The organism is Verrucomicrobiia bacterium, from assembly GCA_019634625.1.
Taxonomy (GTDB): domain Bacteria; phylum Verrucomicrobiota; class Verrucomicrobiia; order Limisphaerales; family CAIMTB01; genus CAIMTB01.
Genome location: JAHCBA010000043.1, coordinates 1 through 54,002 on the forward strand (window position 1 = coordinate 1; position 54,002 = coordinate 54,002).

46 protein-coding genes are annotated in these 54,002 nt (G+C 67.5%); 32 read left to right on the forward strand and 14 right to left on the reverse strand.

Annotated features, from left to right (window positions below):
* Window positions 1-162: 162 nt before the first annotated feature.
* The 3 genes from KF833_19925 to KF833_19935 form a co-directional block, all read right to left on the reverse strand.
* Window positions 163-1,047 (reverse strand): type II secretion system protein, encoded by an 885-nt coding sequence (locus tag KF833_19925; GenBank protein MBX3747582.1) that lies wholly within the window; start codon window positions 1,045-1,047, stop codon window positions 163-165.
* A gap of 184 nt (window positions 1,048-1,231) precedes the next feature.
* On the reverse strand, window positions 1,232-2,080 hold the full coding sequence (locus KF833_19930) for a type II secretion system protein (protein ID MBX3747583.1): 849 nt from the start codon (window positions 2,078-2,080) through the stop codon (window positions 1,232-1,234).
* A 109-nt stretch (window positions 2,081-2,189) separates the two neighbouring features.
* Window positions 2,190-3,101, reverse strand: a complete 912-nt coding sequence (locus KF833_19935) for a rhomboid family intramembrane serine protease (GenBank protein ID MBX3747584.1) — start codon at window positions 3,099-3,101, stop codon at window positions 2,190-2,192.
* A 210-nt stretch (window positions 3,102-3,311) separates the two neighbouring features.
* On the opposite strand from KF833_19935, the gene KF833_19940 reads away from it, so the two are divergent.
* Genes KF833_19940 through KF833_19960 form a run of 5 tightly spaced genes read left to right on the forward strand, consistent with a single transcriptional unit; the run spans window position 3,312 to window position 10,303 of the window.
* A complete protein-coding gene (locus tag KF833_19940; protein MBX3747585.1) occupies window positions 3,312-5,315 on the forward strand; it encodes a type II secretion system protein GspD in 2,004 nt (667 codons plus the stop codon).
* Between the two features lie 5 nt (window positions 5,316-5,320).
* Window positions 5,321-7,162: a hypothetical protein gene (locus KF833_19945; protein MBX3747586.1), complete on the forward strand. Its 1,842-nt coding sequence runs from the start codon at window positions 5,321-5,323 to the stop codon at window positions 7,160-7,162.
* On the forward strand, window positions 7,159-8,025 hold the full coding sequence (locus KF833_19950; GenBank protein ID MBX3747587.1) for a hypothetical protein: 867 nt from the start codon (window positions 7,159-7,161) through the stop codon (window positions 8,023-8,025). The genes KF833_19945 and KF833_19950 overlap by 4 nt, the downstream gene beginning before the upstream one ends.
* Complete coding sequence (locus KF833_19955) at window positions 8,022-8,552, forward strand: hypothetical protein (GenBank protein ID MBX3747588.1); 531 nt, start codon at window positions 8,022-8,024, stop codon at window positions 8,550-8,552. The genes KF833_19950 and KF833_19955 overlap by 4 nt, the downstream gene beginning before the upstream one ends.
* A complete protein-coding gene (locus tag KF833_19960; GenBank protein ID MBX3747589.1) occupies window positions 8,549-10,303 on the forward strand; it encodes a type II/IV secretion system protein in 1,755 nt (584 codons plus the stop codon). The genes KF833_19955 and KF833_19960 overlap by 4 nt, the downstream gene beginning before the upstream one ends.
* 65 nt (window positions 10,304-10,368) lie before the next feature.
* Here KF833_19960 and KF833_19965 read toward each other — a convergent pair whose 3' ends face one another.
* The gene (locus KF833_19965; protein MBX3747590.1) at window positions 10,369-10,593 is read right to left on the reverse strand and encodes a hypothetical protein; all 225 of its coding nucleotides are present in this window, start codon (window positions 10,591-10,593) and stop codon (window positions 10,369-10,371) included.
* Between the two features lie 163 nt (window positions 10,594-10,756).
* Window positions 10,757-12,049, reverse strand: a complete 1,293-nt coding sequence (locus KF833_19970) for a hypothetical protein (protein MBX3747591.1) — start codon at window positions 12,047-12,049, stop codon at window positions 10,757-10,759.
* 371 nt (window positions 12,050-12,420) lie between these two features.
* Here KF833_19970 and KF833_19975 point away from each other — a divergent pair, with 371 nt between their 5' ends.
* Window positions 12,421-13,911: a hypothetical protein gene (locus KF833_19975; protein ID MBX3747592.1), complete on the forward strand. Its 1,491-nt coding sequence runs from the start codon at window positions 12,421-12,423 to the stop codon at window positions 13,909-13,911.
* Here KF833_19975 and tsaB read toward each other — a convergent pair.
* Genes tsaB through KF833_19995 form a run of 4 tightly spaced genes read right to left on the reverse strand, consistent with a single transcriptional unit; the run spans window position 13,850 to window position 16,547 of the window.
* Window positions 13,850-14,500, reverse strand: a complete 651-nt coding sequence (gene tsaB / locus KF833_19980) for a tRNA (adenosine(37)-N6)-threonylcarbamoyltransferase complex dimerization subunit type 1 TsaB (protein ID MBX3747593.1) — start codon at window positions 14,498-14,500, stop codon at window positions 13,850-13,852. The two genes, KF833_19975 and tsaB, sit on opposite strands and share 62 nt — an antisense overlap.
* Window positions 14,481-14,909 carry a tRNA (adenosine(37)-N6)-threonylcarbamoyltransferase complex ATPase subunit type 1 TsaE gene (gene tsaE, locus KF833_19985; protein ID MBX3747594.1) on the reverse strand — a complete coding sequence of 143 codons (429 nt, stop codon included), beginning with the start codon at window positions 14,907-14,909 and terminating at the stop codon, window positions 14,481-14,483. Before tsaE ends, tsaB begins: the two co-directional genes overlap by 20 nt.
* Complete coding sequence (locus KF833_19990; protein MBX3747595.1) at window positions 14,887-15,819, reverse strand: thiamine-monophosphate kinase; 933 nt, start codon at window positions 15,817-15,819, stop codon at window positions 14,887-14,889. The genes tsaE and KF833_19990 overlap by 23 nt, the downstream gene beginning before the upstream one ends.
* A 2-nt stretch (window positions 15,820-15,821) precedes the next feature.
* Window positions 15,822-16,547, reverse strand: coding sequence for a CPBP family intramembrane metalloprotease (locus tag KF833_19995; GenBank protein MBX3747596.1), 726 nt, complete (start codon window positions 16,545-16,547; stop codon window positions 15,822-15,824).
* A 172-nt stretch (window positions 16,548-16,719) separates the two neighbouring features.
* On the opposite strand from KF833_19995, the gene KF833_20000 reads away from it, so the two are divergent.
* From KF833_20000 to KF833_20025, 6 genes are all read left to right on the forward strand, one after another.
* On the forward strand, window positions 16,720-17,511 hold the full coding sequence (locus KF833_20000) for a FecR domain-containing protein (protein ID MBX3747597.1): 792 nt from the start codon (window positions 16,720-16,722) through the stop codon (window positions 17,509-17,511).
* A gap of 196 nt (window positions 17,512-17,707) precedes the next feature.
* A complete protein-coding gene (gene coaD / locus KF833_20005; protein MBX3747598.1) occupies window positions 17,708-18,196 on the forward strand; it encodes a pantetheine-phosphate adenylyltransferase in 489 nt (162 codons plus the stop codon).
* 6 nt (window positions 18,197-18,202) lie between these two features.
* Window positions 18,203-18,730 (forward strand): DUF177 domain-containing protein, encoded by a 528-nt coding sequence (locus KF833_20010; GenBank protein ID MBX3747599.1) that lies wholly within the window; start codon window positions 18,203-18,205, stop codon window positions 18,728-18,730.
* Window positions 18,731-18,737: 7 nt separating this feature from the next.
* Window positions 18,738-18,926, forward strand: a complete 189-nt coding sequence (rpmF, locus tag KF833_20015; protein MBX3747600.1) for a 50S ribosomal protein L32 — start codon at window positions 18,738-18,740, stop codon at window positions 18,924-18,926.
* A 54-nt stretch (window positions 18,927-18,980) separates the two neighbouring features.
* Window positions 18,981-20,081, forward strand: coding sequence for a phosphate acyltransferase PlsX (gene plsX / locus KF833_20020; GenBank protein ID MBX3747601.1), 1,101 nt, complete (start codon window positions 18,981-18,983; stop codon window positions 20,079-20,081).
* Complete coding sequence (locus tag KF833_20025; protein ID MBX3747602.1) at window positions 20,078-21,115, forward strand: ketoacyl-ACP synthase III; 1,038 nt, start codon at window positions 20,078-20,080, stop codon at window positions 21,113-21,115. Before plsX ends, KF833_20025 begins: the two co-directional genes overlap by 4 nt.
* Before the next feature lie 143 nt (window positions 21,116-21,258).
* Here the strand turns inward: KF833_20025 and KF833_20030 are convergent, their stop codons facing one another.
* Window positions 21,259-21,897: a DedA family protein gene (locus KF833_20030; GenBank protein ID MBX3747603.1), complete on the reverse strand. Its 639-nt coding sequence runs from the start codon at window positions 21,895-21,897 to the stop codon at window positions 21,259-21,261.
* Between the two features lie 421 nt (window positions 21,898-22,318).
* Here KF833_20030 and KF833_20035 point away from each other — a divergent pair, with 421 nt between their 5' ends.
* The 8 genes from KF833_20035 to KF833_20070 all read left to right on the forward strand — a co-directional run bounded on the left by KF833_20035 (window position 22,319) and on the right by KF833_20070 (window position 31,524).
* The gene (locus KF833_20035) at window positions 22,319-23,194 is read left to right on the forward strand and encodes a sugar phosphate isomerase/epimerase (protein MBX3747604.1); all 876 of its coding nucleotides are present in this window, start codon (window positions 22,319-22,321) and stop codon (window positions 23,192-23,194) included.
* A complete protein-coding gene (locus KF833_20040; protein MBX3747605.1) occupies window positions 23,131-23,556 on the forward strand; it encodes a DUF1294 domain-containing protein in 426 nt (141 codons plus the stop codon). The genes KF833_20035 and KF833_20040 overlap by 64 nt, the downstream gene beginning before the upstream one ends.
* Window positions 23,557-23,690: 134 nt before the next feature.
* Window positions 23,691-24,248 carry a UbiX family flavin prenyltransferase gene (locus KF833_20045; protein MBX3747606.1) on the forward strand — a complete coding sequence of 186 codons (558 nt, stop codon included), beginning with the start codon at window positions 23,691-23,693 and terminating at the stop codon, window positions 24,246-24,248.
* A gap of 37 nt (window positions 24,249-24,285) precedes the next feature.
* A complete protein-coding gene (gene ubiA / locus KF833_20050) occupies window positions 24,286-25,185 on the forward strand; it encodes a putative 4-hydroxybenzoate polyprenyltransferase (GenBank protein ID MBX3747607.1) in 900 nt (299 codons plus the stop codon).
* Window positions 25,186-25,551: 366 nt separating this feature from the next.
* Window positions 25,552-27,099 (forward strand): patatin-like phospholipase family protein, encoded by a 1,548-nt coding sequence (locus KF833_20055; GenBank protein MBX3747608.1) that lies wholly within the window; start codon window positions 25,552-25,554, stop codon window positions 27,097-27,099.
* Between the two features lie 17 nt (window positions 27,100-27,116).
* Entirely contained in the window at window positions 27,117-28,697 is a 1,581-nt protein-coding gene (locus tag KF833_20060; GenBank protein MBX3747609.1) for a GMC family oxidoreductase, read from the forward strand.
* A gap of 50 nt (window positions 28,698-28,747) precedes the next feature.
* The gene (locus KF833_20065) at window positions 28,748-30,148 is read left to right on the forward strand and encodes a metallophosphoesterase (GenBank protein ID MBX3747610.1); all 1,401 of its coding nucleotides are present in this window, start codon (window positions 28,748-28,750) and stop codon (window positions 30,146-30,148) included.
* Between the two features lie 26 nt (window positions 30,149-30,174).
* Window positions 30,175-31,524: a hypothetical protein gene (locus tag KF833_20070; protein MBX3747611.1), complete on the forward strand. Its 1,350-nt coding sequence runs from the start codon at window positions 30,175-30,177 to the stop codon at window positions 31,522-31,524.
* Here KF833_20070 and KF833_20075 read toward each other — a convergent pair.
* Complete coding sequence (locus tag KF833_20075; protein MBX3747612.1) at window positions 31,464-32,495, reverse strand: hypothetical protein; 1,032 nt, start codon at window positions 32,493-32,495, stop codon at window positions 31,464-31,466. The genes KF833_20070 and KF833_20075 overlap by 61 nt on opposite strands.
* 516 nt (window positions 32,496-33,011) lie before the next feature.
* Here KF833_20075 and KF833_20080 point away from each other — a divergent pair.
* Window positions 33,012-34,106: a hypothetical protein gene (locus KF833_20080; GenBank protein ID MBX3747613.1), complete on the forward strand. Its 1,095-nt coding sequence runs from the start codon at window positions 33,012-33,014 to the stop codon at window positions 34,104-34,106.
* A gap of 127 nt (window positions 34,107-34,233) precedes the next feature.
* Here KF833_20080 and KF833_20085 read toward each other — a convergent pair whose 3' ends face one another.
* Both KF833_20085 and KF833_20090 read right to left on the reverse strand, forming a co-directional pair.
* Window positions 34,234-36,453, reverse strand: a complete 2,220-nt coding sequence (locus KF833_20085) for an ATP-dependent RecD-like DNA helicase (GenBank protein MBX3747614.1) — start codon at window positions 36,451-36,453, stop codon at window positions 34,234-34,236.
* A 598-nt stretch (window positions 36,454-37,051) separates the two neighbouring features.
* A complete protein-coding gene (locus KF833_20090) occupies window positions 37,052-39,079 on the reverse strand; it encodes a glycoside hydrolase family 127 protein (protein MBX3747615.1) in 2,028 nt (675 codons plus the stop codon).
* A gap of 660 nt (window positions 39,080-39,739) precedes the next feature.
* Here KF833_20090 and KF833_20095 point away from each other — a divergent pair.
* The 10 genes from KF833_20095 to KF833_20140 all read left to right on the forward strand — a co-directional run bounded on the left by KF833_20095 (window position 39,740) and on the right by KF833_20140 (window position 50,943).
* Entirely contained in the window at window positions 39,740-41,065 is a 1,326-nt protein-coding gene (locus KF833_20095; protein ID MBX3747616.1) for an outer membrane beta-barrel protein, read from the forward strand.
* A gap of 66 nt (window positions 41,066-41,131) precedes the next feature.
* The gene (gene urtA, locus KF833_20100) at window positions 41,132-42,388 is read left to right on the forward strand and encodes an urea ABC transporter substrate-binding protein (GenBank protein ID MBX3747617.1); all 1,257 of its coding nucleotides are present in this window, start codon (window positions 41,132-41,134) and stop codon (window positions 42,386-42,388) included.
* Between the two features lie 151 nt (window positions 42,389-42,539).
* Window positions 42,540-44,195 carry an urea ABC transporter permease subunit UrtB gene (gene urtB / locus KF833_20105; GenBank protein ID MBX3747618.1) on the forward strand — a complete coding sequence of 552 codons (1,656 nt, stop codon included), beginning with the start codon at window positions 42,540-42,542 and terminating at the stop codon, window positions 44,193-44,195.
* Window positions 44,192-45,355: an urea ABC transporter permease subunit UrtC gene (urtC, locus tag KF833_20110; GenBank protein MBX3747619.1), complete on the forward strand. Its 1,164-nt coding sequence runs from the start codon at window positions 44,192-44,194 to the stop codon at window positions 45,353-45,355. Before urtB ends, urtC begins: the two co-directional genes overlap by 4 nt.
* Window positions 45,352-46,137, forward strand: a complete 786-nt coding sequence (gene urtD / locus KF833_20115; protein MBX3747620.1) for an urea ABC transporter ATP-binding protein UrtD — start codon at window positions 45,352-45,354, stop codon at window positions 46,135-46,137. Before urtC ends, urtD begins: the two co-directional genes overlap by 4 nt.
* The gene (locus KF833_20120; GenBank protein MBX3747621.1) at window positions 46,125-46,886 is read left to right on the forward strand and encodes an ABC transporter ATP-binding protein; all 762 of its coding nucleotides are present in this window, start codon (window positions 46,125-46,127) and stop codon (window positions 46,884-46,886) included. The genes urtD and KF833_20120 overlap by 13 nt, the downstream gene beginning before the upstream one ends.
* A complete protein-coding gene (locus KF833_20125; GenBank protein MBX3747622.1) occupies window positions 46,883-47,758 on the forward strand; it encodes an urease accessory protein UreD in 876 nt (291 codons plus the stop codon). Before KF833_20120 ends, KF833_20125 begins: the two co-directional genes overlap by 4 nt.
* A 20-nt stretch (window positions 47,759-47,778) precedes the next feature.
* Window positions 47,779-48,540, forward strand: coding sequence for an urease subunit gamma (gene ureA, locus KF833_20130; GenBank protein ID MBX3747623.1), 762 nt, complete (start codon window positions 47,779-47,781; stop codon window positions 48,538-48,540).
* Entirely contained in the window at window positions 48,537-50,240 is a 1,704-nt protein-coding gene (gene ureC, locus KF833_20135; protein MBX3747624.1) for an urease subunit alpha, read from the forward strand. The genes ureA and ureC overlap by 4 nt, the downstream gene beginning before the upstream one ends.
* 7 nt (window positions 50,241-50,247) lie before the next feature.
* The gene (locus KF833_20140; protein MBX3747625.1) at window positions 50,248-50,943 is read left to right on the forward strand and encodes an urease accessory protein UreF; all 696 of its coding nucleotides are present in this window, start codon (window positions 50,248-50,250) and stop codon (window positions 50,941-50,943) included.
* A gap of 16 nt (window positions 50,944-50,959) precedes the next feature.
* Here the strand turns inward: KF833_20140 and ureG are convergent, their stop codons facing one another.
* The gene (gene ureG, locus KF833_20145) at window positions 50,960-51,820 is read right to left on the reverse strand and encodes an urease accessory protein UreG (protein MBX3747626.1); all 861 of its coding nucleotides are present in this window, start codon (window positions 51,818-51,820) and stop codon (window positions 50,960-50,962) included.
* A 1,168-nt stretch (window positions 51,821-52,988) separates the two neighbouring features.
* Between ureG and KF833_20150 the strand changes: the two genes are divergently transcribed.
* A partial coding sequence (locus tag KF833_20150) for a hypothetical protein (protein MBX3747627.1) occupies window positions 52,989-54,002 on the forward strand: 1,014 nt, incomplete at its 3' end.

A 54,002-nucleotide genomic window follows, 5' to 3' on the forward strand; every position in this document is an offset into this window, starting at 1 on the left:
TCCGGCACCCCCGCCCCATTCGTTCCCGGCTTCAGCCGGCCAATGCCGTGCTCCAACGCCCCGCTCCATTCCAGTCCCTATCAAACTAAGAGGCCCGCCACGTAGCACACGTGGCGGGCCTCGGGTTTTTCGATTCAGGACCCCAACAGTTCCGGCAGGAGGCTATCGGATCGGCGCCGATGTCCGATCCCGGATCCATGCGTAGTCCACGCTGCCCGGCACCGAACGTCGGGAGACACCCGCCGCTCCCACCGCGGTGCTGCCGACCTTCCACTTCTTGATCTCGGAATGGCCATCCGCGAAGGCGAAGCCGCAGGCCATGTTGTGATAGGTCCCCGGAAAATCGATCCATTCCGCCCGAACCATTCCCACCGCAAACCCGGCGTCGTTGATGCTGCGATCATCTTCGTCGATCAGCACCCAAGTCTGGGCCGGACCCGGATCCACAAAATCCGTCTCACGCCCGTAGGTTCGATACGTGCGACCCAACGTGTGCGAGTGGTTGTTGTCCAACCACGGACCGTCCACAGGAGTCTTGCCACGATTGACCCGCGGATTCGTGCCCACCGCCTGGTTCATCGCCACCGACCGTGCGGCCGGAACCTTGAGGCGGGCCGTCCGCTTGGCCGCATCGGGGCCATTGTAGAATCCCACCCTCTTGTCCGCCGGACACTTGTACACCTCGACGTTCCCACCGATGTAGGTCGCCATCATATTGTTGGTGGTGCTGCGGAGGATGTCGGAATTGAACTCCTGCCCGCCGCCGCGACCGGCCTGCCCCGGGCACCAGTTGAACCCGGGCTGGGTGTTCCCGTCGTCCGGATTGGGAGGAAACCAGTCCTCGTTGTCGCCCGCGTACAACTTGATGGCCAGCATCAGTTGCTTGGTGTTGTTCATGCACTTGATGCCGTCAGCCTTGGACTTCGCCTTGGCCAGGGCCGGGAGGAGCATGCTCGCCAGAATGGCGATGATGGCGATCACCACCAGCAGTTCGATCAGCGTGAAACCGCGGCGCTTGGCTGCACCGGCGGGAAGAGTTGCGTTCATAGGGTTCGCAGACGTTTCCGGGTGATCGCCAACGCCCAGGCTGGCGCACCGCCCGACCGCGGCAGGCTACCGGGAACGAAAGAGGCCACGCAATGCGCCTTTCGGCGCACAGCATGGCCTCCGCTTCGCTTAACCAACCAAACTCCAACCCGAGCACCCGGCCGGGAATCTGCGCGGCAACCCACTACTGGCGCGCAACCGTGGTGTTATCCTTCATCCACCGCACATCCACCCACGAATCCCGCGCCGGGACGTTCAGGGACATGGTGCCATTGTATCGAACCGGAGCGTTGCGGATGGTCGAACCCTTCCACGACTTGATTTCCGCATGGCCGTCCGCGAACGAGAACCCGCAGGCCCCGTTGTGATAATTGGCCGGGAAATCGATGATCTGCGCCGTGGCCATGGCGTCCGCCCCCGTGCACGCATTGGCGAAGGCCGCGTCGTTGATGCTGTCCGGATGCTCATCCACGAACACGAACGTGTTGGCGGGCCGATGGATGGTATCCAGCTTCTCATAGGTGAACCAACGGGTCTGGTTCCGATTGTTCACCCGGTCCAGCCACTCGCCGAATCCGAACACCTGGCTCATCGAGTTGCTCCGAATCCGCGGGTGGCGGCCGGTCACCCCGTTCACCGTCGCCCGCACCGTGGCCTTGTCCGCCGGGCACTTGAATACCTCGAACGAGTTCCCGACGTAGTTGAACAACGGGCTGTTGGTGATCCAGCGCTTGTCCGCGCTCCCGGCCCCGAAATCCAGGCTGCCCGAAATCCAGTTGGGCCGGCCGTTCGGCAACCCGTCCTGGCACCCCAGCACCCGCTCCTCGTTGTCGCCCGCCTCGATGATCCACCCGAGGTTCAACTGCTTCAGGTTGTTCATGCACTTGATGCCGTCGGCCTTGGACTTCGCCTTGGCCAGGGCGGGAAGCAGCATGCTCGCCAGAATCGCGATGATGGCGATCACCACCAGCAGTTCAATGAGGGTAAAACCGCGCCGGTCGCGGCTTGAGTTACGAAGAGGGGTCAGGTTCATAGTTCGTTGTGGGGTCCGGCGCCGACGCCACGCGCCGCACGCCTCTGCCCTCTAGGTTATTCCACGCCACTCGCCCGGCAATGGGTGTTACCCGGCACAGCCCCGCCGATCACGACCACCGCGCCGCCATCCATCGACCCCACAGCACTCCGGCAACCAACCCCACCCCGTGCGCCGTATTCGCCACCGGCACCCCCAGTGCCCCGCTCAGGCAGATCACGAACCACACCAGCATCATCACGACCATCTGCGGATGCAGCCCCAAGCCGGCCCTGGGACAATACCTCCCCATCATCCACACGAACCCCAGCAATCCGTAAATCACCCCCGAAACCCCCCCGAACCGCGGGCCGCTCATGAAGTATTGACCCAGGTTCGAGACCACCCCCAGCACGGCCACCAGCAACGCCAGCCAACGCGGCCCCAACCGGCCCTCCACCGCCCGCCCCAAATCCCACAGAATCCACATGTTGAACAGGAGATGTGGCCACCCGAAATGCAGCAGCACCGGTGTAAACAACCGCCAGAACTCGCCCCGCCTCGCCTCCGGCAGAAACAGTTCCGCACTCATCCCCCACCGGTAGGGCACCTCCGAGATCTGCAGGCTCCGCACCAGCGGATGCTCCCCCGTCAATCCCGTCACCATCGCCACTGCCACACACACCACCATCCACGCCACAGTCTGGGAACCCGTCCCCGTCCCCGCCGCCCATCCCGGAACCCTCCGTCCCCCGCCGCTCCGGCGCTCCACCGGCGGTGCCGCTCGGGAGGGCGTGCGCCCGGGATCCCCAACCGCGGAGGCCGCCACGGGCACGGTTGCCGCCCCGGCCACCCGCTCGGGATCCGCCCGAAACGCCGCGAACAACGCCTTCGCCCGGTCAAGATCCTCCTCCGCATGAACCCAAAGAGCCCAGCGCGGCCCATCGTCGGCCTCGACCAGGTGATGAATCCCCTCCGAGCCCATCAATCGGCTGATCCGCTCCGCCAGCCCCGCGCTTTCCAAGTATCCAATCAGTCTCATCCATGCCCCGCCGTCCGCAGGGAGCCGCGAAGATAGGCCCGCAACGCCCCGGGCCAAGCGGGAAGTGCGGGCCATGGGCCGCTCACCAACCGAATCTCGGCTTGGCTTGCCCTCGCACCCGTCGCTACAAAGGGATTGCGGTTCGGACCCGGTAACGTCTTCTCATCGGACCTGAACGATGACCCGACGGAGCGCGTCCTCTATCCCATGATGATTTCCAGCGGCGCCAGCACCCGAATCCTCCTCGCCATTCTGCTGGTCTCCGTCCTGGCGTCCTGCCGCTCGCCCAGCCCCGGCCCCGGCCGCCCGGGCACCACCTCGCCCGCCCCACGCCAGGACCCCGACGCTCCCGCCACTCGGGAATCCTCCTCCCGGTCCGCCGATCGTTCCGACCCCGCCCCGCGCCGGCCACGCGTGCGGTACGACGCCGTCCACGACGAGGACATCAAGGCCGTCTTCAAGCTCGCCGAAAACAACGACTGGGAAGGAGCCGAACTGCTCGCCAGCGAACTTTACGAAGAGAACCCCGGCGACCCCGCCCTCGATCGCATCTACAAGTGGGTCCTTCAGCAGCGCCGTCTCCGCCGCGCCCAGCAGATCGAGGACCAGATCCGCGAAATCGACGCCAAGAACTCCGTCTTCAACCCCACCGTTCCCCGCCTGCTCACCGAAAAAAAGGACCGCGGCCTGCCGCCCCGCAAGGACATCCGCGACACCGTCGAGCAGATCGAGAACACCCCGTACATCCCGGAAAGCTACGGCAAGACCATCATCCGCCAGGGACCCATGTTCGACATCGAGGCCGTCCGCGGCCGCATGGCCAACCTCCTCGAGAAAGAGGTCTCCGTGCACCTCGAAAACGCCCCGCTCGAAACCATCATCTTCAACCTCGGTCAGGCCGAGGGGATCAATTTCGTCGCCGACAAAAACCTCCCCGCCTTCCAGCAGACCCTCTCCGTCAACCTCGACCGGGTGAAGCTCGACGAGTTCCTCCGCTACGTCTCCCGCAACCTCGACATCCAGTTCCAGATCGGCTCCGACCTCATCTGGATCGTCGATGGCAAGGACCCCAAGGGCCTTCAGGAGGAAACCCGTTTCTACCGCCTCCGCCACGGGTTCATTCTGCCCGCCGAGTTCGGCGCCACCCAGATCACCCAGACCCGGGCCATGAACCCTCAGGGCCAGGTCACATCCATCACCGAAAACCGCGTCATCAAGCAGTTCGTCAAGGACAACGCCCCCATGGCCACCGCCATCGAGCAGGCCATCAAGGAGTTCTTCAAGGGCAGCAAGTACCTCATCGACTACGAACGCAACGTCATCCTCGCCTCGGGCACCGCCGACCAGCTCCAGGTCATGGACCGCATCATCCAGGAGTTCGACAAGCCCGTCCAACAGGTCCTCATCGAGGCCCGCTTCATCACCATCACCGAGGCCGCCTTCCTCCAGCTCGGCGTCCAGTGGGAATCCAGCCGCGGCGCCCGTATCGAAGGTTCCCCCATCGACTTCACCGGCTTCGGCTTCAACGTCGGTCGCGGCATCCAGGAGGTCTTCACCAACGTCCTAGACCGCTCCACCCTCAGCGCCACCCTCAACGCCCTCGAACAGTCCGGCGAAAGCCAGACCCTCAGCGCCCCACGCCTCGCCCTGATGAACAACCGCCCGGCCACCATCGAGGATGGCAAGGTCCAGTACTACTACGAGGAGTATCAGGTGAAGACCCAGACCCTCGAACGCCGCTCCTCCTCCGCCCTCGTCCCCTCCGGCAAACCCAGCAAACTCACCTCCGGCGTCACCCTCGATGTCCTCGCCAGCATCGGCGGCGACGGCCAGACCGTCCTCCTCGCCCTCAATCCCAAGGTCAACAGCGACGTCCGCCTCGCCACTTTCGCCACCATCACCGATGTCGATGACGCCGGCCGCCCGGTGAGCACTTTCGACATCAAACTTCCCGAGTACCGCACCCAGGAGATCGCCACCCGCGTCGCCGTCCGCTCCGGCGAAACCGTCGTCATGGGCGGCGTCCTCTCCCGCGAACAAACCACCTTCGTCGAATCCGTCCCCATCCTCGGCAGCCTCCCCATCATCGGCGCCGCCTTCCGCAATCGTACCGAGGTGGACCGGCCCCGTTACCTCCTCATCTTCGTCACCGCCACCATCCTCTCCGATTCCGGCGAATTCATCCGCTACCTCTCGGCCGACGAGGACCTCTAGTCGTTGTGCCACCCCATCCCGCCACCGCCCGCTTCGCCAACCTGCTCGCCCTCCCGGCCCGCGATTTCGCCGTCGTCGATGTCGGCCACCTCCGCGCCCGCATCCTCCTCGCCACCGTCGCCCGCGGCCGCCCCCGCTTCGTCCGCACCGAGGTGGTGGACGGCCATGAGGAGGGCTTCACCTCGACCGACGAACTCCGTCAGGAGGTCCGCCAGCGCCTCGAACAACTCGCCCCCGAAGCCCTCGTCCTCGTTCTCCCCCAGGATCGCGTCCTCCGGCATGTCCTCGATGTCCCCCCTTCGGACCCCGCCACCACCCGCGCCCATGTGGAACGGGAGGCCGGCGGCATCGGAGGCCTCAGCGACAGTCCGTGGGTCTTCGATGCCGCCCGCCTCGAACCCTTCGGCCATCCCGCCCACCCCGTCGCCGCCGCCTTCTGCCGCCAGGACGATCTCCAACGGCTCCTGACCGCCTACCTCGACGACGATTCCCTCGTCTTCGATGTCCGAACCGCCGCCGATGCCCTTGCCGCCGCGTTCCTTCAGGCCGCCCCGGCCCGGCGTGACACCATCCTCGTCGATCTCGGCGCCCGCCACACCGCCGTCACGCTCCTCATCGCCGGTCAGGTGGCCCACGCCACCTCCTTCCCCACCGGCTCGGCCGCCTTCACCGATGCCCTCGCCCTCGATCGCGGCGGCTCCCTCGAGACGGCCGAGATCCTCAAACGCGCCGAACCGCCCCGCCCGTCCCTCGCCGACACCCCCCGCCTCCACGCCACACTCGCCGCCTGGCTCGCCGAAATCGAACGTACCCTCCGCGAATGGCAGGCGGATCACCCGGGCACCCCTTCCGTCGCCTCCTGGGACGTCCATCTCGCGGGGGGCGGCGCCCTCCAGCCCGATCTCCCGGAACGCCTCTCCGAATTCGGGCGCCGCCATTTCCTCCCCTGGCCCGCCCCCGTCCCTGGCTCCCCTCCCATCCCCCCCGACCAGGCCGCCTGCTGGGGAGCCCTCCTCCTCGCCCTTGGCCTCGCCGGACCCGCCCCATCCCTCCTTCCCGCCGACCGCCAGGCCCGATGGCGGCAGCGTCGTGGCTGGCGCGCCCTCGTCACCGCCAACCTCGCCCTCGCCGCCATGCTCGCCATGGCCATCACCACCGCCACCTTCCACCAGTCCCGCGTCCTCTCCGAAAAGGCGTCCTGGGAACGCCAGGCCACCGAAGCCCTCGGCAAGGCCCGCGAACTTCGCATCGTGTCGGAGGGCCTCAACCGCCGCTTCGACACCTTCCGCCCGGTCCTCGAACGTCAGCGCCAGACCGTCGAAACGCTCCAGCTCCTCGCCGCCCTCCAGGCCTCCCGAACCAACGACCAGCATTGGTACGTCCTCCTCGCCGACGCCGCCAGCTACGCCGCGGGCAGCAACCGCTTCTCCACCAGCCCCCTCCCCCGCCCCACAGAGCCCCGCCCTCCCCTCGCCCTTTCCGGCTCCCATACCAACCCCCCTCCCTCTCCCCGCACCTTCATTGCCGAGGTCTGCCTCGTGCCCGAAGGCGAACGCATGCGCCAGGCCCTCAGCGAACTGGTCGCCGAACTCAAACGCCATCCCCTCCTCCGTAATGTCGATGTCCTCCCCCCAGAACGCCGCCGCGACCTCGTCGCCACCAACCTCATCCTTCCCTCCCGCCACTTCGCCCTCGAACTGACCCTCCCGGAAACCGAACTCCTCGCCCCCATCCCCATCCCCCGCCTCGCCACCAACCGCGAACCCCGCACCGCCGCCCCCTTCCGCACCCCCGTCCGCCCCCTCACCAACGGCCCGCGCGTCCTCCGCACCCCCATCGCGCCATGACGCTCCGCCTGACCACCCTCCACCGCCTCGTCGTCCTCGCCACTCTCGCCCTGGCGATCGCCTGCCTCGCCCTCCTCGCCCCCCTGTCCCGCCGCAGCCGCGACCGCGACATCCCCCTCCGCGATCTCCGCGATCAACTCGCCCGCGCCACCCTCGAAGCCGGTCTTCCCGACCAGACCCCCTTCGCCTCCATCGACGAACACCTCGCCGCCCTTCGCGCCGCCTCCCTCGATTTCGCCGACGCCGAACGCGCCGCCCTCCTCCGCCTCGAACTCCCGGAGGATGTCCGACGCTACCTCGCCCAACCCTTCCAACTCCTCGACTTCCTCAACGAATCCCAACGCCGCATCGAGGAACTCACCGCCCTCGCCAAAGCCTCCCGCGTCTCCCTCACCCCAGGCCTCCCCGCCGGTTTCCCCCGCTACCAACCCGATCTCCTCCGCCCGGAACTCCTCTGGGTCCAGCTCGTCACCGTCAATCGCCTCGTCCGTACCGCCATCCAGGTCGGCGTCCGCGACATCTCCGAGGTCTCCGTCGAATCCCTCCCCGTCTTCGAACCCGACGACTTCGGCCCTGCCCCACCCCCGCCCCTGACCCCGCCCGTCCCGACCAACGCCTGGTCCGCCCTCCGCGTCCATCTCACCGCCAGCGGCTCCGTGGACGCCCTCCACCAGCTCCTCCTCGCCCTCACCCTTACCCCGGCCCAGCTCCCCGCCGTCGGCCTGACCGAGGACCTCGGCGCCCAGCCCGCCCTCTTCATCGACCGCATCCTCCTCCACCGCTCCGAGTTGTCCGCCCCCGAACAGGCCCGCCTCGAACTCGTGGTCAGTACCGTCGTCCCCAACGCCCGGCCCTCGCCATGAATCGCGAATCCCAGCTCTTTCAGTGGGCCATGGTCCCCGCCGCCCTCCTCATGGCCGGCCTCCTCGCCTTCTCCCTCGCCCGCCTCCGCCACGACGATCCCGCCCTCGCCGGCCTCCGTCCCACCCCCGCCCCGCCCCCCCGGCATGCCGCCGCCGATCAGACCCGGCGCCATTTCGGCTGGCCCGATGAAGCCGTCCGCCAGCCCATGACCCAACTCGCCAATCCCTTCTTCACCCTCGCCATCCAGGCCGCTCCCCCGCCGCCCCCACCCGCCCCGCCGCCCCCGCCCGCCACCCGCACCGTCTCCGTCACCTACCGCGGCTACTTCGAAACGTCCGCCGGACTCCGCCGCGCCGTCGTCCAGGTCGATGACCGCCAGCTCCTCGTCGCCCGCGGCGAAATCGTCGTCGCCAGTTTCGCCGTCGCCGAAATCGAACTCCGCCACCTCTCCCTCACCAACACCGCCGGCGCCTCCGTCCGCGGCGAATTCTCCAAACCCGTCCCCGTCGAGATTCCCGCCCAATGAACCCCGAGCCCGCCCCCGCCCGACGGGACGTCGGTGAACTCCTCCTCGAACAGGGCCGCATCTCCGAACGCCAGCTCGAACTCGTCCGCCATCGCCAGCGCCGCCTCAACACCTCCCAGCATCAGGCCCTCGTCGATCTCGGCTACTCCTCCGAGGACGACACCTGGCGCGCCCTCGCCCTCGCCCAGGGACTCGAATTCGCCGACCTCGCCGCCCGCGAGTTCACCCGCGAGGAACTCGACGCCATCCCCCTCAAGGTCATCCTCCACTTCCGTACCCTCCCCCTCCGCACCGAAGGCGATGAACTTGTCCTCGCCTTCGCCGAACCCCCGCGCCAGGTCGATCTCGCCAACCTGCGCATGCTCCTCAACCGCCGCCTCAAGGTCGTCCTCACCACCCCCGCCGCCATCCGCTCCGTCATCCAGAAACGCTTCGGCCTCGGCGCCGAAACCGTCGAACGCCTCCGCGAGGAACGCGGCGCCGCCGACGCCAGCCCCGACGTCGTCTTCGATGTCCCCACCGCCCCAGGCCCCACCCACGCCGCCATCGAGGCCACCATCGCCGATTTCGTGGACCAGGTCGTCGCCGATGCCATCCGCCAGCGCGCCACCGATCTCCACCTCGAACCCTACTACTCCTCCATCCGCCTCCGCTACCGCATCGACGGCGTCCTCGTCCCCGTCCCCGTCCCCCCAGGCCTCCGCGAACTCCATGCCGCCATCGTTTCCCGCCTCAAAATCATGGCCGGCCTCAACATCGCCGAACGACGCCTCCCCCAGGACGGCCGCATCTCCCTCAAAACCGAATCCGAGGAGTTCGATCTCCGCGTCTCCGTCATCCCCACCAAACACGGCGAGGCCGTCTGCCTCCGCGTCCTCGGACGTCACAGCCTCCTCCTCGACCTCGCCCAGCTCGGCATGGAACCCGACCAGGAATCCCTCCTGCGTCAGGCCGTCCAGCTCCCCCAGGGACTCGTCCTCCTCACCGGCCCCACCGGCAGCGGCAAGACCACCACCCTCTACGCCGCCCTCGCCCAGGCCAACGACGAGGGCCGCAAAATCATCACCATCGAGGACCCCGTCGAATACCAGCTCGAAGGCATCGCCCAGATCCAGACCCGCGACGACATCGGCCTCTCCTTCTCGACCGGCCTCCGCGCCGTCCTCCGCCACGACCCCGACGTCGTCCTCATCGGCGAAATCCGCGACGCCGAAACCGCCGAAATCGCCGTCCGCGCCGCCCTCACCGGCCATCTCGTCCTCTCCACCCTCCACACCAACGACAGCATCAGCAGCGTCGCCCGCCTCCTCGAAATGCGCGTCGAACCCTTCCTCGTCGCCTCCTCCCTCGTCTGCTGCCTCGCCCAGCGCCTCGCCCAGCGCCTCTGCCCCGCCTGTTCCCATCCCGATCCCCTCCTCCCCGATCCCGTCCGCGCCGAAATGGCCGCCGCCCTTCACCTCCCCCCCGACCAGGTCCGCGCCTTCCGCGGCGCCGGCTGCCCCGAATGCAGCGGTCGCGGCTACCGCGGCCGCGTCGCCATCTACGAGGTCTTCACCGTCACCGACCCCATCGCCGACCTCATCACCCCAGGCGTCCGCACCGGCCAGCTCCGCGACGCCGCCCGCCGGGAAGGCTGGCTCTCCCTCCGCCAGATCGGCTGGCGCAAAGTCCAGCACGGCGTCATCGCCGCCTCCGAACAACGCCGCCTCACCCACCGCCTCGACGCCGCGCCTTTCACCACGAAGGTGTGATCCGGCCAAGACCATCTGCGCTGGCCTGCAACCATCGCGGTCACGCTCCACGCCATTTTGTCCCTTTACGACTTCAGGTGCTTTGCCATGTGGGCGAGCCCTCTACGGCCGCACGTCGAGGCCCGGCGGAAGGTGCACCCCTGCTTTCCAAACCCGAAATCCTGATGCCGCACCGGGCAGGTGAAAGCTGCCAGCTCGGCTTCCAGCATCCGCGCCACAGCTTGCTTGGCCCGGGCATCGCCCCGCCGCCGCAGGAACTCAATCCACAGGGACGTATCAACGAGCATCATACAGGTCCCGGGCCTCGATCTCCTCGTGGGTCAGCGGGTAATCCGATGGGATGCAACGCAGCAGGCACTCAAGCCTCAAGGCGCGGCCGCCATGTCCGTCGGGCATCCCTGAAGGGTCAGGATGGCCGCCCGCCTGTGCAGCAGGTCATCGGCCGGGACCGCTTCACGAGCCCGGCCATTGCGGCGTCCGGCCCGTGGCCGCCGCCGCTTCCGCCACCATCTGCTCGAGAGCGGGGCGTCCGCCAAAAACCGCGGGGTTCAAGGGCTTGATGGTGGGCAGGATGTCCAGGAACACCCCGAACTGCCCGCACTTGTGCGCATACCGCGCGAAGTTGTTCCGGATCTGGGTCGCCCCCGGATTGAGTTCGAAGAACCGATCGTAACTCGCCTTCACATCCTTCCAGACCCCCGGCTGGGTCCAATGGCGCTCCTTCAATCCGGTGGCCCCGTCGGCCGCCAGCATGTCATGCACGTCCACCAGGACCAGCGGCACATCGCCCTTCCATGCCTGGTTCTCGACACAGCGGCGCCCAAAGGAGAGCGCCTGCTCGACCGACCCATGCCACTTGGGTTGGAGATACCATGCCATGTGGCGCGCCGCCTGGTAACACGCCGGGTCCGCCTCCATCGCCCGGTTGAACCAAAGCCGCGCCCGGGCAATGTCCGTTTCACGGCCCAGCATCACCCTGAGCATGGACGCCGCCGCATCGGGCACGGTCGGGTCCAACCGCCAGGACTTCTCGAGATCGCGCCCGGCATTCTCGATATGGGCGGCAAACCCCTCCCAACCGGCGTCGGACACCGTGTCCGCGTAGCCGGAGCCCCGCCGGTTCCAGGCCAGCGAAAGCTGCAGATTCCCCCGGACCAGCAGCGCCCGGGCATGGTCCGGCCACCTCCGGCCCAGGCAGTCGATGAGGGTCGGCAGCGTCCCGTCCTCGATCGCAACGCTCGCCGCCACCGCCGCCGCAAAGTCCCGAATGCCCTCCACCCCTTCCTCCGCCGGAAGCTCCGGCAACTTCAGCATCTCAATCAGAAACGTGTGGGCCTGTTCCCGATAACGGTTGTAAACAGCCCCGGTCTCCCGGCCATGGGCCGCCTTCCAGCTCTCCGAGGCACGAAGTGCGGCGTAGAACTTGCGCACCGCGGAGTATCCGGAAGCCAGCAACCGGTCGGCCGCGAGACGAAGATCCTCCGCACGTTGTGCCGGGGTCCGGTCCCGTTCGTCCGGACGGAACCGCACGAGCAGATACAGAACCATCGGATCGGTGCATCCGGCTTCCATCAACGCATGGGCAAGCTCCCCCATCCGCGACGCGGCCGGATGGGGCGTCCGGCACCGAATGTGCCCGAAACCTGTCAGGAACTCCCGGGCAACGGCATCCCACCGTGCATCGCGACTCCCCGCCCGGTCATAATCGCCGACCAGCGTCTCGAGGTTCCATGCAAGCCGGTCCATCGCCGGTTGATTTGCCGCCGGCCAATCGGTGAATACCGGCGCCTTCTCGAAGGATCGCGAAGATCGGTCGGGCCGGCGTGCCTGACGCTCCTCCAGGGGCGCCCCTGCCTCCGCTTCGGAATCCCTCCGATCCGAGCAGCCCGTGCAACACGCCGCCAAGCCGACGGCCGATACCCACAACCACCCGGAAAACCGTCGCCAGAACACGCTGCTCAGTTGAATCGCTGGGTGGAACATGGGTACCTCGCGGTTGTCCTGCCAGCGTTGCGCCGCCCGTGGAAAAGTTGAAGCCCTGATTGCCGGCACTGGATTCGGTCGCCATGCCCGGAACCCCGTTGCGCCCCACGACCGGGACCGCTTCCATGGGAGCCATGCGCCGCGGCTTCCGTCCATGGGCCAGGGGATTGGCCGGCCTGGCCTCCGCCGGGCTCCTCCTTCTCGCCGGTTCGCTCCAAACGGTGGACCGCTCCCCCTGGCACGATCTGCCCTCCGCCCAACCGGCCCTCGCGGACGTCGCAACCCGCCTCGCCCACGCATCCCCACCCAGCCCCGACTTTGTTCGGGCCGGATTCGGCCGGGCCCGGCTCCTGGTCGCACCCGCCGACCCGGTGCCGGGAGATCTCTCGACGGCCGGGCCCATGAGCTGGCCCCTGGCGGGATACGGTCAACGTCGCGGCCAGCCGGCCCAGGGCGAGCACGATCCCCTCTGGGCCAAGGCGGTGGCCTTCACGGTCGCCGGCCGCACCAGCGTGGTGGTCTCGGCGGATCTGCTCATCGTCCCCCGCGAAGTCGCCGGGGACGCCGCCGAAAGAATCCGGGCCCGAACGGGCGTCGGCGCAGACGCCATCTACTTCGGGGCCACGCATACCCACGGCGGTCCCGGAGGCTGGGGAGAGGGCCGGGTGGCCGAGGCGTTCGCCGGTCCGTTCATTCCCGGCGTCCGGGAATGGCTGGCCGGCCGCCTCGCCGACGCCGCCATCTCCGCCCTGACCGATCTGGCTCCGGCCGAAATCGGCCACGGCTCGTTCGCCGCGCCGGAATGGGTGCGTCATCGACTGGTCGGCGACGCCGGCCGGGTGGACCCGGAGTTCAGCCTGCTGGTCGTCACCCTGGGTTCCGGCGAACAGGCCGTCATCGGCAGTTACGCGGCACACGCCACCGTGCTCCCGGCAAACATCATGCATTTCCACGGCGACTACCCCGGCGCATGGCAACGCTCGGTCGAGGCTGGCGGCATCCGGCTGGCCGTCTTCCTCGGCGGTGCCATGGGCAGCCACGCCCCCCGCGCCCCCTCCAGCGACTGGGAGGGAGCCCGCGCCATGGGCGAACGCCTCGCCCAACGCACCCTCGAAACCATCCCCCGCCTCGCCCGTACCAACCGCATCGCCTTCGGCTTCGAAACCCTTCCCTTCGACCTCCCCGAACCCCAGGTGCGCCTCGCCAACAACCTCCGGCTCCGACCCTGGCTCGCACGCCGCCTCCTCCCCGTGCGCCCGGATACCCGCCTCCAGGCCTTGAGATTGGGAAACGCCATCTGGCTCTCGACGCCTGCCGACACCAGCGGCGAACTGGCTCTCGACCTCAAAACCCTCGGCCGCCTCCACGGCCTCGACGTGGCAGTCACCAGCTTCAATGGGGATTACGTGGGCTATGTCGTGCCCGCCCACTACTACGACCTCAACACCTACGAGACGCGCACCATGTCCTTCTTTGGCCCCCAACTCCCGATGGCGTTCGAGCACCTGCTCGCCAGTCTCGTCCGGATCCTTGCCGGATCCAACGGACACCCGGACCCCGTCGTCACGCCCCCTCCGCCCGCACCAACGGCGCCTTCACGAACGCTGTCGGACGCAGGTAGATAGGCTGCATGGGCGTCTCCCCCTCCAGTCCGGTCACCCCACGCGCCCACACCGCCAAATCCGCCGCGTCCGGAAACACCGTCTCCGCCTCGGATCCGAGAATCCCCTCATGTGTCCGTACCAGTCGAACCCCCGGCCCCACATCCCGCATCAATGCCTCCCGTGATCCGATCCGCAGCGGCACGCTCGAAATAACCCGCTCCGCCCCAACCTCGAATCGCTCCCAGTAGTACTCGCCCCGCTGCGCGTCGGTGGCGATCACCACCGAACCCAGCCGTCCCAGGCGCCGGCAGCCCAGCGCCACCAGCAGGGTCGATCGGCATCCAACCAACCCGGCGCCCGTCGCCAGCCGCCACCCCTCCGCCACCGCCAGCGCGGCCCGGATGCCCGTGTAGGAACCGGGCCCCAACCCGACCGCGATCCTTTCAACCGCCCCCCGTCCAACCCCCGCGGTTTCCAGCACCTGCCGGATCATCTCGAACAGCGGCACACTGCGCAGCGCGTTCTCCGCCACCCCGGCCGGCACCCCCTCCCCCGCAGACACCGCCACCGACCGCCTGGATGTCGCACATTCAATGGCCAGGCAGTTCATACTCGATGCGTCGTCGCCATTCACCCTCCCCATGAAACCATACCCGGCACAGCCCTCGCGGATCCGGCCCCGGCCAGCGTTCGTACCATTCGATGGCCGCCACCCCATCTTCCGGCGGCAGATAGGCGCCCAGCCCGGCCTCCAGAATCTGCCCGGCCCCTTCCAACCGGTACAGGTCGAGGTGAAAGAACGGCAGCCGTCCCCTCCGATACTCGTTCACCAGCCCAAAGGTCGGCGACACAATCCGCGCCCGCACCCCCAATCCCCGAGCCAGCCCCTTGACCCATTGCGTCTTGCCCATGCCCAGCGGACCCGTCAGCCCAAACACCCACCCCGGTTGGGCCAGTCGCCCCAGCCGCTCCCCAAGCCGCTCCGTGTCCTCGGGACTATCCGAAATGCAGGTATCCATACTCGGGAAGTTCATGCACCCCTTGCGCGTCGCGCAATCGCAGGCCGCCCTCGGACGTCACCCGCCCCACACACGTCAGGCGCACCTTCGGAAAACGCTCCTTCCATCCATCGAGAACCCGGACCGCGTCGCCCGGAGCCACCGCGAACAGCAGTTCAAAGTCCTCCCCATCGGTCAGGGCCGCCAGCAGCGGCGGCTTCGCCCCGTTGCCCGATCGCGACCGAACCTTCGCCGCCCGGTGGATGGGTACCGACCGCGCCAGCAATTCCGCCCCCACGCCGCTGGCCCTCAAGATGTGCCGCAAATCCCCGGCCAGCCCGTCGCTCACGTCGATCATCGCTCGAACCCGGAAGTGCTCCGCCAGCCACGCCGCCTCGGCCAGTCGTGGCTCGAAGTTCAGATGATGCCCCGCCAATGACCCCCCCAGTTCGCCGCTGACGAAAATCGCATCCCCCGCCCGCGCCCCCGAACGCCGGACCGCACGCTCCCGCGCCACCGTCCCCACCGCCGCCACCCCCACCGTCAACCCCCCGGTTGACCGGCCGGTCTCCCCCCCGACAATCGCCACCCCCCACCGTGCCGCCAACGCTTTCAGCCCCCCGTACAACCCCTCCAAACGGACCGGATCCGGCGGCGCCGGCACCCCCAGCGTGATGACCGCCGCCACCGGCCGGGCCGCCGCCGCCGCGAAATCGCTCAGGACCCGCCCCAATGCCTTGTGCCCGATCCGTTCCGGATCCGCATCCGGCGTGAAATGGACCCCCTCGACCACCGCGTCCGTCTTGAACACCAGCCAGCAGTCCGGAATTCCCAGGTCCAGCAACGCGCAGTCGTCCCCCGGCCCCGCCACCACCGAAGCGTTGGTCGGCAAATCCCGCGTCAACCGGGCAATCAATTCAAACTCGTTCATCGTCAGCCGCCCGGCTCAACCCCCAGCAGCCAGGCAAAGTTGATCCCATTGAACAGCGCATGGCTCAGGATCGGTACCGTCAGATCCCCCGTCCGCTCATACATCCAGGTCCAGAACAGACCCAGCACCCAAAGCGGCAGAATCGCCGCCGCATTCAGGTGGATCAGCGCAAACAAGAGCGATACCCCCATCGCCCCAGCCACCCGCCACCCCCGGTCCCGCACCACCGGCCACAGTATCCCCCGGAACAACACCTCCTCCACCACCGGCGCCGTCACCACCGCAAACAAAAACAACACCCCGATCTCCCATCCCGCCCCCGCCCCCGCCCGCCGCACAGCCTCCACCGACGCCTGGGAATCGTAAGGAATCGATGCCCACTCCAGCAGCCAGATGCTCCCCTGGTGAATCCCCCAAGCCCCAACAAGGGCCGGCACGGTCCAGAACATCGCCGCCCTCCATCGCCCCGGCCAGCCCGCCCGAAACAACCCAAACGCCCCCCGCCACCGAAGCCCGTGCGCCCGCACGATCCCGTGCACCACGCAAAGAGCCACCCCATGGAACAGCCCCGTTCCCACCGCCAGCAACCACGCAGGTCGCGGCACCTCGGTCACCCCAACCCCTCGGGCCAACCCCTCCATCGCCAGTCCGCTCAACGCCATGCCCACCGGCAACAGCAGCAGAAAGCGCAGGGTCGAGTCGGATTCCCACAAACGCACGGACGACACCCGCTCAGGCTATCGGCCCCGAAGCGCCCCGAAAAGCCGCGTCTCCACGCCTCCATCCCCTTTTTATCCACTTGAACTTCAACTCCAAGCGGCACTATCGCATTGACACCGGGAGGCAGATTTTTAGATTGCCCCCCGCTGGATCACGAATCGACTATCTAGGAACACCGCTATGAATTCTTTTCTCTCGATGGGTGGGATCGTTGCGCGCCTGACGGTGGGCGCCGCACTTGTGGGCATGGCCGCAGTCGCGTCAGTGGCGCAAGCGTCCGTGGAGAAGGGCTCGGCCAAGGTGGTCGCCGTCTATGGCTCGGTGGAAGTCTCCGTGGACGGCTCGACGTGGACCTCCGCCCAACGCGGCGAAACCCTCCGCGAAGGCGCCCGAATCCGCACCGCCGACGCTGCGGCCCTCGACCTCGACCTCGGTCGCAATGGTTCCCTCCTCCGCATCCTCCAGGACTCCAGTGTCGCCTTGACGGCTCTCTCCTATCAGCAAACGGGGGTCGAGACCATCGTCAATACCCAGATCGACCTCGAAGCCGGTCGCGTCGCCGGTCACGTCCGCAAGCTCTCCGCCGCTTCCAAGTACGAAATCAGAACCCCCAAGGTGCTCGCCGCCGTGCGTGGCACCCGCTATGAAGTCTCCTCCGAAGGAGATGTGGTCGTCGCCGAAGGTTCCGTGGTCGTGGTCTCCTACCAGGAAGACGGCACCCTCCTCACCCGCGTGGTGAATGGCGCCGAGGCTTTCAGCCCCGTCTCCGGCAACGTGGACGTCGCCTCCGACCAGGCTCTGGCCGACATCGGCGGATCCGCCTCCTCCGTTCCGGGCATCGTCGCCCTCCCGGGCCTTCAAGGGAAGCTGTTCGATGACGGCACCTCGGTGGATCGCGTGCTCCTCCCCGTGGCCGTTCATGTCTCCCGCAGTCAGCCGTCCGACGCTGGCTACTCCACGGGCGGCGAATAGTGCATCGCTGGGGCGGGAACGAAGCGCTGCTCGCACGGGCCCGTACCGGGCCGGACGCTTCAAAGCCCCCGCCCTCCCACTCGGCTCTCCATGCAACCCGGGGTGAATGAACCCCGGGTTTTCCTTTGGTGGGAACAACACCCGGCATCAGACCCACCGCCGTTCGCAACCGCTTCCAAGGCCACGAATGCCCGCCATGCGCATCGCCGTCTGTCCCGGCAGCTTCGATCCCATCACCAATGGGCACTTGGACGTCATCCAACGCGCCTCTCGCCTCTTCGATCGCGTGGTGGTGGCCATCGCCGCCAGTGAAGCCAAGGGACCCCTGTTCACCCTGCCCGAACGGATCGAACTGGTCCGCCAGTCCGTCAACCACCTCCCCAACGTGGACGCCGAAGACTTCTCCGGGTTGCTGGTGGAGTACGTCGCCCGCCGCGGTGCCCATGTCATCATCCGTGGCCTGCGGGCCGTCTCCGACTTCGAGTTCGAGTTCCAACTCGCCCTGATGAACCGAAAACTCAACGAGTCGGTCGAAACCCTCTTCATGATGCCCCGCGAATCCTACACCTTTCTGAGCTCGCGCCTGGTGAAGGAAATCGCCAGACTCGGAGGCGATGTGACCGAGTTCGTCCCGCCGCCCGTCCTGACGGCGTTGCGGAACCGGCTAACCTCCAACCCCCTATGAGGTGTTATGGCCATCCTCCTCTCCCTTGCCGCCCTCCGTCAGGGCGCCGTTCAGTTGTCGGGCGAAATCTCCCCGGAGACCTTGGGGTTCGAAACCTTGGATCCCTGCGTGGAATCCCATCGCCCCTTCCAATACGACCTGCGCGCCGAATTGCTGGGCTCTGAAATCCTGCTCGAAGGACGCCTGGAAACCCTGCTCGACTGCCAGTGCGTGCGCTGCCTCGAACCCTTCGAGTGGCGCCTCCTCGTGGAACCTTGGACAGCCCTCCTGCCGTTGGAAGGCGAAGACGCCCCGCCCATGATCAATGAGTCGGTGGACTTGACGCCCCAGATTCGTGAGGATAGCCTCCTCGCCCTTCCGCAGCACCCTGTGTGCCGGCCGGAGTGCCGGGGGATCGCAGGGCAAGCAGGGCTCGATCCGAATCACAGCTCCGCGGAAGGCCCACCCGGGAAGTCCGCCCCGGCCCGTACCCCCGGTACGGCCGTGTCGGCCCATTCGGCGTGGAGTGCACTCGATACCTTGAAACTGGATTGAAGATTTTATGGGAGTTCCCAAGCGCAAACCGTCCCGCAGCCGCCAACGCATGCGGCGGGCCTACAACAGCGTCCTGCGCCTGCCGCAGTTGAGCACCTGTCCCCAATGCAGCGCCCCCTACGTGCCTCACCGGGTCTGCCCCGCCTGTGGCTACTACAAGGGTCGCCAGGTCATCACCGTCCAGGCTTTCGCCTGATCCCAGTCCAGCTCAGGGCGCGGACGCCAACCGGGTGATCCGCGCCTTTTGTTTATGCGCCTGGCGGTGGACGTGATGGGCGGTGATCACGGCGCTGGCGTCGTGGTCGCCGGCGCCGTCGCCGCCCTTGACCCATCACCCGCTCCCGCCCCCGCATCCTCTGCCTCCGCATCCTCCGCCTCCGCGTCCCCTGCCTCCATCCGCGAACTCATCCTCGTCGGCAACGAGGCCGAGATTCGCCGCCACCCCATCGCTCCTGAACACCTCGCCCGCGTCCGAATCCTGCACGCCTCCGAGGTGGTCACCATGGACGATGGACCCCGCGATGTCCTCCGTCGCAAGAAGGACTCGTCCATGGTCCGTGCCATCGAACTCGTCTCCCGTGGCGAGGCCGACGCCGTCCTCTCCTGCGGCAACACCGGTTGCCTCCTCGCCGCCTCCACCATCCGCCTGCGCCGGCTCCCGGGCATCGACCGTCCCGGCATCGCCACCGTCATCCCCACCCCCGAAAACGAATTCGTCCTCCTCGACGCCGGCGCCAACGTCGAGTCCAAACCCATCCACCTCGCCCATTACGCCATCATGGGCTCGGTCTATTCCTCCCAGGTCCTCGGCTACAAGCACCCGCGCGTCGGCCTCCTCTGCAACGGAACCGAGGAAACCAAAGGCAACGAACTCACCCAGGATGCCTACCGCCTCTGCCGCCAGCTCAACCTCAACTTCGTCGGCAACGTGGAAGGCCACGACCTCTTCGCCGGCCGCGTGGATGTGGTGATCTGCGACGGCTTCGTGGGGAACATCACCCTCAAGACCGCCGAAAGCCTCGCCAAAGGCATGTTCCGCCTCCTCAAACGCGAACTCATGGCCAGCCCCTGGCGGCGCCTGGGCGCCTGGATCGCACGCGGCGCCTTCCGTTCCATTCGCAACCGCATGGACCCCGATATGTACGGCAGCGCCCCCCTCCTCGGCCTCAATGGCGTGGTCTTCAAAGCCCATGCCTCCGCCACCGAACGCGCCGTCCGCAACGGCATCCGGCTCGCTGCCCAGGCCTTCCAGCACCACCTCAACGACCGCATCGCTGCCGGCATCGCCGACGCGGCCCGCCGCCTCGGTGCGGACCCCCTCGCCTCCGCCCCCTCCTCGGCCCCCGAATGACCGAACTGCCCAACGCCTCGTTCCGCAACCCCCGGGCCCGACACGGCTTCAGGGCCCGAACCTGTTCGATCACCGGCGTCGGCTCCTACCTCCCCGAACGCATCCTCACCAACGCCGACCTGTCCGCCATGGTGGAGACCTCGGACGAATGGATCACCACCCGTACCGGCATCCGGGAGCGCCGCCTCGCCGCCCCCAACGAGGCCACCTCTGACCTCGCCTCCCAGGCCGCGCTCCGCGCCATGGAGTCCGCCGGCGTTCAACCCGCCGAAATCGACCTCATCATCGTCGCCACCATCACCCCGGACATGCTCTTCCCCTCGGTGGCCTGCCTCGTGCAACAAAAGATAGGGGCCCACCGCGCCGCCGCCTTCGACATCGAAGCCGCCTGCTCCGGCTTCATCTACGCCCTCGAAGTGGGACAGCAGTTCATCATGTCCCACACCTACGAAACCGTGCTGGTCATCGGCGCGGAGAAACTCTCCTCCATCATCGACTGGACCGACCGCAATACCTGCGTCCTCTTCGGCGACGGCGCCGGAGCGGTGGTGCTCCAAAACCGGCCCCGCTCCCACGGACTCCTCACCGCCTGCATGGGCTCGGATGGCTCCAAAGCCGATCTCCTCAACATGCCCGCCGGCGGCAGCCGCATCCCCGCCACCCACGACTCCGTGTCGGCCCGCCTCCATTTCCTCCGGATGGATGGCAGGGAAACCTTCAAGAACGCGGTCCTGGCCATGACCACCGCCGCTGCCGAGGCCCTTCAACGATGCGATCTCACCGTCGATCGCATCGCCTGCATCATCCCCCACCAGGCCAACATGCGCATCATCCGGGCCGTCACCCAGCGCCTCGGCGCCTCCCCGGACCGCGTCTTCATCAACGTGGACCGTTACGGCAACACCTCCGCCGCCTCCGTTGCCATCGCCCTCGACGAGGCCGTGCGCCAGGGCCGGATCCAGCGCGGCGACCTCCTCCTGCTCCTCGTCTTCGGCGCCGGCCTCACCTGGGGCGCTGCCATCATCGAGTGGTAGCTCGAGGGGTGGCCGCCCCCACCCCGGAGCACCTTCCTTCCGTCGCTCCGAGGAAACGAGTTCCGCGACTCTGCCCTCCCATGGATGGATCCTCCTGACCCTGCACCCATCGGCTCGCCATCCCCCATTCACCGGCCCGGCTTTCAACGGAGGTACTTGAGCAGCACAAACCCGCCGATCAGCAGGATCGTGAAGACGATCGCCACCAGATCGAAATAGCGCTCCAGCAACGCCTTGATCGTCGGCCCGCACAGACGCAGCAACCCCGCCACCGCAAAGAAACGCAGCGGCCGCCCGATCACCGACGCCAGCACGAACTGCCCGAACGAAAACTCGAACACCCCCGACGCGATCGTGAACACCTTGTACGGGATCGGCGTCACCGCCGCTGCCAGATTCCCCCAAAAGCCGTAGGCGTCGTACCAGGCCTTGATCTTCGCCATCACCACCTCCCCGCGGTAGAACTCCACGATCGGTCGCCCGATCGCCTCGTACCCCCAATACCCAATCCCGTACCCCGCCATCCCCCCCAGCACCGACCCCGCCGAACAGATCAGCGCAAACCGCCACCACCGCGTCACACTCCCCACACACAACGCAATCAACAGCACATCCGGCGGTACCGGAAAAAACGACGACTCCACAAACGCAATCGAGAACAACGCCCACGCCCCTCCCGGACGGTCCGCCCACGACACCGTCCAGTCGTACAACCGACGCAGCGGCTTCAATCGCACCGGGGCTGAGGCGGGGGCCGGGGTGGGGGCGGAGACCAGACTCATGGGCGCAGAGTGGACCGGATGCGACGGCGCACCGTCAAGATGTCGAAGTTCATGCGTCCGCCAGCCCGCAACCATTCGGAAGGACCCGCTTCGTCACCTGGAATGCCCCGACAGGGCTTATGCCCAGTGCATCCCGGAGTTGTCGGTAGAGGTGCGAACTCCGCCAAGCGGCGCTTCGGAGGGCCGAGGTCCACGAGGCCGCAACGGTGTGGAGCGTTGGGTTGAGGACTCGCGGAGCTCGTCCCTCCGGTTCGCTGGCTCGGTACCGACAACTTGGGGATGCACCGGCTTATGCCGCCGCCAACCCTTCTCCTTTGACACCCTTGCCCGCCGCAGGTTGGACTACCCCCAATACGGTGCCCGGTCTCAGTGTCCGCGATCGCCGCGACCGCCCCGGCGCCGTCCGTCCCGTGCCATGAAGATGCCCATCCCAGTCCAAACCCTTGTCTTCACAGCCGCCCTCGGCAGCCTGTTTGCCGCCTCCGCCCTCGCCCAACCGGCCATCCCCGACGCCTACAGGATCAACGGCTTCGCCATCGGCTGCCAGGCCTACACCTTCAACCGCTTCACCGCCTTCGAGGCGATCGAGAAGACCGCCCAGGCCGGCGGGCGCGTCATCGAGTTCTATCCCGGTCAACGCCTCAGCCGCGAAGACGGTGACCTTCGCGTGGATCACAACTCCCCCGAACTCGACACCGTCATCGCCAGGCTGCAGGCCAAGCTCAAACAGCACGACATCCTGGCAGTCAACTACGGTGTCGTCGGCATCCCGAAGGAGGAGGCGCCGGCCCGCAAGGTCTTCGAATTCGCCAAACGCATGGGCATGATCGCGGTCACCACCGAGTCCGCCGAATCCATCAACACCCTCGAAAAGCTCGCCCGCGAATTCGATCTCGGAGTCGCCTTCCACAACCATCCCGGCGATTTCTCCAATCCCAACTACAAAGTCTGGAGCCCCCACTACATCGCCGGACTGGTCGAAGGTCGCGATGCCCGGCTCGGTGCCTGCGCCGATACCGGCCACTGGATGCGCTCCGGTATCAAACCCGTGGAGGCCCTCCGCGTCCTGCGGGGACGCATCATCAGCGCCCACCTCAAGGACCTCAATGAGTTCGGCGTGCGCCGGGCCCACGACGTGCCGTTCGGACAGGGCCAGGCGGACATGAAGGCTGTCCTCGATGAACTCAAGGCCCAGGGCTTCCAGGGCAACCTCTCGATCGAGTACGAACACAACTGGGACAACAGCCTTCCCGAGGTCACCCAGTGCGTGGACTTCATCAAGGCCTACGGGCGCTGACCCGCGTCCGGACCCGGGAACTGGCCCTCCTGGGAGTCCTGCTCATCCTTCCCATCCTGGCCCTGGCTCAATGGCCCCAGGCGGCCCGTTGGGTGGCAGCCTGGGGCGCCCTTGTGGGACTCCTCACCTGGACCCTCTACGCCCTCGACAAGCGACAGGCGGGAATCGGAGGCCGCCGCATCTCCGAACGGACCCTGCACGGCTGCGAACTCGCCGGCGGCTGGCCCGCTGCCTTCCTCGCCCAACGCCATTTCCGCCACAAGTCCGCCAAGGGCCGCTATCGCCTCGTCTTCTGGGGCATCGTCCTCCTTCACCAAGCCATCGCCGCCGCCGCCCTCCGCGGCTTTCCCAGCCCCGGCTGACTCATCCCTTTCCATCCAACCCAGCGCATCGACAGAAACGCCACGCCCACCCATTGTCCTCTCCGCGCTTCGCCCGCTGGCCTTGGCCCGGTTCCTCGGTCCGCGTCCTGCGGCGCAACACCCGAGGCTCTCTCATGCGGCTCGTCATTGCCATCACCGGCGCCAGTGGTGCGCTCTACGCCCAGCGGCTTCTCGACGCCCTGGACCCCGCCATCCACGACGTGCATGTGGTCCTCAGCCGATACGCCCCCGTGGTGCTCCAGGAGGAACTCCCCGACGGTCTCCGCCTCGCCCCAGGCGTCGTTCAGCACAACCTCCGCAGCATGAACGCCCCGTTCGCCAGCGGCTCGAACGCCTTCGACGCCATGGTGGTGATCCCCTGCAGCATGGGAACCCTCGGCCGCATCGCCCACGGCCTCAGCGATGACCTGCTGCTCCGGGCCGCCGACGTCATGCTCAAGGAACGGCGTCGCCTGATCCTCGTCCCGCGCGAAACCCCCCTCAACCTCATCCACGTCCGCAACTTCGAACTCCTGATCCAGGCCGGCGCCACCATCCTGCCCGCCAACCCCTCCTTCTACAGCCGGCCCACCACCCTCGAAGCCCTCGCCGACACCGTCGTCGCCCGGGTCCTTGACCATCTCGGACTGCCCCACCAACTCGCCCCCCGCTGGCGCGAGGAATCCGAGTAATCCACCCGCCTCCGCCCCTTCAGCCCCTCCCGGTTCCATGTTACGCGACATCCAGAAATGGTTCTCGTTCGTCAAGTTCAGCCACACCGTCTTCGCCCTCCCGTTCGCCCTCGCCGCCATGGCCGTGGCGGCCCGCGACAACCGCGGCTGGCCCGGCCTCCGCCTCTTCCTCCTCATCCTCGCCGCCATGGTCGCCGGCCGGACCTGCGCCATGGCCTTCAATCGAATCGTCGATCGCAAATTCGACGCCCTCAACCCCCGCACCGCCGGTCGTCACCTCCCCGCAGGAACCGTCTCCCTTCCCGGTGCCATCACCCTCTGGGCCCTCAGCGGCGCCGCGCTCGTCCTCGTAAGCTGGGCCATCAACCCCCTCTGCTTCGCCCTCTCGCCCTTCGCCCTGCTCGTCATCTGCCTCTACTCCCTCACCAAACGCTTCACCGACTTCACCCACATCTACCTCGGCGTCGCCCTCGCCCTTGCCCCGGTCGGCGCCTGGCTTGCCGTCCGGGGAACCGCCGTCACCTGGATCGAAGGCCTCCAGATGACCCTCCTCGCCCTCGCCGTGGTGTTCTGGTTGATCGGCTTCGATCTCATCTATGCCCTCCAGGACTACGACTTCGACCGCCGCCACGGTCTCGGTTCCCTCGTCGTCCGCTGGGGCCCCAAAAATGCCGTCATGGCCGCCTTCCTCGCCCATGTCGTCATGATCCTCCTCCTCGCCCTCTTCGGCGTATTCTGCCGGTTCCGGCTCCCTTACTGGGTCGGGCTTGGCCTCATCAGCGGCTGCCTCATCCTCGAGCACTTCATCGCACGACGCCGCAGCCTCGACTGGATCCATGTGGCCTTCTTCCGCATGAACGCCCTGGTCAGCACCATCTTCCTCGTCGTCACTGTCGCCGAAGTCGTCTTCCCCTTCTTCCGACCCCAGCGGTTGTAAAGCCGTGTTTCCGCCCGTGTTGGGTCTTGTCGGTTTCGTGGATCCTGCGTCCCCATAGCCCGCCTCGCGGAACCCGCCCCCTCCCCGCGCGGGTACATGCCCCTCAACGACCATGACGGGCCCATCTCCATGGTGTCGTTGCCCCTTCCGACAACTCGCCAATGCGCCCCGGGGTCTCCCCCACGCTTGCGCCGCATCCCCGACTCCGATATCACCTCTCCACACTCCCAACCCCGCGCCCTCGGCTCGACGACACCCAGGATGCACGGCACCCCGTAGCGCAATGCCCCAAGGCATCCCCCGGTCATTCGCCATCCGTCCGCCCGGATCCGCGTCGCGACACCTCCCTCCCCCCTACTCCCGTCCATGAGCTCCTCCACTCCGATCCCGGGAGCGCCGCCCCCCGGGTACGACGGCCCCCGCCGCTGCCTCATCTTCCCCGGCGGCGGCATGCGGACGGCCTACCAGGCGGGTGCCGCACGAGCCCTCATCGAGTCGGGCCTGGTGTTCACCCACATGGATGGAACCTCCGGAGGCGGCATCAACCTGGCCATGCTCCTCTCCGGACTCACGCCCGCCGAAATGGCCGCCCGCTGGAGCAGTCTCCCGATCCGCGACTTTGTCTCCTTCCTCCCCCTGACGGATTACCTCAAATCCCCCCAATGGCCCGCGCTCGGTTCCCACCGCGGCGTGGTGGAAAAGGTCTTCCCTCACCTCGGAATCAACCTCGACCAGGTCCGCCGCGCCCAAGGGGTCGAAGCCGTCTTCAATGTCCTCAACTTCTCCCGCAAGACGGTGAAGACCCTCCCGTCGCGGGATCTCACCCTCGAAATGCTCCTGGCCGGCATGTCCCTTCCCATCGCCATGCCCGCCATCGAGCACGACGGGGAATGGTACTGCGATCCGGCGTTCATCCGGGATGCCAATCCCCTCGATGCGATCCGCCGCGGCGCCGGGGAACTCTGGATCCTCTGGGTCATCGGCAACACTCCCGAATACCGCAACGGCGCCTTCCACCAGTACGTGCACATGCTCGAAACGGCGGCCAATGGCTCCCTCTTTTCCGACCTCGATCGCATCGCCGAATGGAACGAACGCATCGCCCGCGGCGAAACCGTGTGGGGTCATACCCGCCCCATCCGGGTCCATGTCATCCGCCCCCCCCGCGCTCTTCCCCTCGATTCCGACCTCTACCTCGGCCGTACCGACACTGCCACCCTCGTGGAGCAGGGTTACCGCGACGCCAAACAGTATATGAACACCATGGATCCCCAGGGCACCCCCCTCACCCCCGACGCCACCCGTATGCCCGCCGAACAGCTGGGCTACACCTTCCGCGAAATGATGCAGGGCCCCTTCGCCATGGGCCCCACCGAACCCGAGGCCGGCGCCGCCGAAGGTTCGCGTCTCCGCACCCAGTTCACCATGCGCGCCACCATCACCATCCATGATCTCGACCGCTTTCTGAACACCCCCGAACACCCGGGTGACCTCGTCGGCACCATCGACTTCCCCCCCCTCGGCACCGCCCTCCCCTCCACCCGCGGTGTCTTCAATCTCTTCCTGCCCGGCAACGACCCATCCCTCAAACTCATGGTGTACGAACTCGGCTTCGAAAGCGGCGGCCAGCCCTACTACATGGCCGGTAAGAAACTCGTCCGCCAGCACAGCGTCCTCGACCTCTGGAAGGACACCACCACCCTCTACACCCGGCTCCACCAGGGCACCGACCCCTCCGGCCCCGTCGTCGGGGCCGGCATCCTCAGCCTCTCCCTCCCCGAACTCCTCAAGATGATCCCCACCATGCGCGCCACCAACGCCCGCTCACCCAAGGAAGGCCTCGAAGCCGCCGCCCGCTTCGGCAGGTTCTTCCTCGGCGAACTCTGGGAAACCTACGTGAAAAAGGGCTCCTGATTCCCCACCCCGCTCCCATGGACTACGACGCCATCATCATCGGCAGCGGCTTCGGCGGCGCCATCGGCGCCTGCCGCCTCGCCGAGGCCGGCTACAAGGTCCTCATCCTCGAACGCGGCCGGCGCTGGGACAAAAAGGACTACCCCCGCTCCCCCGGCGACGCCTGGTTCTGGGATCACAAGGCCCCCGAACGCCACAACGGATGGATCGACTTCCGCATCTTCCCCAACATGAGCGTCGCCCAGGGCGCCGCCGTCGGCGGCGGTTCCCTCATCTACGCCAACATCTCCTGCGAGGCCCCCGCCTCCGCCTTCCAGTCCGGCTGGCCGCCCGAACTGACCTTCGCCGAACTCAAACCCCACTACGACCGCGTGGCGTCCTTCATGAACGTCCAGAAGGTCCCCCCCAATCAGTGGTCCCGCCGCATGCTCCTCATGCGCGAGGCCGCCGAGCGCCTCGGCCAGGGACACCGCTTCACCCCGCTCGAACTCGCCGTGTCCTTCGACCCCGATTACTCCTACAACCTGCCCGACCCCCACAGCCTCGCCCACAGCAAACCCTTCGTGAACGCCCAGGGCGTCCAGCAGGGCACCTGCGTCCACATCGGCAATTGCGACATCGGCTGCGATGTCCTCGCCAAAAACACCCTCGACCTGAATTACATCCCCTGGGCCGAAAAACACGGCGCCGAGGTCCGCGATCTCCACCTCGTCTCCAACCTCGAACCCGTCCCCGGCGGCTACCGCGTCTCCTTCGACCGCATCGCCAGCCGCCAGCGCATCCCCGGCAGTGCCACCGCCCGGATCGTCTGGATCGCCGCCGGCTCCCTCGGCTCCACCGAACTCCTCCTCCGCTGCCGCGAGGAAACCCGCTCCCTCCCCAACGTCAGCCCTTTCCTCGGCCGCAACTGGAGCAGCAACGGCGATTTCCTCACCCCCGCCTTCTACCGCGACCGCGACATCTCCCCGTCCCGCGGCCCCACCATCGGCTGTGCCATCGACTTCCTCGACGGTTCCCGCGACGGCCAGTCGTTCTGGATCGAGGACGGCGGCTTTCCCAACCTCCTCGCCGACCTCCTCCGCCGGGCCGACACCGCCGGCAGCCTCAACCCCAAACTCCAGTTGATCGTGTCCGGCATCCGCCACCTCCTCCGCGATGTCGAACCCTTCCGCAATGTCATGCCCTGGTTCGCCCAGGGCGTGGACGCCGCCAACGGGGTGCTCTCCCTGAAACGGCCCCTGCTGGGCAGGACCACCGATCTCCACCTGGCCTGGGACATCCGGAAATCCCGCGAGGTCATCGACGCCATCGTCTCCACCCACCTCCAACTCTCCAACGCCACCGGCGGCAACGCCGTCATCCCCCCCACCTGGACCTTCCTCCAGGACCTCGTCACCCCCCATCCCCTCGGCGGCTGCAACATGGGCTCCTCCCCCGCCGACGGCGTGGTGGACCACACCGGCGAGGTCTTCGGTCATCCCAATCTCTTCGTCTGCGACGGCGCCATCATCCCCCGCGCCCTCGGCGTCAATCCCTCCCGCACCATCGGCGCCCTCGCCGAACGCACCGCCGCCCTCCTCGCCGCCGCCTCCCGCTGAACCCATCCCTCATCCCAACCCCGCCCGCCCACCCATCCCTCCTCCGTCCCATGATCAAAGACCTCATCGTCTGGAATTCCCTCCGCGCCCAGGTCACCTCCTGGCGCGAACTCGCCGAACAGGTCGTCACCGCCCACCAGGCCGGCGGCGAGGATGCGAAAAAGCTCCTCGCCAAGGGCTGGACCCCGGACGACGGCAAGGTCTTCCTCGACTTCGTCCGCCGCGCCGAGGACGAACTGAACCAGTTCGCCGCCCCCGAGGAGGCGGAGATCGAGGACGACACCGACGGCGCCATCATCCTCAGCGCGCCCGCCCTCAGCGCCCTCCAGCACCTCGTCGAGCAGGCCAACATCGATGCCAACCTCGTCCTCCGCGCCACCGCCCAGGGCGCCGTCGGCGACCGCGCCGGCCTGACCGAACATGAACTTCATCCCGCTGCCAAACCGCCGCCCGGTCAGCGCCTCTTCTACAGCCCCTTCGATGAACCCGGCGTCCTCTACCTCACCGAAGGTGCCAAGGCCGTCGCCTATCGCATGCTCAAGGGCTACCATCCCTTCTCCCAATCGCCCCCCTCCGTCCCCCTTGCCCCCAAGGCCCGCATCCTCCTCGTCGGCGACTGGGCCACCGGCGTCGGACGCGCCCGCGACATCGCCGCCCTGATGCGCAAAGAACTCGATGCCGCCCCCGCAGTCGAACGTCACGTGGTCCACCTCGGCGACATCTACTACTCCGGCTGGGCCGCCGAATGCCGCAAACGTTTCCTCGATCCGTGGCCGGTCCGCCCCGGCGAGTCCGGCGTCTTCAGTTGGTGCCTCAATGGCAACCACGACATGTACTGCGGCGGCGACGGCATCTTCCAGGTGGTCCTCGGCGATTCGCGCTTCGCCCGTCAGGCCGGCTGCACCTACTTCGCCCTCGGCAACGAACACTGGCAGATCCTGGGCCTCGACACCGCCTACGACGAATGGAACCTCCAGCCCGGCAACCTGGACCAGGTGGCCTGGGCCCGAAGCGTGCTCAACGCCAATCCCGGCGCCCGCGGCATCCTCCTCAGTCATCATCAGCCCCACAGCGCCTATGAAGGCACCGGCCCGAAAAAGGCCGGCCGCATCGCCGCCCAGGCCTTCCCCCTCCTCGAAGGCCGCCGCACCCACGCCTGGTTCTGGGGACACGAACATCGCTGCGCCGTCTATGATCCCATCGACTTTTCCGCCGCCGGGGGCACCGCCAGCCTCCCCCTCGGCGCCTGCCTCGGCCATGGCGGTGTCCCCACCCGCCCCACCCGCGACTCCAAACCGGGCGTGCGCCACGTCCTCACCGACATCGTCCGCTACGGCATCGAGAACTTCGCCATGATGGGCTTCGCCGTCCTTGACCTCGACAACGACCACGGCCAGCTCCGCTGCATCAACGAACGCGGTGTCGAACATTTCCGCGCCGACCTCGCCTGACCGCCCGCCCCCCGCTCCCATCCTTCATGGACACCTGGACCGAACGGCAGCGCGTCTCCCTGACGCGCTGCCTCGAAACCTTCGAAGACCAGTTCCGCGAATGGGAGGCCCGGACCGAACGCGCCCCCTGGGAAATCCACTACTCCCAGGTCCGCGCCGCCACCGCCCACCTCGGCGTCCTCCGCGATCGCCTCCGCCAGACCCTCGATGAAGGCCAGGACAACCAGATCGAACTCCGCGTCCTCTCCGCCTGGCGCGTCTGGGAGGCCTTCCGCAACCGCCTCGGTCAACGCCAGGAGGAGATGTTCCGACCCGGCCTCACCGCCGCCGACGAAGTCGCCTGGGCCTGCCGCATCCCCATCGCCAACGCCTTCGAACGGGCCAAAGTCCCCACCCCCAAACAACCGCCCCTCGCCTTCCTCAACGGCTCGGTCAGCCCCAACGCCCTCGTCCGCGCCCGCCCCTTCCACGCCGAACCGGTCTTCGGCGAACCCCTCTCCCGTGCCGCCGAACGCCTCCTCGAAAGCCTCCCCGTCCCCCTCATCGGCCTGCCCTGGCACGAGGCCTTCCATGCCCCCGCCATGGTCTCCATCCCCCATGAGGCAGGCCATGTCGTCGAAGCCGATTTCACCCTCACCGCGGCCCTCGACCAGGCCCTCGCCGCCGCCGCCCCCGCCAGGGCCGACGACTGGAAACGCTGGCGGGCCGAGGTGTTCGCCGATCACTTCGCCGTCCGCCATTGCGGCCCCGCCTTCGTCGGCCTCCTGATCGATCTGCTCGCCCCGCGCTTCGCCACCACCCCGGCCAATGCCTATCCCCCCCATGTCGTCCGGATGGAACTCTGCCTCGTGGCGCTCGAGGAACAGGGCCTCGCCTCCCAAGCCGCCCACCGCCGCCTTCAATGGCTCCAACGTGTCGGCCCGGCCAATGGCACCCCCGACGCCCCGCTCGCCGCCGAAGTGCGGCAGATCGTCCGTGCTCTCGGCGACCTCCGCGTCGGCAACGACCGGCTCGCCGATGTCGTCGCCTTCCATGCCGACCGCAACCGGCTGGTGACCGAACTCGCCGCCGATGTCCGCGCCGGAAGCTGGACCAACGGCGAGGCGGATCCCACCACGGTGATCGCCACCGCCTGGCAGGTCTTTGAAGAGGATCCCAACTTCTTCGCCCGCCAGGATGCCACCGAGGAGATCTACGCCCGCATCCTCAAGGCCCCCGGCGCCGGCGCCCGACGCGGCCGCGACCCACGCCGGTCCGCCGCCCCCGGACAAGCCCGCCGTTCCTCTCCCGCCGACACCACGGACTCCTACGCCGATCAGGCCCGCCGCTTCGCCGACCAATGGCTGGCGGAACGGCTCGACGATCGCCCGGAATGACCCCGAAGCCTCCCCGTCCCATGGCCCCCGCCCAACGACGCCGACGCGCCCCTTCCAACCCGCTGCGCCTTCTCGCTCTCGATGCCGACGGCCATGTCCTCGGCCCGTTTCCCCTCACCGGCCGTCCCGAAAAGCCTACCCTGCCCGAGGTTGCCATGTCCTGGTCGAACCTCGTCGCCCGCCGCCGGCAGTGGAGCGAGGCCGGAAAAGACCTCAGCACGTCCCTCGAAGAGGCGGTCAAGATCCTCCTGTCCTTCGGCCTCTCGGACGCCCACCTCGAATCCCTGGCCCGCTGCAGGATCATCCAGGTCTGCATCCCCTGGACCGGTGAGGAGGAAGGCTGGCCCGAACGCATCCTCCCCTGGGAGTTCCTCATCGTCCTCGCCCTCCGCGCCCGCCACCCCGGCTTCCGCAGTCCCACCGTCGTCCGCCACCTCGAAGTCCCGCACCTCCCCGACGATCCGCCCCGCACCAGCCCCACCCGCGCCCGTGCCTGGATCGCCTGCCCCGGCGATCGCGCCTACGCCGCCACCCGCGAACGGTTCCAGCAGGAGGCCGAACTCGTGCGGGAACACCTCGAATCCCCCCCCATGGAGGTGACCTTCGGCCACGAATCCTCCTCCCTGGAATGCGCCCTCCACCAGGCCTCCGAACTCGATGCCGCCCTCGTGATGCATTTCCTCGGCGTCGTCGAAACCCGCCCGTCCGCCCGCCCGCCCCATCCTCCCAGACCCCACGTCTGGTTGCCGGAACCCGCCACCGATCGCACCCCCTCCCGTCGATCCGCCACCTCCCCGGCTTCCGACCCGCACCGCCTCCAGTCCCCACCCCCGGCGCCCGGCTGGCGCGAATTCGACGATGCCGCCACCGTCCTCGCCGGTCCCCGGAGCCGGCATCCCCGCCTGGTGACCTTCGGATTCCGGGACACCGGGCCCCGCCTGGCCGCCCTGACGGTCGCCGCCGGGGCCCACGCCGCCATCGGATTCCAGGACCAGGTCTCCAGCGAGGTCAGCGAGTCGTTCTATTGCCTCTTCTACCGGAAATGGCGGGAGACCGGCTGGGACCTCTGCCGCGCCTTCTCCGAGGCGCGCCGCGAGATCTCTTCCCAGTTGCGCGGCACCGGCATCGTCCTCTGGTCGCGGCATTCCCTCATCGGCCACGCCCCGCGGCCGGTCGCTACACCCCGTCGCGCCGGCGCCACCTCCGCCCCCCCCCAATCCGCCCCCGCCGCCCCCGCCGCCTCCGTCGCCCCCGTCGCCTCTGCCTTCTTCGTCCAGATTCCCCCCACCTCAGCCCCGCCGCCTGTTCCCCCGCCGCCGCCGATCCCCATTCCGGCGCCCGCCCAGACCGCTCCCGGGACCCTCCCCTTCCCGTCCCTCCTCACCACGGGCATCACCGTCACCGCCGTCGCCGCCCCTGCCCTCAATTACTCCGTCCTCCACAACCAGCGCGGCACCTCCCTCCTCGAAGGCCTCGATGCCTCCGGCATGGACCCCGCCTCGGCAGCCAGCCCGGGCGGCGGAGTCGCCCCCATCCGCCTCTTCTCCACCTTCGCCCTGCGTCGCAGCCCCCTCCTCCCTCCCGATACCGCCGTCGAGGTCGAGGTCACCCTCTTCGCCGGCGACGAAGTCTGCACCTGGCGCCAGCTCGAACGCCTCGACACCCCCTCGAAAGACATCAGCGCCCATATCCGCGTCCCCCTGACCTCCACCCTCGCACGCACCCTCCGCGAAAGCCTCCGCACCACCGTCGAAACCAGCGTCCGCCACCTCGGCTGCCTCGTGCATCGCCAGTCCCACGCGGTAACCCTCCTCGCCATCGACGAATGGCGCGACGACGGCGTGTGCCACGTCTTCCTCCCCTCGTTCGTCATGCCGCGCGATCCCGCCGCCATCGAACTCGTCCGCCTGGCCCGTCGCTGCCTCGGCGCCCTGACCGACGATTTTTCCGCCGGCTTCGACGGCTACCAGAGCGGCCGCACCACCGCCGTGGATCTCCAGGTCCGCGCCATCTGGGCGGCCATCGTCCAGGAATGGCAGCCCGGCTACATCAACCCGCCCCCCAGCTTCTCCCGCAGCTCCCAACGCCTCCGCACCCCGTCCGCCATCCTTCGCGAACGCGCCGGCACCTGCATCGACCTGTCCCTCCTCCTCGCCGCCTGCCTCGAATACGTGGACATCCACCCCTTCCTCGTGCTCGGCCCCGGCCATGCCTACGTCGGCTACTGCCGCGAAAACCGGCCCCACGGGGAACGCCTCATCCCCATTCAGGACTCCGAACTCGCCCCTCCTCCCAGCCAGTCCCTCGACAACCGCCAGACTCCCCAGGCCTCCCAACGCATCCCGCCCCCCTGGGTGTACGACCGCGCCTACCACCGCGCCATCGTTCGTCAACTCGACCAGGGCCGCATCGTCGCCATCGAGGCCACCGGACTCTCCCGCCCGCTTCCCTTCGAGGAAGCCTGCCGCCTCGGCGCCCGCACCCTCTGCAAACGCCTCGAGTTCGACTGCCTCATCGACGTCCCCGGCGCCCGCGCCCCGGGCCACGATGTCACCCCCCTCCCCACCGTGACCTCCGCCTGATCCCCGATCCCCCTCCAGCCTCGCCCCGCTCGTCCCTCCGAACGTTCCAGGCGCACGATGCCTTCGGAGGGCCGAGTTCCACGAGGCCGCCCAGCCAACGCAACAAACCCCTCCAGCCTCGCCCCGCTCAGCCACCCAACGATCCCGCCCCCCGCAATCGCGCCAGCAATCCCGAATGCCGCGCCTCGACCCGGTCCTGGGCCAGCGCCCGCGCCAGCGCCTGCTTCTGCCCGATCACCACCACCAGCCGCCGCCCCCGCGTCACCGCCGTGTACACCAGGTTGCGACGCAGCAGCACGTACTGCTGCATGGCCACGGGAATCACCACCGCCGGAAACTCCGATCCCTGCGCCTTGTGAATCGTGATCGCGTACGCCAGTTCCAGCTCGTCCAGCTCCCCGAAATCGTACCGCACCTCGCGCCCGTCAAACCGCACCGTCACCTCCCGCTCCTCCGCATCGACCCGTTCGATCTGCCCGATGTCGCCGTTGAACACCTCCTTGTCGTAGTTGTTCTCCGTCTGCAGAACCTTGTCCCGCGGCCGGTAACGCCACCCGAACTTCTCGACCGCGGGCTCCCCGTCCCGCGCCGGATTCAGCGCCTCCTGCAACCGGCCGTTCAGCTCCCGCACCCCCAGCGAACCCCGGTGCATCGGACACAACACCTGGATGTCCCGGATCGGATCCAACCCGAACCGTCCCGGAATCCGCTCGCGCACCATCCTCAACAGGGTCTCCGCAATCCGGTCGCTCTCCTCCCGCTCGATGAAGTGAAAATCCGATTCCATCCCCGCCGGCACCGCCTCCGGCGGCAGCCCCTGCCGGAACCGGTGCGCCGTCGTCACAATCCGGCTCCCCGCCGCCTGCCGGAACACCTCGGTCAGCCGCGCCACCGGCACCACCCCGCTCTCGATCAGGTCCCGCAGCACGCTCCCCGGCCCCACCGACGGCAATTGATCCACGTCCCCGACCAGCAGCAGCGCTGCGTCCGGCGGCAGCGCCCGCAGCGTGTGGTGCATCAGGATCACATCCACCATCGAACACTCGTCCACCACCAGCAGGTCCGTCTCCAACGGATTCGACTCGTTCCTCCCAAACCCGCCCCCGCCCGGCTGTGCCTCCAGCAGACGATGCAGCGTCCGCGCCGGCAGACCCGACGCCTCCGACATCCGTTGCGCCGCCCGCCCCGTTGGCGCCGCCAGCAGACATCGCACCTTCTTCGCCCCCAGAATCCCCAGAATCGCCCGCACCAACGTCGTCTTCCCCACCCCCGGCCCGCCCGTCAACACCAGCACCCGCGATCCCAACGCCCGCCCCAAGGCCTCCCGCTGGCTGGGCGCCAGCACCTCACCGGTCCGTTCCTCGTACCACCCGATCGCCTTGTCCCGGTCGATCGGCGGAAAAGGAGCCGTTCCCGACGCCAGTCGAAGCACCCGCGCCGCCACCCCCCGTTCCGCCCGCAGCAACGCCGGCAGGTACACCAGCTCCTCGTCACCCACCGTCTCCTCCACCAAAGCCTTTCGCTCCACCGCCCCTTCCAGCGCCGCCGTCACCAGACCCTCCTCCACCCCCAGCAGAGCCATCGCCCCTTCAACCAGCCGCCCCCGCGGCAACGCGCAGTGCCCCTGCGACGTCGCCTCCCCCAGCGTGTGATCCAATCCCGCCTCCGCCCGCGCCAGCGAATCCCGCGGTATCCCCAGCCGCTCCGCGATCCCGTCCGCCGTCCTGAACCCGATCCCCGGAATGTCCCGCGCCAGCCGATACGGATCGGACCGCACCGTCTCGATCGCCGCGTCCCCGTAGGTCCGGTGGATCCGCACCGCCCGCGCCGTGCTCACCCCATGCGCGTGCAGGAACACCATGATCTCCCGGATCGCCTTCTGCTGGCCCCACGCCTCCCGGATGGTCCGCCGCCGCTTCGGCCCGATCCCATCCACCTCCTCGAGCCGCGCCGAATTCTCCTCGATGACCTTCAGCACCCCCTCCCCAAACCGGCCCACCAGCTTCTTCGCGCACACCGGCCCCACCCCCTTGACCAGGCCGCTCCCCAGAAACCGCTCGATCCCCTCCCGCGTCGTCGGCGCCGTGCACTGCATCCGCTCCGCCCGGAACTGGCGTCCGTAGTGCCGGTCCTGAATCCACCCCCCTTCCGCGTGCAGCCATTCCCCCGGATTCACCGCCGCCACCGTCCCCACCACCGTCACCAAATCCCGGTGCCCCCGCGCCTGCACCTTCACCACCGCAAACCCCGTGTCCTCCTGGTGAAACGTCACCCGCTCGACCAGGCCCGACAGCGTCTCCGCCCCGGACCGTGCCGCCGCCGCCCCCTGTTTCCCGGTTCGATGCAAGTTCCCCACGGCCTCCGCCCCGATCCTAGCCACCCCTCCCCCCCGCCGTCACCACCGCCCTCAATCCCCCCCTGCTTCACCCTTCGGAGGGACGAGCTCCGCGAGTCGGCAATCCATCGCTCCCCACCCTTTCCCCCTCCCCGCTACTCGTACTCAGCCCGGAGGGCGGTACTCGTACTCGTACTCGGTCCTCGACTCGCAGGCACACCGCTTCAGCGTCGCCTCATCGCTGGCCCGATCGGTTCGATCGTCTTCGGACCTCCCATCGCGCCTGCGAACCGGGCAGGGCGATTACGATTACGATTACGATTACGATTACGATTACGAGTACGAGTACGAGTCCTGCTGCGAAAGACTGGGGTTCGCTGGCGGGGTGGGGACGTGGGGGCCAAAGCCTGGGTCGGACTCTGTTGGGTGTGCACGCTTCAGCGTGTCGGGACGGATCTGGGAGGCTCACGCTGAAGCGTGTACGCCCAACCGTCCCTCCGACTTCACCCCCCCCACTTCACCCCTTCGGAGGGACGAGCTCCGCGAGTCCTCCATCTATCGCACCCCCTCCATCCCCTGGAGGCGCGGACGTCACGACGCGAACTTTCCCTCAGCCAGGCAGCCCCGGAAACTCCGTCACCCGGAGATTCGTGCATCCGTAGGGAATGAGTTCGACTTCCTCGACCGGCTCGCTCGAGGCGACCCCGCCCAGCGGCACCTCCTCCGCCCACCCGTGACGCAGGCTCCATCGCGGCAGGCGTCGGGCCCGGGCCCGGGCCACCATGCCGGCGCCATCCGGTGAAAACGGGCGTTCCCCCACGGGTCGTTCCTCGAACCGCAGACTTTCCTCCGGGCGCGCTTCGTCCAGGACCAACCCGTAGTTCCAGGGTGTGGACGGGCGCACCTCGAAGTCGGCATGGGGCAGTTCCCGGTGCGGCATGCCCTCGTGAATCCGCGTCCACGTCTCCCCCATCCGCAACGCATAGACCAGCGGGCCGCGCTCCACCGACATCGCCCCGTGGTAGCGCCGGGTCACCTGGGCGGACATGGGAAAGCGCAACTCGATGGCGGTGGTGCCACGCCAGGTTCGCGCGAGGCGATGGTAGGTCCCGGGATCCAGCCCGCGCTCCGACCCGCCCGCCACCCGCACCGTCGCCCCACGCGTCCAGCCGGGCACCCGCAACAGCAACGGAAAGCGCACCGCGCCCTCCGTCCTCACGCTCAGGCGCAGTGTCTCCCGGAACGGATACTCCGTGTCCACCGTCACCCGCACCGGCGTGCCGCCCACCTCCAGGCGCACCTCGCCGGGTGCGTAGGCCACCGCCGCCAGGCCGCCTTCCGGGGTCCTCATCCACAGGTGCGCCGCGAACTTCGGCCAGCCCTGGTGCATGTTGGCCGTGCAGCAGCCGTAGTGGGGCTCCAGGCCGAAGATGTTCGAGTCGTCGCCATTGGTGGTCCACATGTGGTCGGGATTGACCGTGCACTGGACCTGGTTCGCCTGCTGGTCGTACTGGTGCGACCACATGTCGGGCGCGAAGGCCGCCGGCAGCGCGTTGAAGGCCATTCGTTCCAACCGGTCTCCGATCGCCGGGTCGCCCGTCACCGATGCCACCCACTCGAGTGAGTACAGGGCCTCCACGACGGCACACAGCTCCGTCCCCTGCGTCGGGCTCCGCCCCGCCAGGCATTCGTCACCCGTGAACATCCCGTTCGCCTGACCATGATGCCGGTCGAGCAGCGCCAGCATGCGCGCCGGAAACGACCGGTCCTCCGGATCGCCGGACAGACGCCACGCCAGCGCGTACGCCTTCAGCGCCATCGCGGTGTTCACCACGTGCTTCTCGAACGTCCACAACCCGCGCCGCGGCGTCGGCGCCGTCACGTCCGCCCCCTCGTAGAACGCCCGATAGTCGAACCCCTGGCGCCGCAACGTGCCCGCCAGCTCCAGCAGCCAGGTCTCCCCCGTCCGTTCCCAGGCGTGGAAAACCGGGATCAATCCCTCGAACCATCGGAATCGGCCCCAGTCGAACAGCGGCCTCCGCTCCAGCGCCTCCCGGACCGCCCGAAGATTCCGGATGACCGCCTTCAGCACCCAGTCGTCGCCCGTGGCCTCGTGGTATTGCACCAGCACCTTGTCCGCCAGGAGTATGGCCCACAGATCGTAAGGCCGGGCCGCCGCATCGGCCGGATAGGGCGCGAACCATCCGTCCGGACGCTGGCGCGCCACAATGTGGTCCACATACCCCCGCAGGCGCGTCTGCAACGCCTCGTGGCCCAGCAGCCAGGCCAGCGGAATCGCCCCGTCCATCCAGTACGGCGCCCGTTCCCACCCCTCCGCCTGCCCGCCGAACCACTGGCTCTGCGCCACATCCGGCCAGAAGGTGTCCAGATGCCCCGTCAATCCGTCCGCCTGAATCCGCAGTTGCCGCTCCAGCCAGCCGGACGGACGAATCGATCCCAGCGGCAACGGACGCCACGCCGGTTCAATCAGTCCATCCGAAAGGGCCCGGCGCCGCCCACGGGATGATGTCGTTCCCGTCCCGTCGGCCGGGCGTGCGACAGGAACCGCAGCCAGGGTGGCGGTCCCCGCGGAGAGTCGGGCCAGGAAGGTGCGTCGCGGCAGTTCGATGGGGTTCATGGGCGTCATGGAACTTGGGGGAACGCCCCCCTTTTCCCGCGGGCCATCGTCCCGTGCAAGCCTTCGGGGAGCACCCGGACCCTGCATCCCGAAGTTGTGGGGAGAGCTGCGACCTTCGCCAGGCATCGCTTCGGAGGGCCGAGTTCCACGAGGCCGCAACGGTGTGGAGCGTTGGGTTGAGGACTCGCGGAGCTCGTCCCTCCGATTCGCTGCCTCCTCACCCTCAACTCCGGGATGCATCCGTCGATGACGCCCAAGGATGTGCAGGCTTGAGCCTTGGCCCCTGGTTTGAATTGCCCACGGTGAACCATCTTCCGCACGGCCCCTCAGAACCCTTGAGCCGGCGATTGGACTCCAGCCTCCGCAAACAGGTCTCGCTGAAGGCGATGCCAAGGCGACTTCTCAGGAGTCCCGGAATCGCAGCGCCAAAGCAGCCGCACGCGGTGGCCATGGTGTGAACAGAATTCATGGCAGCGATGACGAAGTTCCATTGGATTCATGGAGGGGAGGGAGCGGCCCATGGCATGACCGTTGCTAATGGATCGAACGGGCTGCGATCGGAAACGTGGACTTTCCTCATCAACGGGCAATCTCCTGGGCAACTCCGCTCTTGGAACACTTCTCCCGCACGTTCCCGGAGCCGCTCAATCAACCAAACTCATGAAATCCAAGACAGTCATTCGCGGGACCGGCGCCTGGCGCCGGATGACCCATTGCGGTTTGCGCGTGGGAGGCGGCGCACTGATTGCCGGTGCGGCACTCGCTCCGGAGGCGGCGTTGGGGGCGGACCCGACGCGCATCGACCGGATTGAGCGCGAGAACCGGGAACTTCGGGACCGCCTCCAATCCCTGGAGAATGTCGCGCAACGGGCCGGCATCCTTCCCAGCGGGCAGCCAGCCCCAAGGATCGTGTCCTCACTCTCCGAGATCTCCCTCTCCGGCATGGTGCAGGCGTCCTACTTCTACAACTCGAACGAACCGGTCGATCAGGACATCGACGGCAACCCGATCAAGGGCGCGTCGGACGGCTACCTCTGGAACACCACCCACAATTCCTTCTCGATCAACAAGGTGAAGCTCACGCTGGCCAGCAAGCCGGTCGAGCGCAGCGGGGACACATGGGACGCCGGATTCCGGGTGTCGATGATCTGGGGCGAGGACGCTCCGGTGCTCAACACCGGCGGCGAACGACAGGGCCTCGAGGATCTCCGCGAAGCCTACATCGAACTCAATGCCCCCATCGGCACCGGCCTCAACATCCGGGCCGGCCAGCTCATCTCCCTGCTGAACTTCGAATCCGGCGACGGCGGCGCGGTCAATCCCAACTTCTCCCAGGGGTACCAGTGGTTCTTCACCGGCAATGGCCCGGCCGCCGGCGTGCAACTGGGATACACCTTCACCGACTGGCTCGACATGAAGGTCCGCGTCCAGAACGGCATGTACGCCGGCGCCGTGGACAACAATGACGCCAAGACCGTGATGGGCAGCATCGGCCTCAAACCCGACGACAAAACCTGGATCAATCTGATCGGGTTCGGCGGACGTGAGAACGCCTCGACCTCCGTCGCCGGCGGCTCGGTTCTGGCCGGCCGCAAGTTCGGGGAACGCCTCAACACGGGCTTCGAGTTCGACTACTTCAACTTCGACCCGGTCTCCGGTCCCTCCGCCGACCTGTGGTCGGTCGGCGCCTGGATCTGGTACGAGTTCAATCCGAAGTTCGGCATCGCCCTCCGCGGTGAGTACCTCGACGATCCGGACGGCGGCGGCCTCAAGGGCATCACCCTCCCCGGCCGCCCGGGCAGCGCCATCCTCTCGGCCGACCCCGACGGCAGCCTCTCCAGCCTGACTCTCACCCTCAATTTCAGCCCGGCGCCGAATGTCCGGATCCAGCCCGAAATCCGGTACGACCACACCTCGTACGCGGGCGGCTTCGACGGGCACCGGGACCGCTTCATCTTCGGGGCGGGGGTGAGTTACCTCTTCTGAACCCAGTTCCCTACCAAACCTCACAACCTCACTCGAAACGAATATCCTTACACTCACGTATCCATCATGAAGCTCACCCTCCAACGAATCCTCTGCGCGCTGGGACTGACCGTTCTGGCGACCACCGCCCAGGCTGCCGCCGCCACCGTGAAGGTCGGGGTGCTGCACTCCCTCAGCGGCACCATGGCCATCAGCGAGACGTCCCTCAAGGACGTCCTCCTGTTCACCTTCGACGAGATCAACAAGGCCGGCGGCGTGAAGGCCGGCGGCCAGTCGTACATGATCGAGCCGGTGGTGATCGATCCCGCCTCCAACTGGCCCCTGTTCGCCGAAAAAGCCCGGCAGCTCCTCGAACAGGACAAGGTCGCCGTGGTCTTCGGCTGCTGGACGTCGGTGAGCCGAAAAGCCGTGCTGCCGGTGTTCGAGCAGCTCAACGGCCTCCTCTTCTATCCCGTCCAGTACGAGGGCGAGGAGCTGTCCCGTAATATCTTCTACACCGCCGAGGCGGTGAATCAGCAGGCCATCCCCGCCGTGGATTACATGCTCGGCGAGGGCAAGAGGAAATTCTATCTCCTCGGCTCGGATTATGTCTATCCCCGGACCACCAACAAGATCCTCAAGGATTATCTCCGCCTGAAGGGAATCCCCGATTCGGATATCCACGAGATCTACACCCCGTTCGGTCACACCGACTACCAGACCATCGTCGCCGAGATCAAACGGTTCGCCGCCGGCGGCGGGGCCTGCGTCATCAGCACCCTCAACGGCGACACCAATGTCCCGTTCTTCAAGGAGTTCGCCAACGCCGGCCTCACCGCCGTCAACTGCCCCGTGGTGTCGTTCTCCATCTCCGAGGATGAGTTCCGCGGGCTGCCCGCCAAGGACCTCGCCGGCCATCTCGGCTGCTGGACCTATTTCATGTCCATCCGCACGCCCGAAAACACCCGGTTCGTCCGTGACTTCACCGCATGGCTCCGGCGGCCGACCATCACCGGGGTGAATTACCGCGTAACCGGCATCGACTCGCGCCGGCGCGTGACCTGCAGCCCCATGAACCTCTCGCGCATCGGTGTCCACCTCTGGAAACAGGCCGTCGAGAAGGCCGGAACCTTCGATGTGGACAGGGTCCGCGAAGCCATGATCGGACAGACCTTCCTGGGCCCCGCCGGCCAGGTCACCATGCAGGCCAATCATCACCTGGTGAACAACGTGTACATCGGCGAAACCCTGGCCTCGGGGCAGTTCAAGATCATCAAGACCATCCCCGGCGTCGCCGCCGAACCCTTCAGCGAGAAATTCCTGGGCGCGATGGCCGCGCGTTGACGCGCCGCTCCGCCCGGACGAGGGACAGAAAGGGAGGCGGGCCCAGTGCTCGGGGCCCGCCTCCTGATGACGACCGGTTCCCATTCCATTTCCGAACTCTGACCGCATGGTGGCCCGATTCCTTCCCGCATGGTGGGCGCTGCTCCTGGTGATGACCGCTCCCGCTGTCTCGGGAGCCCTCCCCGCCAGCCCCGCGCCGGTGCCGGCCTCCCGGGCCACCCTGGTCGAGGCGATCCTCGGCGACGATCCCGACGAACGCGCCGAACGGCTCCGGGAACTCGCCGACGCCGAGGATCCCATGCTGGTTCCCGTGCTGACCGCATGGCGCGGCGGCTCCCTTTACCTGGATGATTCCGCCGAGCCCCCGGTCCCCTTCCTCCTCGACCCGCAGGAGGACGAGGAGGGCCGCTCCCGCGGAATCCGCGTGGCCGACGGCGCCTTCCTCCTCGATGAGGACGGCAACCCGCGCTGGTTCGAGTCGTTCGAACTGTTTCCCGTGGACTCCGACAACGACGTGCGCCGGCTGGTCAAGACGATCCTCGACCTGGCCACCATGTCGTCCGGCACGGCCCGCGCCCGGGCGGACGCCATCCGGACCCTCGGGCTCGAACGGAACCCCGAATATCTCCCGCGGTTCGAGGCGCGTCTCGAGATCGAGGAGTCGGCCATGGTCCGAAGGGCCTTGCGCGAGGCCCAGGCGGTGACGCGCATGGCGGGCGACGATTCCCAGGAGCGGCTCGAGGCCGTCCGGGAACTCGGCCTGCTCAGATCGATCGGCGCACTCGGCCTGCTTCGTGACCTGAGCAACCAACTCGAGACCGATCCGGACTCCGGCGACCCGGAACTCCGCCGGGCGCTGCGCCGCAGCATCGCCGCCATCGAGAATCACATGGCCTGGGGCAGCTTCTTCGGAACCGCCTTCCGCGGCCTGAGCCTCGGCGCCGTCCTGCTGATCGCCGCCCTTGGCCTGGCCATCACCTTCGGCCTGATGGGCGTCATCAACATGGCCCACGGGGAGGTGATGATGGTGGGGGCCTACTCGGCCTATGTGATGCAGACCGTCTTCGCGGGCTGGTTCGGCACCTCGGGGACGGGCTTCGACCTCTACTTCCTCGCCGCCATTCCCTTCTCGTTCCTGACCGCCGGACTGGTGGGACTGGCGCTGGAACGTGGCGTGATCCGCTTTCTCTACCGCCGCCCCCTCGAGTCCCTGCTGGCAACCTGGGGAGTCAGTCTCCTCCTCCAGCAACTGTTCCGGCATGTGTTCGGCGCGGCCAACGTTCAGGTGAGTTCCCCAAGCTGGCTCAGCGGCAGCCTGGTGATCCGGGACGTCCTCCTGGCCTACAACCGGATGTTCGTCATCGCCTTCGCGCTCTCCATCGTGCTCGGCACCTACCTCCTGCTCACCCGCACCTCCCTCGGACTTCAGATCCGGGCGGTGATGCAGAACCGGCCCATGGCCTCCGCCCTCGGCGTCCGCACCGAACGGGTGAACATGCTCACCTTCGCCTTCGGCTCCGGCCTCGCCGGAATGGCGGGCGCCTGCCTGTCCCAGCTCGGCAATGTCGGCCCGAGCCTCGGCCAGAGTCACATCGTGGACTGCTTCATGGTGGTGGTCCTCGGCGGGATCGGCAGCCTGGTGGGCACCGTGTTCGCCGCCCTGGGAATCGGATTCGCCGACCAGATTCTCCAACCCTGGATGGGGGCGGTCATGGGCAAGATCACCGTGCTCACCGCCATCATTCTCTTCCTGCAATGGCGCCCCTCCGGCCTGGTCGCCATCCGCAGCCGCAATCTCGAAGGATGAGTTCAACCCGACCCATTTCCCGTCTCGAGGCGTGCGTGGTGGCCGCCCTGGCCCTGCTCGGCCTCGTGGTGCTGCCGTGTCTCAACGCCTTTCTCGAACCCGGCCATCCGCTGCATGTCAGCAATTTCACCATCACCGTGTACGGGAAATACCTGTGCTACGCCGTGCTGGCCGTCGGGGTCAACCTGCTCTGGGGCTATACCGGCCTCCTCAGCCTCGGCCAGGCACTCTTCTTCTCCCTCGGCGGATACGCCCTGGGCATGCACCTCATGCTCATGATCGGCAACCTCGGACAATACCGCGCCGACATCCCGGATTTCATGGTCTTTCTCGAGTTCCCCAAACGCTACCCGGACACCGGCGGATTGCCGCCCCACTGGGTGCCGTTCCGGAGCTTCTGGTTCGCCGCCGCCGCGGTGCTCTGGGTCCCCGGCCTGGTGGCCTTCGTCTTCGGCTGGCTCGCCTTCCGCTCCCGCATCAAGGGCGTGTACTTCTCCATCCTCAGCCAGGCCCTCACCTACGCGGCCACCCTCATGTTCTTCCGGAATGACTTCACCTTCGGAGGCAACAACGGCCTGACAGACTTCAAGTTCATCCTGGGAGCCGACATCAATTCCCCCGCCACCAAGCGTGCCCTCTACATCGCCTCCGGCGTCCTCCTGCTCGGCGTGTATCTCCTCTGCCGCTGGCTCACCTCCACCCGCTTCGGCCTCATCCAGCGGGCCATCCGTGACAGCGAAAACCGCGTCCTCTTCTCCGGGTACGCGACGGCCAATTTCAAACTCTTCGTCTTCGTGCTGTCCGCCATGATCTGCGGCCTCGGCGGGGCCCTCTTCGTCCCCCAGGCCGGCATCATCAATCCCAGCGAGATGGCACCCGACAAGTCCCTCGAGGCCGTGGTCTGGTGCGCCGTCGGCGGTCGCGGCAATCTCTTCGGACCCATCCTCGGCGCCGTGACCGTCAATGCCCTCAAAAGCTACGCCACCCGCGCCTTCGCCGAACAATGGCTCTATGTCCTCGGCGCCCTGTTCATCGGGGTCACCCTCTTCCTCCCGGGCGGCCTCATCGGCCTCCCCGCCCAGATTCGCGATGCCCTCCGCCGGCGCCGCGCCGCGAAACAGCCGGAGCCAGGCTCCCCAGCCCCGGAGGACCGGCCGTGATCACCCCCAAGCCGTTCCGCCTCGCCCTCGAGGGCGTGGACAAGGCCTTCGACGGCTTCAAGGCCATCACCCAGCTCAGTCTCTACCTCGAGGACGGTGAACTCCGGGTCATCATCGGCCCCAACGGCGCCGGGAAGAGCACCATGCTCGATCTCATCACCGGACGCACCCGCCCCGACCGGGGCAGTATCGAGTTCGCCGGCTCGATCGATCTCACCCGCCTCAATGAGTATCAGATCAACCGGCTCGGCATCGGCCGGAAGTTCCAGACCCCGTCGGTCTATGGATCTCACACGGTCTTCGAAAACATCTGGTTGTCCCTCGAGGGGCCCCGCGGCGTCTGGCATTCCCTCTTCGCCCGCATCACCCGGACCCAGCGCGAACGCATCGCCGAGGTCCTCGAGATCGTCGGCCTGTCCGCCCACGCCAACCGCGCCGCCGGAACACTCTCCCACGGCCAGAAACAGTGGCTCGAAATCGGCATGCTCCTCGCCCAGAATCCCAAGGTGCTCCTCGTCGATGAACCCGCCGCCGGAATGACCGACGAGGAAACCGCCCGCACCGGCGAACTCCTCCTCAGCCTCGCCGGACAACACACCATCGTCGTCATCGAACATGACATGGCCTTCGTCCGCCAGATCGCCCGCAAGGTCACCGTCCTCCACCAGGGCAGCGTCCTCTGCGAAGGCACCGTCGATGAGGTGCAGAACGACGAACGCGTCATCGAGGTCTATCTCGGCCGCAAGAAGAAATCCCAGCCTGTCCCCGGATGCTCAACCTGAACGACATCACCGTCGCCTACGACGGCTCCCGCATCCTCCGCGGGGTGAGTCTCACCGTGGGTCGCGGCGAGGTGGTCTGCCTCATGGGCCGCAACGGCGTCGGCAAAACCACCACCCTCAAGGCCGTCGTCGGCCATGTCCGACCCGAATCCGGCTCGGTCCGCCTCGGTGACGCCACCCTGACCGGACTTTCCCCGGACCGGCGCGCCCGCCTCGGCCTGGGCTATGTGCCCCAGGGACGCGACATCTTCCCGAACCTCACCGTGGACGAAAACCTGAGGATCGGCGCCATCGCCCAGGGACGCCGCCTCAACGGTGAACTCGAACGGGTCTTCGACCTGTTTCCCGTCCTCCGCGACATGCCGTCCCGCAAGGGCGGCGTGCTGAGCGGCGGACAACAGCAGCAACTGGCCATCGGCCGGGCCCTCCTCACCAACCCTTCCGTCCTCCTCCTCGACGAACCCACCGAGGGCATTCAGCCGAATGTCATCGACCAGATCGGGGACACGATCAAAAAACTCCGCACCCACGGCCTGTCCGGCAGTCACGACTACGCCGGCGAGATCGGCGACGCCATCCGGCGGCTCCGGGCCGAGGGACGCCTCGGGATCCTGCTGGTCGAACAGTATCTCGATTTCTGCCTCGAGGTCGGAGACCGGTTCTATGTGATGGACCGCGGTGCTGTGGTGGCCCAGGGACCGATCGGAAGCCTCGATGAGGCAATCGTGAAGCGGTATCTCACCGTATGACCGGTCCCCTGCGCGACGCCGATCTCCTGTCCGCGTCTCCCTCTCAGACCGGCGCGGAATCCGGAGCCGCGCGGCTCGAGGTCGCATGCGTGGACGGTGCGACCGCCGTGACCTCCGCGTACAGCCGCAGCCCGATGCGGCTGCTCGTCCCGGTGGCGCGCGGGGCAAGCGTCTGGGCCTACACCGCCAGCTTCGGCGGCGGATGCGTGGCCGGTGACCGCTCCTCCCTCGACCTCCAGTTGGGCGCCGGAACGCGCTGCTTCGTCGGCACCCAGTCGTCCGGCAAGGTCTATCGCAACCCCGAGGCCAGACCTTCCGGTCACCTCACCCGGGCCACGCTCGGCCCCGGCTCCCTGCTGGTGTTCGCGCCGGACCCGGTGCAGGCCTTCGCCGACTCGGTGTATCTCCAGCGGCAGGTGTTCTCCCTCGAGGCCGGTGCCGGCCTGGTGCTCCTGGATGGACTGACGGCCGGACGGGTGGCCCGCGGGGAACGCTGGGCCTTCACCCGCCTCCAAAGTCACAACGAGATCGTGGTCGAGGGACGTCGCCGGCTCCTCGATTCGCTTCGGCTCGATCCCGCCGACGGACCCCTGGGACTGCCTCATCGTCTCGGTCACTGCAATGCCCTGGCCGTCATGCTCCTCATCGGCCCGCCCGTGCGGGAGGCCGCGGCGCAACTGGCGGCAGCGTGGGCCTCACGACCGATTCCCGGTCGCAGCGCATCCCTCATCGCCAGCGCCAGCCCGGTTTCCGACGGCCTCCTCCTGCGCTTCGCCGGCCGGGATCCCGGGGAGGTGTTCCGCGAATGCCGGCGCCAGCTCGATTTCGTTCCGGGATTGCTCGGAGACGATCCCTGGGCCAGAAAGCGCTGAGGCACACCCCGTCCGTCGCCATGCATCTCTCGCCCCGCGAACTCGACAAGCTGATCCTCCACAACGCCGGGTTCCTGGCCCAGAAACGCCTCGCCCGCGGCGTGCGCCTCAACCATCCGGAAGCGGTCGCCCTCATCGCCACGCAGCTCCTCGAGTTCATCCGCGACGGTCGCCGCGTGGCCGAGTTGATGGATCTCGGTCGCCAGTTCCTCGGAAGGCGTCAGGTCCTGCCCGGCGTGCCTTCCATGATCCACGAGGTCCAGGTCGAAGGCACCTTCCCCGACGGCACCAAGCTCGTCACCGTGCACCATCCGGTCTCCCGCGAACACGGAGACCTCGCGCTCGCCCTCTACGGCAGCTTCCTTCCCGTCCCCGATCCGGAACGGTTCCCGGCAATGCCCGATGAACCCGAACCCGGCGCCTTCGAAATCGCCGACGGTGACCTCGACCTGAATGCGGGCCGCACCACCATCGAGCTTCCCGTCACCAACCTGGGCGACCGCCCCGTCCAGGTCGGCAGTCACTACCACTTCATCGAAACCAACCCCCGCCTCGAGTTCGATCGCGAAAAGGCCTACGGGCGCCGCCTCCACATCCCCGCCGGCACCGCCGTCCGCTTCGAGCCGGGCGAGACACGCACCGTGACGCTCGTGAACATCGGCGGCGACCGGGTGATCCGGGGCGGCAACGGACTCGCCTCGGGCCCGGTCTCGGAAGCCGGGCGTCGCGCCGCCATGGAAACCGTCCTCGCCCGCGGCTTTGCCCACCGTCCCCAGCCATGAACCGACGCCACTACGCCAGCATGTTCGGCCCCACCACCGGGGACCGCGTCCGACTGGGCGACACCGACCTGATCCTCCAGGTGGAACACGACCACACGGTGTACGGCGACGAATGCAAGTTCGGGGGCGGAAAGACGATCCGTGAAAGCATGGGCCAAGCCACCGGCGTGGCCCCCGAAGACGCCCTGGACTGCGTCATCACCAACGCCCTCATCCTCGATGTCACCGGCATCTTCAAGGCCGATGTGGGGATCAAGGACGGCCGGATCGCCGGAGTCGGAAAGGCCGGGAACCCCGACGTCATGGCCGGGGTGACGAAGGGGATGATCGTGGGCGTGACCACCGAGGTCATCGCCGGCGAAGGCCTGCTGCTCACCGCCGGCGGACTCGATGTCCACATCCATTTCATCTGCCCCCAGCAGGCGTATGAGGCGGTGGCGTCGGGCCTCACCACCATGGTCGGCGGCGGCACCGGCCCCGCCACCGGGACCTGCGCGACCACCTGCACCCCGGGCGCCTTCCACCTCCGCGCCATGCTCCAGGCGACCGATGCGTTGCCCCTCAACTTCGGCTTCACCGGCAAAGGCAACACCGCGCTGCCCGCGGGATTGCCGGAACAAATCCTCGCCGGGGCCATCGGCCTCAAGCTCCACGAGGACTGGGGCACCACACCCGCCGCCATCGACTGCTGCCTGCGCGTCGCCGACGACGAAGACATCCAGGTCACCATCCACACCGATACCCTCAACGAGTCCGGCTTCGTCGAAACCACCCTGGCCGCCATCGCCGGGCGCACCATCCACACCTACCACTCCGAAGGCGCCGGGGGCGGTCACGCACCGGACATCCTCCGCGTCTGCTCCGAGCCCAACGTCCTCCCCAGTTCCACCAACCCGACCCGCCCGTACACCGTCAACACCCTCGATGAACACCTCGACATGCTGATGGTGTGTCATCATCTGGATCCCGACCTGCCGGAGGATGTCGCCTTCGCCGAAAGCCGCATCCGCGGAGAAACCATCGCGGCCGAGGACATCCTCCACGACCTCGGCGCCATCAGCGTCGTCTCCAGCGACAGTCAGGCCATGGGCCGGATCGGCGAGGTCATCACCCGCACCTGGCAGACCGCCGACAAAATGAAGCGCCAGCGGGGCCGGCTGCCGGAGGAGTCCGGCCCCAACGACAACCTTCGCATCAAACGGTACCTCGCGAAGTACACGCTCAATCCCGCCCTCGCCCATGGCATGGGCCATCTCCTCGGCTCGATCGAGGTCGGCAAACTCGCCGACCTGGTCCTCTGGCGCCCGGCCTTCTTCGGAGCCAAACCCGAACTCGTCCTCAAGGGCGGCTTCATTGCCTGGGCCCAGATGGGGGACCCGAACGCCAGCATCCCAACGCCGCAACCCGTGCTCATGCGCCCGATGTTCGGAGCCTATGGCCGGGCCGTCGGCCCGCACTCGATCGCCTTCGTCAGCGAACGCTGCCGCGCCGAGGGTGTCGCCGCACAGTATGGCCTCTCCAAACGCATCGAAGCCGTCCACGGCTGCCGCGGAATCGGCAAGAAGGACATGCGCTGGAACAACGCCACCCCGCGCATCCACGTCGATCCCGAAACCTACGCCGTGACCGCCGACGGCGTGCCGCTCGTCTGCGAACCGGCCACGGTCCTGCCGCTGGCCCAGCGTTACTCCCTGTTCTAGCCCGGCGATGGAGGGAAGCGCCGGTCCGCATCGAGGGGAGCAGGGCGCGCCCCCCGCCGCCGGCGCATCCGACTGGCTCCTGTGGCAGTTGGTGGATTCCGCACTGCCCACCGGCGGATTCGCCCACTCGGGCGGCCTCGAAGCCGCACGCCAGTTCGGGGCGGTCACCGGAGGCGCCGAACTGGCGGCCTTCCTCGAAACCAGCCTGCGCCAGACCGCCCGCGCCGCACTGCCCTACGTCAATGTCGCCTTCCGGGAACCTGACCGCCTCGCCGAGTGGGACGCCCACTGCGACACCTGGCTGAGCAACCACGTCGCCCACCGCGCCAGCCGCCTTCAGGGCCGGGCCTTCTGGACCGCCGTCGGCCGCGCGTTCCTTCCCGGCATCGGATCGGCCCCCGAACCGGGCCACCTGGCACCCGTCTTCGGCTGGATCGCACACCGGCTTGGATTGTCCGCCGCCCAGACCGTGCGGGTGTTCCTCTTCCTGCATCTTCGGGGACTGGTCTCGGCCTCCGTACGCCTCGGAATCGTCGGCCCCCTCGAGGCCCAATCCATCCAGGGTCGCCTGGCGCCCCTCGCGGAATCCCTGGCCCGGGACGGGGCGCCCTTCGGACTCGACGACCTCGCCCAAACCGCCCCGCTGCTCGAAATCTGGCAGGCCGCCCACGACCGGCTCTACTCGCGGCTCTTCCAGAGCTGAACCCACCCGACCGGAATCAATGCGGCACACCCATCGCATGCTGCCAGGCATGCACCACGTGGTCCCGGATGATCCCGATCCCCCGGCCCTCCCGCACCGCGGCAAACACCCACGGACCGGCGCCTCGCATGGCCAGCGTGTCCCGTTCCATGACGGCAAGATCCGCACCCACGGCGGAGGCGAGATCGATCTTGTTGATGACCAGCAAATCGCTCTGGGTGATCCCCGGGCCGCCCTTGCGCGGGATCTTGTCGCCCCCGGCCACATCGATCACCTGGATCGTGAAGTCCGCCAGTTCGCGGCTGAAGCAGGCCGCCAGGTTGTCGCCGCCGGATTCAATCAGCAGCACATCCGGCCGGAACAGGCGGTGAAGCTCCTCCAGGGCCAGCAGATTGGCGGTGATGTCCTCGCGGATGGCCGCATGGGGACATCCGCCAGTCTCGACGGCGCGAATGCGTTCCGCAGACAGCGCCTCGTTCCGGATCAGGAACTCCCCGTCTTCCCGGGTGAAAATGTCGTTGGTCACCACCGCCAGGCTCAACCGGTCGCGCAGGCTCCGGCAAAGCTGCAGGACCAGGGCCGTCTTGCCGCTGCCAACCGGCCCGCCAATCCCCACGGTGAAGGCGCGGGTGCTGAAGTCGCGTTCCAGGGGACGCTCCCGCTCATGGAAATGCCCGGGATGATCCAGGATCTCGTGCGTGTGCCCATGACCCTCCTCATGGGAGTGCCCGACTCCGGGCGGATGCGGATGCGGATGCGGATGCAGGTGCGGATGCGGATGCGGATGCGGATGCGGATGCGGATGCGGATGCGGATGCGGATGCGGATGCGGGTGCGAATGCGGGTGCGAATGCGGGTGCAGGTGCGGGGCGCTCATGATGCCGTCGTCCGACACCCCACGCTGATGGATTTGCCGCGTTCTGCCAATCCGGGATCGACCTCCCCAAGCCCCAGGGGGCAGGGGCTTTGGCATCGTCCCCAAGGATGATCCGAGGTTTTTTGGACAGGATGAACAGGATCAACAGGATCCAGAAGAGCCGCTTGCCTGCCGGATTTCGCGGTGAGTCGATGGATCCCTGTCTGTTGCTCCGCTCCATCCTTCATCCTGTCGAAAGACTTCAGACCAGACGCTTCATGACGTTGTGAATCGCCCCGGAGGGCCGGCAGCTTCCCCTTCGATCGGGTCCAGGCCCCAAAGGGGCCAGATGAGATAGCCCAGGGCGACCGAGCCCTGGGATGTGGCGGGTAAAGGTTCGGGCAAGCCCTGAAGGGGCGCGACCTCGCCGCAAACTTGCTCCGGGTTGTTCGATGAACGTTCGCGGTGGGTTTGGGCAGGTCGCGCCCCTTCAGGGCGCCGATGATTTCACATTGCGCGTACCCAGGGCGTTGCCCTGGGCTATCTCATTTGGCCCCTTTGGGGCCCCCCCGGTTTGCCAGTCAAATGGCCAAACTCCAGGGAAACCCGGAGGGTTTCCAGAGATTAGCCGGGGGTCGGACCCGGCTCCGCGGGTTCGACCCCCGGGAAGAAGTCCCACCTCGCACACGACCCCGCCAGGGGTCGCAGATCGACAGAATGCAGAAGAGCCGCCTGCCTGCCGGATTTCGCGGTGAGTCGATGGATCCTTGTCTGTTGCTCCGCTCCATCCTGTTCATCCTGTCCAATACCTCAAACCAGTAATGCGTCGCCTTGTCCCTCCGAGTCCGGCAATTCCCGGATCAAGCCTTCCTGAGAAGACTTGGATTCACCACAGCGCAACCACCCATAAGGAAAGCCCGATTATTATCCAGGCAGCACGGATCCACCAACGTTCAATCCAGACAGGCGATCTGGATGCACCTTGGACTTTGTGACCTTCGTGGCTTCGTGGTTTCTCATGCGGCCACCCTGCTGGCGGCAAATCCCTTGACACACCCTCAACCGATCGCGGCACATTCTTCCCCGTACCCGATTGGGCAGTGCTGTTTTGGCCTGTCATCATGGTCCTTCGAGCCTCACTCCGATGTTCGAAGGACCCAAAAGCAACGACTCAGTTAGCAACAACATCATGATCCTGAACCAATCGTCCGCCTCGCGCGGGCGCCGCACCGCATGGCTGGCCATTGCCTGGCTGGCCGCCGGGTCCGCGGCGTTCGCACTCTCCGACGTCACCCAACCCGGCGATCCCATCTTCGCCTCGTCGGCCAACAGCCCGGGCTCCGAAGGCGTGGCCAATGCCATCGACGGGCAGCCGACCAAGTACCTCAACTTCGATTCCGGTCGCGACGGCGCCGTCAACGGCTTCTCCCCCTCCGGCTTCGCCGTCTCCCCGACGGTCGGCATGACGCATGTGACCGGGATGCTGATCCAATCGGCCAACGACGGCCCCGAACGCGATCCCAAGATCGTCCTCCTCGAGGGCTCCAACGACGAGTCCATCGAGGGGTACGGTGACGGCAACTGGGAGGAAATCACCACGCTGGAGTTCCCCGCCTTCTCGGCCCGGTTCCAGACCCAGACGCTCTTCTTCGAAAACCTGCGGCCCTACCGGCACTACCGCTGGACGGTCCTCGAAACCTCCGCCCCGAACACTTGCTGCATGCAGGTTGCCGAGGTCGAACTGCTCGGCACCACGCTGCCGACCGACGTCACCCAGCCCGGCGATCCGATCTTCGCCTCGTCCGCCAACAGCCCCGGCTCCGAAGGCGTGGCCAATGCCATCGATGGGCAGCCGACCAAGTACCTCAACTTCGATTCCGGTCGCGACGGCGCCGTCAACGGCTTCTCCCCCTCCGGCTTCGCCGTGAGCCCGTCCATCGGGCGAACCCTCGTGACCGGGATCTCGATGCAGTCCGCCAACGACGCCCCCGAACGCGATCCCCGCACCATCCGCATCGAGGGTTCTCATGATGAGACCATCGATTCCTACAGCGGCGGCAACTGGGAGGAGATCGTGACCCTCGAGGACCTCCCCGCCTTCACCGCCCGGTTCCAGACGCAGACGTTCCTCTTCGAGAACTACACCCCCTACCGGCACTACCGCTGGACGGTCCTCGAAACCGCCGCCCCCAATACCTGCTGC

What these genes read in the sequence shown, in the direction of transcription:
- KF833_20120 (MBX3747621.1), top strand. Translation starts at nt 46,125, where the DNA reads ATGCTCAACCTGAACGACATCACCGTCGCCTACGACGGCTCCCGCATC.
- KF833_19950 (MBX3747587.1), top strand. Translation starts at nt 7,159, where the DNA reads ATGACGCTCCGCCTGACCACCCTCCACCGCCTCGTCGTCCTCGCCACT.
- plsX (MBX3747601.1), top strand. Translation starts at nt 18,981, where the DNA reads ATGCGCCTGGCGGTGGACGTGATGGGCGGTGATCACGGCGCTGGCGTC.
- KF833_20080 (MBX3747613.1), top strand. Translation starts at nt 33,012, where the DNA reads ATGGACCCCGCCTCGGCAGCCAGCCCGGGCGGCGGAGTCGCCCCCATC.
- KF833_20090 (MBX3747615.1), bottom strand. Translation starts at nt 39,079, where the DNA reads ATGAACCCCATCGAACTGCCGCGACGCACCTTCCTGGCCCGACTCTCC.
- KF833_19930 (MBX3747583.1), bottom strand. Translation starts at nt 2,080, where the DNA reads ATGAACCTGACCCCTCTTCGTAACTCAAGCCGCGACCGGCGCGGTTTT.
- coaD (MBX3747598.1), top strand. Translation starts at nt 17,708, where the DNA reads ATGCGCATCGCCGTCTGTCCCGGCAGCTTCGATCCCATCACCAATGGG.
- KF833_20045 (MBX3747606.1), top strand. Translation starts at nt 23,691, where the DNA reads ATGCGGCTCGTCATTGCCATCACCGGCGCCAGTGGTGCGCTCTACGCC.
- KF833_20125 (MBX3747622.1), top strand. Translation starts at nt 46,883, where the DNA reads ATGACCGGTCCCCTGCGCGACGCCGATCTCCTGTCCGCGTCTCCCTCT.
- KF833_20070 (MBX3747611.1), top strand. Translation starts at nt 30,175, where the DNA reads ATGGACACCTGGACCGAACGGCAGCGCGTCTCCCTGACGCGCTGCCTC.
- ureC (MBX3747624.1), top strand. Translation starts at nt 48,537, where the DNA reads ATGAACCGACGCCACTACGCCAGCATGTTCGGCCCCACCACCGGGGAC.
- KF833_20030 (MBX3747603.1), bottom strand. Translation starts at nt 21,897, where the DNA reads ATGAGTCTGGTCTCCGCCCCCACCCCGGCCCCCGCCTCAGCCCCGGTG.
- urtA (MBX3747617.1), top strand. Translation starts at nt 41,132, where the DNA reads ATGAAGCTCACCCTCCAACGAATCCTCTGCGCGCTGGGACTGACCGTT.
- ubiA (MBX3747607.1), top strand. Translation starts at nt 24,286, where the DNA reads ATGTTACGCGACATCCAGAAATGGTTCTCGTTCGTCAAGTTCAGCCAC.
- KF833_20010 (MBX3747599.1), top strand. Translation starts at nt 18,203, where the DNA reads ATGGCCATCCTCCTCTCCCTTGCCGCCCTCCGTCAGGGCGCCGTTCAG.
- KF833_19975 (MBX3747592.1), top strand. Translation starts at nt 12,421, where the DNA reads ATGCGCCGCGGCTTCCGTCCATGGGCCAGGGGATTGGCCGGCCTGGCC.
- KF833_19960 (MBX3747589.1), top strand. Translation starts at nt 8,549, where the DNA reads ATGAACCCCGAGCCCGCCCCCGCCCGACGGGACGTCGGTGAACTCCTC.
- KF833_20025 (MBX3747602.1), top strand. Translation starts at nt 20,078, where the DNA reads ATGACCGAACTGCCCAACGCCTCGTTCCGCAACCCCCGGGCCCGACAC.
- KF833_20000 (MBX3747597.1), top strand. Translation starts at nt 16,720, where the DNA reads ATGAATTCTTTTCTCTCGATGGGTGGGATCGTTGCGCGCCTGACGGTG.
- tsaB (MBX3747593.1), bottom strand. Translation starts at nt 14,500, where the DNA reads ATGAACTGCCTGGCCATTGAATGTGCGACATCCAGGCGGTCGGTGGCG.
- KF833_20095 (MBX3747616.1), top strand. Translation starts at nt 39,740, where the DNA reads ATGAAATCCAAGACAGTCATTCGCGGGACCGGCGCCTGGCGCCGGATG.
- ureA (MBX3747623.1), top strand. Translation starts at nt 47,779, where the DNA reads ATGCATCTCTCGCCCCGCGAACTCGACAAGCTGATCCTCCACAACGCC.
- KF833_20060 (MBX3747609.1), top strand. Translation starts at nt 27,117, where the DNA reads ATGGACTACGACGCCATCATCATCGGCAGCGGCTTCGGCGGCGCCATC.
- KF833_19940 (MBX3747585.1), top strand. Translation starts at nt 3,312, where the DNA reads ATGATTTCCAGCGGCGCCAGCACCCGAATCCTCCTCGCCATTCTGCTG.
- KF833_19935 (MBX3747584.1), bottom strand. Translation starts at nt 3,101, where the DNA reads ATGAGACTGATTGGATACTTGGAAAGCGCGGGGCTGGCGGAGCGGATC.
- KF833_19925 (MBX3747582.1), bottom strand. Translation starts at nt 1,047, where the DNA reads ATGAACGCAACTCTTCCCGCCGGTGCAGCCAAGCGCCGCGGTTTCACG.
- KF833_20035 (MBX3747604.1), top strand. Translation starts at nt 22,319, where the DNA reads ATGCCCATCCCAGTCCAAACCCTTGTCTTCACAGCCGCCCTCGGCAGC.
- KF833_19965 (MBX3747590.1), bottom strand. Translation starts at nt 10,593, where the DNA reads ATGATGCTCGTTGATACGTCCCTGTGGATTGAGTTCCTGCGGCGGCGG.
- KF833_20055 (MBX3747608.1), top strand. Translation starts at nt 25,552, where the DNA reads ATGAGCTCCTCCACTCCGATCCCGGGAGCGCCGCCCCCCGGGTACGAC.
- KF833_19970 (MBX3747591.1), bottom strand. Translation starts at nt 12,049, where the DNA reads ATGGACCGGCTTGCATGGAACCTCGAGACGCTGGTCGGCGATTATGAC.
- KF833_19990 (MBX3747595.1), bottom strand. Translation starts at nt 15,819, where the DNA reads ATGAACGAGTTTGAATTGATTGCCCGGTTGACGCGGGATTTGCCGACC.
- ureG (MBX3747626.1), bottom strand. Translation starts at nt 51,820, where the DNA reads ATGAGCGCCCCGCACCTGCACCCGCATTCGCACCCGCATTCGCACCCG.
- rpmF (MBX3747600.1), top strand. Translation starts at nt 18,738, where the DNA reads ATGGGAGTTCCCAAGCGCAAACCGTCCCGCAGCCGCCAACGCATGCGG.
- KF833_20065 (MBX3747610.1), top strand. Translation starts at nt 28,748, where the DNA reads ATGATCAAAGACCTCATCGTCTGGAATTCCCTCCGCGCCCAGGTCACC.
- urtB (MBX3747618.1), top strand. Translation starts at nt 42,540, where the DNA reads ATGACCGCTCCCGCTGTCTCGGGAGCCCTCCCCGCCAGCCCCGCGCCG.
- tsaE (MBX3747594.1), bottom strand. Translation starts at nt 14,909, where the DNA reads ATGGATACCTGCATTTCGGATAGTCCCGAGGACACGGAGCGGCTTGGG.
- urtC (MBX3747619.1), top strand. Translation starts at nt 44,192, where the DNA reads ATGAGTTCAACCCGACCCATTTCCCGTCTCGAGGCGTGCGTGGTGGCC.
- KF833_20140 (MBX3747625.1), top strand. Translation starts at nt 50,248, where the DNA reads ATGGAGGGAAGCGCCGGTCCGCATCGAGGGGAGCAGGGCGCGCCCCCC.
- KF833_19955 (MBX3747588.1), top strand. Translation starts at nt 8,022, where the DNA reads ATGAATCGCGAATCCCAGCTCTTTCAGTGGGCCATGGTCCCCGCCGCC.